This window comes from Waddliaceae bacterium (genome assembly GCA_018694295.1).
GTDB lineage: Bacteria > Chlamydiota > Chlamydiia > Chlamydiales > JABHNK01 > JABHNK01.
This window is the reverse complement of the sequence record JABHNK010000038.1, coordinates 1-57,671: the sequence shown is the minus strand read 5'-3', so window position 1 is coordinate 57,671 and position 57,671 is coordinate 1. Positions and strand designations below refer to the sequence as shown.

Sequence of the window (57,671 nt, the reverse complement as noted above, 5' to 3'; positions counted from 1 at the left end):
TTCCTATAGCATCCATAGTGTCAGGCAATCTGGCTCATTTTACTCCTCGCGAATAGTTACAACTATCCGCTTGTCGTGCACTAAGCCATCTTACCTAACTCTATGGCGCTAAAGAAAAGATAGGTCACAATCACGGGTTTAAAAAGCAACAAAACGGTTCCGTGTAGTTCGGGGCTCTTTTTTTTTTGTAGTTACAATACAATATAGAAGGAGTGCTTCATGACCGACGATTCTAGTCCTGGATTTTTCTCACGATTACGCAAGATTTTATGGCCTATAGAGCGCGGGGAGTATCGCAAGCTTCTTCCTATGCTTGGGATATACTTTTTTGCGGCTTTTGCCTATCACATTCTCCGTGACATCAAAGACACACTAATTATTACTGCTGAGTTTTCTGGTGCTGAGGTCATCCCCTTTTTGAAGGTATGGGCGGTATTACCTGCTGCTGTGATTTGCACCTTTTCTTTCAACAAGCTTTTCAATCGTTATCGTTATGAGTCTGTTGGTGCTATTATTATTTCTTGTTTTGTATCATTTCTTCTTCTTTTTATTTTCGTTTTATATCCCAATCGTGATGCTTTACATCTACATAGTTTTGCTTCTTTTTTAGAGGGCATTCTTCCTCGTGGTTTTGGTGGTTTTATTATGATGATACGGTATTGGTCGTTTTCGTTATTTTATATCGTCTCCGAGATGTGGGGTGTTATGGTGTTATCGTTATTTTTCTGGCGTTTCATCAACGACAGCACGGCTATTGGCGAGGCTCCGAGGTTTTACCCTCTTATTTTGTTGAGCGGAAATTGTTCTGGTATTTTCTCTGGCCCTATCTCGTATTACGTCTCTCACAACATCAAGAGCCTTATTATTGGCGGCGATCTTTGGGAGCAATCGTTGATAATCCTCATCTTTATGTCTATTGTTTGTGGCGTTATTATTGTGGCGTTATTTCGTCGTCTTTATACTGTCTCGCCTTATACCTGCAAGGGTTTAACGCCATCGCACAAGGTAAAGATGTCTTTGAAGAAAAACTTTGCGTGTATCATGAAGTCTAGGGCCCTGCTATATATCACTATGTTGGTGTTATGTTATAATGTTACAAACAACCTCCTCGAGGTTCTTTGGAAGAATCAGATCAGGGTTCTACATCCAGAGCCTCGCGACTACAATGCATATATCAACCAGGTGACGATGTGGATAGGCATTGTTTCTGTCGCGCTCTCGTTATCTATGAGCGGCATTTTCCGTCGTCTTGGCTGGACGTTTGTTGCGATGATAACGCCTAGGATTTTACTATGGACTAGCGTTATTTTCCTTCCGTTGCTTCTTTTACGCGATTCTTTTGCTATAGGTATTACTGCGCCTTTAGTGTTGGTTGTCTTTATGGGGTCGTTGCAGAATGTCTTGATGCGCGCGTCGAAATACACTCTTTTTGATGCTACTAAGGAGATAGCTTTTGTATCTCTTACTTCTGAAGAGCGTCGCCATGGTAAGTCTGCCATTGACGGCATAGGGTCACGTTTTGGGAAGTCTGGCGGTGCTCTGTTATCCCAGGGATTTCTTATGGTTTTCGGCACATTATCGGCTAGTGCGCCGTATATCGTAGGCATTCTTATGATAGCGATAATACCGTCATTTTTATCATCGACGAAGAGGCTAGGACGTGACATTGAAGGCAAAACAGCGTAATTAATAGCGAATAGTAAAATCACTGATAACTGGTCATTGATAATTGATCAATGTAGTGGCCACAGTTGTGGTATTAGTGTTACGGCTAGGATGTAGACGGCGATGCTTAGTGTTATCCCTGCTTTTGTGTAGTCGAAGAATTTATATCCTCCTGGGCCATATATTATTGTATTTGTCTGGTATCCTATTGGCGTGCAGAACGAATACGACGATGCCAGCGCTACGGTGACTCCTACGGCCTTCATTGCTTCTATGCTGTCGAACCCTGCCTGCCGTGCCAGTTGTATCGCTATGGGGAACAATAGCAATGCTGCGGCGTTGTTTGTGATAAGCTCTGTGATAAACATTGTGATGAAGAAGATTGCGGCGATGAGGGCATATTGATTTCCGTGTACTATTGGTAATATACCTTTTGCGATATGGTATGCTACTCCTGTCTTCGCTAGTGCTGTTCCGAAGGCGAATGCCGACCCTATAAGTATTAGTACGCTCCACTTTATGCTTTTACGTATCTCATGGATGGCGATACTTTTTGTCGCTGTAAGTGCTACCACGGCGCATATACTTGCGAAGAACATAGGAACGCCTGACGTCGCTGCCATTATCATGGCGACGAGGACTCCGAACACCCACCATGCCCGTCGTGATACTCTGAGCGGCAATTTCTCTGTATGTCTTATGTAGAAAAAGTCGTTGTTATAGTCGAAATCCTGTGGCCATGGTTTATTTGAGAGCATAATGAGGACATCTCCGGCGCGAAGTTTCGTCCCTCTAACGGTACCTACGACCCTTTTTCCTTCGCGATATATTGCTAAGACTGACCCACCATAATATGTTCTGAACCGTACCTTTCGTAGCGTTTTTCCTATCCACGACGAGGTGTTTGAGATAACGACTTCGGAGAAATGTGACGACGATATATCTAGGGTGAAGTGTGGATCTACAAGAGAGTTCAGGCCTTCTATGCTGTGGAGTTTTGCGATGTCGCAAATCTCTCCGGCGAAGACGAGCCTATCTCCATCATGGATTACTTCATCGGCGCCCGGAGATGCTATGATATCACCATCACGTTCTATCTCGATGAGGAGCTCTCCAGAGAAATATTGTGGGCTTGCCGCTGCTATCGTCATTGCTATCAATGGGCATGTTTTCGTAACGCTGAACTCTCCAGTGAAGTTTTTCACCTCTTGTGCGATATTTTTTGTAGGGTCGCGGCGTTTTGGTAGGAGCCTCCTGCCAAAGGTCATCATATATATAATTCCTACGATTACACAAGGTATACCGATCTTTGCGAGCTCGAAGAATCCGAATCCTGCCGCGGGGTTTTCGGCGCGGAGGAGTCCATCGACGACGAGGTTACTAGACGTTCCTATCAGAGTACACGATCCTCCCAATATCGCTGCATACGACAAAGGTATAAGGAACTGCGAGGGGTATTTTTTTTTGTCGAGGGCCCATTTCCTCACGACGGGCGTCAGCATAAGTACTATGGGGGTATTATTTAGGAATGCCGACCCTACACTTAGCGGTGCCATAAGAGAGAATAGTTGCTTTGCATAACTTTTTGATTTCGTAAACATCTTATTAGCGAGGTAGCTGATGACACCATGGGTATCTAGGGCTCTTGCTATGATAAACAGCATAGCGAGGGTGAAGATCACATCTTTGGAGAAACCTGTGAGGAACTCTGTCGGGGTCAATATCCCTCCGAAGAGCAGCACTCCCGACCCCATAAGCATGACGATATCAGGCGGTAGCTTCTCGCTGACGAGCACGGCGATGGTAGCGACGAGGACAAGAATGGTAAGCCATCCGTGCCATCCTAGCGTTTCGCTGTAGTCTTTCATCGTAGCGACGGCTTCGACGTACTTGTCATTGCTGAGATCTGTGGATTCTTCTGCGAAGGCGCTCCCTGTGAAACAGCACAACAGTGCTATTACGACAAAGAATAATGATATCTTGCTGAACATATGAAGTTACCGATATTAATAAAAAACAAGATATACAAGAAATTTTTCTATTTTACAAGCTGGGAGTTTTAAGCAATGATCAATGATCAATGTTCAATGCTCAATGATTACAGTCCTGACTGTACGATGTCGTGCATTTTGATGACTCCGACGAGTTTGTCTCCCTCGGTGACGGGCAGGACCATTATGGGGTGTTTTTGGTCGTCTTCCATAACGTGCATGGCTTCTGCGGCGAGTTTGCCGGCTTCTATGCTTCGGGGGTTTTCCATCATAAGATCTTTCATGGGGACGTTTAGGACGTCTCCACCTTTTTCTTGTAGTGAACGTCTAAGGTCTCCGTCGGTGAAGATACCGCAAATTTTTTCTTCTTTGGTAACGACAACGCATCCGCATTGTTTGTTAGAGAGTTCTACGAGGACGTCGAAGAGCTTATCTTCTGGCGAGCATATTGGTATTTTATCGCCGTGAAGCATAAGATCGCGTACTCTCATCGTAATACGCTTCCCTATCCTTCCTAGAGGGTGATTTCTTGCGTATTCGTCTAGGCTGAAGTTTTTGGCGTGCATTAGTGCTACGGCGAGGACATCGCCGAAGATTAGCTGTATTGCTGCTGACGTTGCGGGGACGAGATCGAAGGGGCATAGCTCTTTTTCTAGGGGGAGGTATATGCTTTTGTCGCATGCTTTTTCGAGGCGGCTGTTCTCCCGTGAAACGAAGGCAATAACATAGGCGCCTTTGTTGCGGATATATGGCACGAGGTTTAGAAGCTCTTCGGTCTCGCCGCTTTTGCTGATGAGGACAAAGACGTCTTCCTCTTTGACTATACCGATATCACCATGTAGAGCATCTGTTGGTGACAGGCATAATGCTTTTGTCCCTGTCGACGTCATTGTCGTAGCGATTTTATTTGCGATGAATCCGCTTTTCCCTACTCCTGCGAAGAATATCGTCCCTTTGCATGCGAGGAATGCATCGAAGATTTCGTGAGCTTTTTTGTGGTCGAGTTTGTCAAAAAAAGCGTTGATATATTGCTGTTGTTTTTTGAAAAGTTCTTTGAGCATCGTTGTTTCCTATATTATAAGTCGCTTTCTTCTAATGCGACGCGTTCTGTGTGGCGGTATTGATCTTCGTCGAGTTCTCCCTCATTTTTTGCTACGACGACGGCGACGACGGCGTCACCGAGGACGTTTACTACTGTCGACACCATCTCTCTCAGTCTATCGACGCCGGCGATTAGTGCCAGGCCTTCGAGAGGAAGCCCTGCTGCAGTAAGCACTACCGACAGCATGATGAATCCCGTCCCTGGTATCCCTGCGGCGCCTACTGCTGACAGTGTTGCTGTCACTATTATCGAGAGCTGTGATGCCATAGATAGTTCTATTCCGTAGGCCTGTGCTATGAACAGTGCCGACACTGCCTGTGCTATTGCTGCTCCGTTCATATTAACGGTAGCGCCTAGTGGCAGTATAAAGTTCGAGAGTTTCTTCGAGACGCCAAGGTTTTCCTGTACGCAATGCATTGTTATTGGCAGTGAGGCGGTGCTGCTACTCGTCGAGAATGCGAAGGCTATAGCATCTCCCATGCCTTTGAAAAAATGTAGCGGGTTAAGTTTTGCTATGAAGAGCATCCCGCAATATACTAATAATATATGGAACACACACGCTATGAAGTTGCAGGTGAGGAATTTCCCTAGAGGCAATAAAATTTCGAGTCCAAAGGCCCCTGCCACCCATGCCATCGTAGCGCACACTCCATATGGCGCGAATTTCATTACGATGTCTGTGAGTTTATACATAACTTCAGCGAGGGCTTCGAGGACTTTAAGCAACGGCCGTGCTCTACTTCCTGCGGCGTTTATTGCTATGCCGAGGAATATTGCGAAGACGATAACCTGCAGCACCTGTCCTTCAGCGAGGGCGCGTATTGGGTTGCTTGGCACCATATTCAGTATCATGGCGGTGATGCTTGGAAGTTCCCCTAGCGTCGTAGTGCTTATGCTTTTTAGTCCTATATCGGCACCTGGGCGCATTGTTTTTACGAAGATAAGCCCTATGATTATCGCTATCGTCGTCGTCAAGAAATACAGCCCTAGTGTTTTGAATCCTATCCTTCCCAGCTTTTTGGGGTCGTGGATTGACGTTATCCCTACAGTCATCGAGGCGAAAACTAGAAGCATCACGAGCATATTTATCAGGTTCAGAAACATCGTCCCTACGGGCTTGAATATTTCGCCATGTGGTCCCAGGAAAGCTCCAGCGACGACACCGACGAACATGCCGATAACGATTTTAACCCATAGTTTCATACTTTTTAGCTCTCTTTCGTTGTCTCACGACATTGCTGCCGTGCTACGATTTTTTTTGCAATATTTTCTATGCTATGCTGCCATTCTTCTTTTCCTGCGACGACGTCGAGCTCTATACGCATCAGCGCTATTTGCAGCGGCGAAGGTATGCTTTTCGGCATCTTAACGCTGTCTTTCTCGGTACATAGCACAAGGTCACAGCCTTTATTTTTACACTCTTCAGCAAAGCGTATTATCGCCTTTATGTCAATGGCTACGTGATCGGTAACGAAGAGTTCGTCTACGACATCAGCGCCCTGAAGCTCTACTTGTCGTCGGAAATACTCTGGTTTAGCGATACCGCAGAAAATCCCTACTTTCTTACCTTTTATATCTTCTATCCTTTCGCCATCGAGGGCATATACTCCAGCGTGTCGTGGCGTTACGCCTATAATAGGTGCTACGGTATAACGGTGCAGTGCTTTATAGGCGTCGTTGTAATGCCTCTCGTCGACGATGTTATTTACGACGATGACGTCGGCACGTTCTAGTCCCCACAGCGGCTCTCTTAGGAATCCTCGTGGTATGCAGTGTCCCTTCCCGAAGAGGTCATTACCATCCATAACGACGACCTCGACATCACGGGCGAGGCGGCGGTATTGCATGCCGTCATCGAGGATTACGACGTCGGCGCCGGCTTTCGCTGCCATTTTTGCGGCACGATGTCGGTCTTTCCCTACGACGACGATGGCATTGTCGGCGTTTTTTGCGAGGAGGTATGCCTCATCGCCACACTGCCTAGCAGAATATTGCGGTCCATCGCCGTAGCTCAGCACCTGTGGCGCTGAAGCCTTCTCTGCAGGAGATTTATATCCACGTGATACTATTGCGATGTTATGATCTTTAAGCGCCTTAGCGAGGAGTAGTGTCACCGGGGTTTTCCCTGTACCGCCGACGACGATATTTCCTACGCTGACGACGGTGATGTCTGCGCTTTTTACGGCGAAGACGCCTTTGTCATACATGATATTACGTAGTATTGCTACGGTGGCGTATAGTTTCCCTAGTGGAAACAAAAGCATGCGTGCTATAGCTCCTATGATGCCATAGCGCTTTTTCCCGACGATGTCGGCCCAAACTATTCCGCCGCTTTTCTTTTTCATAGTGGTTTTATCCGAAGAGTATCTTTTCGACCATCTCTATGATGATATGAATTGCGGTCATATGCGCCTCTTGCACGCGGTCGGAAGTCTTGAATCCTGAGATCATAAGCTCTGCATCGGCGAAGCCTTTAAGCTTTCCGCCGTCTTTTCCTAGGAACGATACCGTGATGAGTTCGCGTTCTTTCGCTGCATCGAAAGCTTTGATGATATTAGGAGAGTTTCCGCTCGTCGAAAGTCCTACGAAGATATCGCCTGGCTTACCATATGCTTCGACGCCGCGAGAGAAGATGCTGTCGAAGCCAAAGTCATTAGCTACACATGTTATATGTGACGAATCGGCAAGGGCTATAGCTGGAAGCGCCATGCGATCCCCTCGGAATCTTCCAGTAAGCTCTTCGGCGAAATGCATCGCATCGCATAAGCTTCCGCCATTGCCGGCGACGATAACTTTATTTCCTTTGTTGAATGCTTCGGCGATCATTTCCGCCGTCTTTGCGATAAAAGTAAGTGATTCTTCGGTATTGAGCTGTTCAACGGCGCGTGCGCTGTCGTTGACAGCAACTGATATAGCCTCTTTCATAATAATGCGTCTCCCCTGTTTGCGTTCATGCTTTCAAGCGATGATACCCCTTTCAGACAAAAATTTCAATTGTAAAAATATTTGTTGCTAAGAGAGCTGACTATCAATATGATAAAGACAATTATCAATTATCAATGATCAATGATCAATGATAACTGAAAAAATGACCAATACTCAATGATAACTGATAAATGAAATAGGAGTATTTGATGACATTAACATATTGGGACCATGTCCACGAAGACGAAGAGACGCTACATTTCAACAAGAAGGCGTATACCGACCAGGTGCGTACTCTTTGTGATACGGCGCAGCATCGCTTCGGCCATATTGTTAAGACTTACGCGTTGATTTCGATGGCGTTCATCGTCCTCATTGCCATGGAGGGCATCTTTTTCTTAGGATTTATGACGACGCTAAGCAGGTCTTCGATGCTTGCCGTAAGCCTCGCCGTACTTTTCCTTACCGTCTTCGCATATTTTATTATGAAGCTATATATCTCCACAAAGAAGCCCGAGCAGCTACTCGATCTCCGCGAAAAATACCTCGACGCCTGTAAGGATTTTATAAAATACCAGGAAGGCCTTCCCGAACATCATATTGCTCTGGCCCATGCTGCCGTGAAGCTCGCCGAGAGTCTAAACATGCGACAATACAACTATTATATCCCACCGAAATGGCTAGACGTCGCAGCAGATACTATGGAGATGTTCAGCTGCTGGTGGCATTGGCACGACGTCCTCTCTATGAGAGAGCTTATGCTGTCCTTCGCCATCGAAGAACATATCAGTGTGATAAAGACCGAGCCAACGAACCTCGAGCTTCATGCTGCCCTCGCCAATGCATACGTCATGCTTTCGGGACTATATATCAACCCGCGCACCGTCGAAGGCTACGACGAAGACAAATGGATCCCACCGCAACGCATGTCGGCGTCTATGAAGGAGAAATTCGAGTCTACGGCACAGAAAGCCATCGAAGAGTTTACTATACTTAATGACTATGCCCCCAATGATCCTTGGGTGCATTCGCAGCTGGCATACAGCTACCACGACCTTAGGATGCCCGAGAAAGAGATAGAACAGTATGAGATTATTTTGAAACTTATGCCCGAAGACCCCGAAATCCTCTATAAACTGGGGATTTTGTATTTTCAAGAGGGTATGACGGCAAAAGGCCTGCAAATCTATGAGATACTAAGGGGCAAGAGCCAGAAAAAGGCAACGCAGCTTATCACGTTCTATGGGGTGTGAATCCACCTCGACCATCACTCTTTAAAGAATAGCTTACGCTTCCTTAACTCTATCTTTATCTTATTTTACTGTCGTTACGCACCACTCTCGCTTTATTTATGTGTTATCAAGGTTGAGCACAATGTTCTGCACAAAAAGATTGGGATGCATTTTTAAGGTGGAATAGGCATTATATTTTATTGAAAAATGCTTTGAGTGTGATCTTTATAAAAAAACTACTTGCACTTTTTCAAGAAAAGCTTTATAATAAACTTACAATCAACCATTTATATAATATAATTATGACAGAAAATATTGTTCCTACTACACGAAATACTTTTAATATACATTCTCCGGCTTTTGGAGAACATTGTTGCGAGGGCACAAAGAATCACATAAAGCTCTCTAAAACGGTTCATAAAATTGCTCTTTCTCTTTTGCTAGGGTCGACGATTTCCACTGCTGCCTTAACATTAACCCCTGTTATAGTTCCTATATCTGGTATATGGATAATGTCGGCTTTAGCAACATCTTTGACGCTATTAGCTTCTACTGCTGTGACTTCTGTTATAAAACGTAGGGCGATATATAGCACTATTGGTATTTTATCAGCAGACCCTATAGGAATTAGACCAAAGGCATTTTCTAAAAGCTATAATTCTAAATGTCAGCTATTCCCTACATTTCATACAAAGCAGTCTTTCGAATGGAAGAAAAGGCTTATCGAAAATGCGCAGCATAATATCACTCTTTCAGGAAACTATTGTGGAGGAGAAAGTTTCGATGAAATTCTTGACATTATAAAACAACAATTAGAACTAAAGCCTGACTTAAAGGTGGTAATCTTATCTTCGGATCACTTTATCACAAAAAAAAACCACGAAAAAATTGACTTTTTACAAAATGCATACCCCGATAATTTTTCTTTAGTAGAGACCCCTGTAAGGTGGTTTTTTAATCCATGGGTAAAAAAAGTTACCAACCATACAAAAGCCCTTGTTATCGACTATGGCAAATATTTTATAATGGGTGGCAGCGGAATCGAAGATAAATATGCTTACGCCAAAGGAATCGGCGACAGAGGACACATACAAAAGCCTACGCCAAAGGAAGCCGCTTCCGCTCCTCAGCGTCAAAATACGTTAACTGCTTCATGTTTTAGCCGTATTGTGAATAGCTTTTTACCTCGTGGTTTCCGTGACATGGATTTTGTCGGCAAGAGTGAGCTTTCAGAAGAAGATAGCTCGCTACCCTTTGCCGGTAAAGCCATTTATGACCAGCTTATGAAACTCGCTTTTAGATGGGAAAGACTCCAACATTATTCAACAAGCTCCGATACACGTTCTCATAAAAAAACGTTAATACATAATCTTATCGAAAAAAAGTCTCCTGAAACATGGTCATCATATCAAACAGAAATCCCTGAATTCGAGGAGGCTAAATCTGAAGCTGTTACTTTTATGAAAGGCAAAGAACCATATGATACGACCCTCGACGTAAAGCCTTCTACTGCTTCAATAGAATGTTATGCCACAGGGCCAGAGCATAAAGAGAACCCATTCCTTCAGAGAATAATTAATCTGCTTGATAATGCCAAAGAAAAAATTCATATTGGTCATATGTATTTCCATCCTCCTAAGTCCTTGCTACAAGCTCTTGCCAGAGCAGCCGATCGTGGTGTGAAGATAGTGCTTGTCACCAATGGCAACGAAAAATATAGCCCTACTGCCCACAAGGTTTTCGGAGAACGTAACCGATACAACTATATGTCGCTTTATAAATTAGTCAAGCCCGGAAATCGCGAAAATATTACGGTATATGAATACGGCAATAAACACGATGACACGCCACGCAAAACAACATATCATAAAAAAGTTATCGTTGTCGATGACGCCGTCATTGTCAGCAGTGGCAATATAGGATACAAGAGTTTACAGAGCATGTCAGACCATGAGCTGAATATAATAGCTACATCGTCTGAATTCGCACGCGACACCATAAAGGTTATTGAAAGCGACTATAAGATACGCGTCACAGGGCTTGGTATAAGGAAAGTTACCAATAGCACCACAGGTCGCACGAAAAAAATAAAAGACAAGCCTCTACCCAACCAAGAAATTGCTAAAAAGATCTCTCTTGATAAGGTACATTTAACTATTAGACAATATATTTCGGCTTACCAGCATAAAATGCTTGCATTCAGAATAGGATAATAATGCCCATGACGTCTTTTCCTGCAGTGAAGAACTCGCCCGGCCCTTCTTGCTACTGTCATCAAGATCTTTCGACGTTCTTATCCGAATCTTCTTTGCGCAGCCAGATGAGGTTCTCCGGAGATACCATCGATTATTCTGTAAAATTCCCGAAAATAAAAGTCGAAGGCATAGATATTTCATGGGAAGTATTTCAAAAACGTTTCACCTGGAAATATTCTCACGAATACTACCGTAAATTTATCATAGAAAGGACATCTAAAGATGTCTATTCTTACCTCGCCACAGGAGCCGGCCTAGTCAAACATCATCCTTTTAAAGACATCTTCGTTCCTATAGCACAGTTATCGACATCGGAGTGTGAAACATTAGAGACAAAAGCTAGCAAGTATAGCACCGCCACCTCACAAAATACTCCTGTTGACTTCATTCTCCAGGTCGTTTCGTCATGTACAAAAGAAAAAACTATCTGGGAAAGTGTTTTAGGTAAGATTTTCAGAGTGAAGCACCCTTATTTAAAAATAATATGTAATAAAGACAGCAAAGAATTAGGCCTTACAAAAGGAGCTGTTTTAGGGATCGGATTCCAAAGAAGAGGTCCTGAGCCATTCCTTCCTTTGCGGAGTGTTCAAGGATATCTTAATGCTCCTGATTCTCATGCATATCGTCTCTACGAGAAGAAAACCGTGACAAATATCCCTTTAAGCGAATGTCAGGCCAAAAAGACCCTTGATTTTATTAAAGCATATAACAAAGGAGCACGATTTCAAGTGCTGCATAAAAACTGCACTTCTTTCGTAGCTAGTGTCCTAAAAAATATCGGTATACAGGTGCCTTGCAGGGCATTGTCTTTCACTATAGTAAAGATCGTGCTAATCAACTTTTTCTCGAGGCTAGCGTCAAGAACGAGGCTATCCGATAGCATTGAAAATATATCACTCTCAGTAAGGCGTATTTTCATTGGTTTATCCGGAAAGGACAGTACGCCACCCATTATTATTCACAAAGCCTCAGAAAAAAAACACACCCTGCGCCTTCCGAAACCGAGTAAGAAATGCGGAATGTTTTTGGGTATTGATTTACCATATTTATTGCATGAATGGCAGTTAGAACAACCGTCAACGACTAGACAGTCGAAAACTTCTACCCCAGAATCTCATACCAGTTAACCCATGATTGTGATCTAATCTCGTCTACCGCGGCATTTTAGTAATTTAGATGTTGATTTACATGCCGAAGCGCAACTCTTTAGAGCTGGGCAAGGCATGTAGATCAACAGATGAGTTGCTAAAATATTGTGGTTGGCGAGATCAGGTCGCAATCATGGGTTTAATAACGCCGATGACGATACCGACGATAGCCAGTCCTATAGCTATCCAGTGAATTTTCTCCTTATAGAGGAGTTTACCCCATATGTTACATACGGCGATGATTGTAACGCTATAGGCGGGGAATATCATAGCATGTTCTAGGGTTCCTGCGTTTTGTACGCTTTCGATAAGGCAATACGTCCCTATGCCAAGCAATCCTCCTGCCAAGAAGGCATACACCCATTCTGCTGGTTTCGGCCATTTCGACGTCTTTTTCCAATATATAATGGCGTGGATTATCGATGCTGCGACGAAGATCATCGGCATAAACCATTCGGCTTCGTTGGGGTTTAGGTGAAAAGGGATAAGCGCGCTATATGGAATGCCACCTTTTAACATAAGAGCTTGCCAGCTGAGGAACGACATAAAAAGAACGTTTAGGCAGAAAAGCGTGGCGACGAACGCCATCCACGAGATCTGGACGCCATGTTTCCGCGAATGTTTCACCGCACAGAAAAGCCCTACGATGACAAGCGCCGAGCCTATGGCGTTCCACCAGTGGTATCCGTGTCCGAATGCGGCTCCGAAGACGACAAACATCACGATAGCAGGGACTACCGATGCAGAATTAAAGACAGCGAACGTCAGCCCTGAAGGTCCACGCTGTAGAGATTTCCCCAGTGCCCACAGCACAGCTCCTATTATAACGCCCCCTATCAGCCCAAGGACTGCAACTGTACCATTCCATGTATAGTTGTCCATGCGTACGGGGTTCAACAAGACGGCAACTACGGCGCTAAGCGGCAGCTGCAGCATGAGGAACCCTCGGCTAGAGCCTCCGGCGTCGATGCTACGACGCATACAAAGGTTCGCCATGGCGGTACATACTCCGCCGAACATCACGATAAATATCGACATGTGAATTCTCCTTCTCCGAATTCCGATTTTTTTTACCATAGAGCCACGGAGGACACAGAGAGGGAAAACAGGAAAAAGAAAATTGCTGGGGAAATCTCCCCCAGACCCCTGTTTTTGAACAGTGAACTTTTTAAAGTCCTCGGGGTTCTAGGGGCGAAACCCCTGGCCCGCCCTATTTCCTCTCTGTGTTCTCCGTGGCTCCGTGGTAGTCTATTCCTACTCCGAGCTTTATTTATTTATATCAAATTTTTTACTGTATCAATAAGCTTTTGGCAGCGCATATCGCAAGCGGCTACGCCCTCTTCGAGATCGTCGAAATCTTTCATGACGACGCTGCAATATAGCTTTACTTTAGGCTCCGTCCCCGAAGGACGTACGACGATTCTACTTCCGTCGGCGAGCCAGAAACGCAAGACGTCAGACTGTGGAAGATCTATCTTCTCAGTTTTTCCTGTGGCGAGTTCTGTCTTCGTCAGCGTTTTATAGTCTTCTAAGGCGGTGACAGCGACATCGCCGAAATGCGTAGGCGTTGCTTTGCGCATCGTGGCCATGACCTTCTTCATCTGCGCCATACCTTCTTTCGTCGGTGGGAATTTCAAAGATTCTAGCTTTTCGCGGTGTATGCCGAACATCTTATAAAGGTCGTGAAGGACGTCTATGAGCGTCTTACCCTGAAGTTTTGCGTGTAGAACGGCTTCACAAACCATCGCGGAGGCAATTATAGCGTCTTTGTCGCGGACGTGTGTTCCGAGGAGGTATCCGTAAGAGTCTTCGCCGCCGAAGATATACCGATATCCGTCATTTTGTTGCTCCCATTCGTGGATCTTCCCTGCATAATATTTGAAGCCACACAACACATCGAAACAAGGTCTCCCATACGCCTCGGCGATGGTACGGAAAAGCTCCGTCGTCACTATCGACTTGATAAAAGCAGCGTCTTCAGGAAGGGCGTCGTGGGACGTCAGACCCTCACAGACGTGATACATAAACAGACACCCCAGCTGGTTGCCGTCGATAAAACGTGGCTCACCACCGTGCATAACGACAACACCTACTCTGTCAGCATCAGGGTCGGTGGCAATTAAGACGTCGGCATCATTATCGATCATCTTTTTTATCCCAAGCTTCAGCGCCGACTGTTCTTCAGGGTTTGGAGATTCTACCGTAGGGAAGTTGCCGTCTGGGACATTCTGCTCTTCGACAGGGATCATGCCAGTAAAGCCCCATTCCTCAAGAAGTCGAGGGACAAGCGTCACGCCGGTACCGTGAAGCGAAGAATATACGACTTTAAGGTCTTTTCCATGGCTTTTATTGTCTTCGGGGTATATCACAAGGTCTTCGACAGCAGAAACATAGGCGTCATCGATGTCGGTGTCGACGTCTTCGACAAGGGCGCCATCATCGGCATACTTTACCATCGACAGGTCCGTGACCTTGTTGACCTCTTCGATGATACCCTTATCATGAGGGGCGATTATCTGTCCGCCATCGCTCCAATATACCTTGTAGCCGTTATATTCTTTGGGGTTGTGCGACGCCGTGATGACAATAGCGGCATTACAGCCTTTGTGTCTGCATCCGAACGACACCAAAGGCGTAGGGCGTAATGCACTAAAACGATATACCTTGATACCATTGCCAGCGAGAACACGCGCAGCCTCCATAGAAAAGATATCGGAATTATTACGAGAATCATAGCCGATAATAACAGAAAGTCCGTCTTCCCCAGGAAACTGCTCCTTAATATAGTTCGCCAGCCCCTGCGTAGCAGCACGTACAGTGTATACGTTCATCCTATTACTACCGACACCCATAATGCCCCTTAAACCCCCAGTGCCGAACGTCAGCGACGTGTAAAATGCGTCCGTTACCGCCTGCGGGTCGTCGTCAAGAAGGCTCCTGATCTCCTCCTTAGTCTCTTCATCATAATCGCCGTCAAGCCAAGACATCACATTCTTCCGCGTCTGCTCATCAAAAGCCCCAAGATCTACCGTCATAACAACACTCCAAATAAATACTAAAAAATCGACAACGTTGTAACGTAAAACATCCTCCATTGTCAACCTCATTTAAGGGGAGGGACCCTGCCCTCACCTTAAAATCCCCTCCCGCAAGAGGAGAAGTTCTCCTCTTGACTCCCCAATAACTATCGCACAGCCTATTTCTTCTCTCTCATCGCTACGTTATCTGAAATGCGCCAGCTAAAAAAGCGCTTAGCCCTCTAAGGAGGGCTCATTTTCGGCTTACGCCAAAAATACCTGCGCTTTCTTGCAAGAACTTAAAAAGTCATGATGACTTTTTTAGTGCTTCTGACTGACGCTCTGCGCAAGCGATTCCCGCCATCGGCGATTTTTGCTAATCCGCAAAAATCCTCTCCTCTGCGGGATAATAAACCGTTAGTTTTTCTCGACAGAGCACAATAAAGATGTCATAATAACAGTATGTATTTTAGGAGATAAAACTATGTGGGAGATTATTGATACGGGGAGTGGATCTGCCGAGGAGAATATGCGGTATGACAAAGAGCTTCTTGATGCTCTTGGCGAGCGCGACAAGTCTGTGCTGCACCTATATGAATGGGCGACGCCATCATATACCTACGGGTATTTCTGTAAGCCTAAGGATTTACTAGACCTCGATGCTGCAAAGCGTCATGGTCTTTCAGGCGCGCAAAGGTCTACCGGCGGTGGGATAATACTGCACACCCACGACATGGCTTTCTCGGTACTGGTGCCAAGGTCTTCGGAGTTCTTCTCAGAAAATACGCTAGAAAACTATCGTTTCGTCAATAACATCGTTATAGAGGTACTGAAACCTTTAGTCGACGACAAAATTTCTTTAGCATGCGATGCGCCATCACCGCCACCGACATTCTGCATGGCGGCGCCGACACAATATGATGTCATCGACAGCAACGGGAAAAAGGTCGCGGGGGCAGCACAGCGCACGACGAAACATGGCTTTCTCCATCAAGGGACGATATCGATCGCTATGCCTGACAACGATATACTTATAGACCTCATAGGAGATGACGCCGCAGAAAATATGCAAAAAGCAACATACGTTATGGCGGCGCCACTAGAAAAAGCTCGGAAGCATATACGACAAAGGTTGACAGAGGTTGTTGAACGACAACTATAATTCCTCTATATCGTCGTCAGCATCTCTAGTATCGCCAACAGATCTATCTATGATTCTATCGTAAATATCTCCCAGCATGCTTGCTTGTTCTTTTTGCGACGTTATACGGTGTGATTTAAAAACTTCCTCGCATTGTTCATCTTGCAAACATGTCGCTATAAAATCATCTTTCTCTCTAATATCACTATATGTAGCAAAATTGTTACCAGCTTTAAATGCTATCGCATTTTTACAAATAACATACTGCAAACGTCGACATGCGTGAACTGGGCTGGCAAAAAGCGCCATAAGCGTCACAAGAGCAGCTTCGACAAACGCTTTTCCATAGTTCACCTGGCCCTCAGGATGTTTTATATTCTCTCGAGAAACCTGATTAACAACATCTTCTTGATTGGCATTACCTTCAATCGTATTGTCAGGGTTATTTTTTACATTTTTAGAAAACAACCCCGCAATATTTTCAAGACTAGACTGAAAATATTTTGCATTAGAAACCGCACCGTTAGTTATAACTTGATATTGGTTTTTTACTCCTTCTAACATAGTATTCTCCTTAATAATAAATAATACAACACCTCGATGTGCTATACAGCACCTCGAGATTTGCATCCGGCTTATCTTTTACTCTTTTTCTTGCTCTTCTTCTTAAAAAGCTTCGTAAAAGTTTTCTTTACTTTCATTTTTTTCCAAAAACTCTTTGCTTTTCTGCATAGTGTCTTCATGGTCTTTTTACCAACAGATTTAGATTTTGGTTTTGATTTTGGTTTTGAAATACTCTTCGTCATAGAAATGTTCCTCTTTCCTTTATTTGTTAGTTAACGTTCGAGCTCTTTTCGTGCCCTATATTAAGTATAGCTATGTAACGACTCATTTGTCAAGTCAATTTTTGATTTTGAGTTAATATTGGTGAACAAAAGGCGCAGCAAAGGTTTGGGGCTGTGATATTTTTGGGCATATATAAAAAGTCTTGTAGAATTTCCTTTGAAGGGTTAAAGTTTATGTTCTTTATAACCATGTCACGAGAGAGTTTATATGTTAGGATTTTTTAGAAAACATCAGCGAATCTTCTTTTTTTTCATCACTATAGTCATAGTCATATCGTTTTCATTTTTTGGGACATACAGTTCTATGAGTCGCGATTCGGCATCTTCGCCAACGGCATTCACTGCTGTTGATGGCAGTAATATCACGAAGTCTAAGCTCAATGCTTTGACACATTTTCTTTCTACTGACATCAACGATCAGTTCTTTTTCCAGAAGGTGTGGGGCATCAATGCTCTTAATGATGGTGTCATTACCAAGGACTTCATGTCTACGGGTCTTGCTTCCATGATAATGAGTCGTTATTCTTCTGATCTTCACGACGACCTATCTTCGCGGCTAAGTCACGAGCGGAAATTTGTTCCTTACACGCATCCTTCAGCATCGTTCCTCAATGCCGGCAACATATGGTCGTATTTCGCTACAGACATTGCCGAGAACTACAACGGCCTTATGCGCTGTGGTGATGCACTCAGTGCTTCTGCCATAGACCATAGGATTGCTCTTTTTCTTGCGGAGCGTCGTTTTTCTCCTGCGAACCTTATGCAAATGATCCGCTACCAGGAGCAGAGCTATGAGGGCGTCGTCGGTGATACTTCTCTTCAGCACCAAGATCTTTCTCTTTTCGGATACCATACTACCAAAGACTGGTTTGGCCAGACGTTTTTGGACCTTGTCGGGCAGGTTATCATCAACGCCTCTATCGTCGCTGAAGAGCGCGGTTATGTCGTCTCTGATGCAGAAGTCCTCGCCGACCTCATCAAGAACAGTAACGCTAGTCTTTCTGCTTTAAAAGAGCGTAAGTGGGTATCGTCGTCTACCTCTAACGAAGAATATTTCAAAGAGCAGCTGGAGTCTATGGGTTTCAACGTCGACATCGCTCGCAATGTATGGCGTAGTGTCATGCTTTTCAGAAGGCTTATTAATGAGAGTGGTGATTCTGTCCTTGTCGATGCCCTTCCTTATAAGGCTTTCTATGAATATGCCAGCGAAGCAACCGACATCGAGATATATTCTCTTCCTGTGGCTTTACAGCTACGCGACTTCACCGATCTACAGAAGCTTGAGGTATATTTGCATGCTGTGGCATCTCCAACGACGAAGTATACGCCATCACTTTCTATGCCGACGAAGTTCTTATCTCCTGATGTCGTCGAGAGAAAATACCCTGAGCTTGTCCAGCGAAGGTATCGCGTCTGTATAGCAAGCGTCGACAAGCGCGCTCTCCAGGTTCGTGTCGGCGTCAAGGAGACTCTCGACTGGCAGCTTTCTGATGAAAACTGGGATGTTATTAAGGTGGAGTTCCCTGTCCTTGGCACCAAGTCTGCAGAAACACGCAGCGACCGTTTTCAAGCGCTTAGCGTTCTCGATGATGATACAAGGGCGGCGATCGACACTTTCACTAGGGGTATCATCGTCGACGCCCATCCAGAGTGGCTCGAAGAAGCTCTCGGCGCCAAAGAGCCTGAAGTTAAGATTATGACGATACGTTCTGGCGGCGAAGAATTCTCTCCAGAGAGCCGTAAGAAGTTCGTCGATCTTCTCAATGCCGCTCCTATTGGCGACGAAGAGATCACTGCCGAGAAGCAAGAGGTTCTCGATGCTCTAAAGAATTTCTCTGCCGACGGCAATGTTGTTTCTAATATAACTGTTTTCGACCGTCTTTCTGATAAAGAGGTCGTCTTCTTCTCTGAGGCTTCGCGTGACGGCACCCTCGACGCTATCGTCACCAAGAAGTTGAAAAGCTACTATAATGACATACGCAATAGCGTCTCGAAATACAAAGACAGCGAAGGTTCTTGGAAGTCTTTCGACGAAGTACGCCATGATGTTGCCGAGAGGTATTTCAAAGGCATCATCGCCATGGTCCATAAGGACTATATCGCCGACGGCTCTAAAGTTTCTGACAAAGCCACTGCCGACTTTGCCGTACAGCACAGGCTATATCGTCATGTAAATATGGTCAAAGGCAAACTCGTCACTGGCGCCGACGATGCCGAAAGTCATGTCACCGCCGAATCTGTCCGTGATACCATCGCCGGGAAGCTTGTCGCCAGCGCGCCGTTACACTTCCAGTGGTGCCTCGAGAAAAACGAGCTCGCTGTAACGAGAAGCGAAGCGATGACAAAGAGTTTCATCATCGGAGACATTTTCGCCATGCCTCAAGGATCATGGTCGAAAGTCGCTACTCCCGCGAGTGGGATGGTATCGTTTTTCACTGTCCTAGACAAAAGCGCCGCCACGGTATCTCTTGCCGATAAGGTCGAAATGGGACGTAAGCCTTTAGCATACGACGCCCAGCGGTATATGATGGACACCTTATTAGATGATATTTCTGACAAAGGAGCTATTTCGTTGAAGGCGGAGAAAACAGACGACGATAATTCAATGATCAATGATCAATGAAAAGGCTCTGTGGTGAAAAATCCTTGTTTTGTGTTGAAGGACATGGAGATAATAAGGCTTGAAGAAATATTACGACAACCACGAATGGGTTGACGTCAAAGACGGCGTCGGGACCGTAGGCATCACTGCTGCTGCCGCCAAAGAGCTCGGAAATATCGTATATGTCGAGCTTCCGGAAGTCGGCAGACGCCTTGATGTCGGTGATTATGCCGTCATCGTAGAGTCAACGAAAGCCGCCAGCGAGATATACTCCCCCATCGCCGGAACTGTCATTGCCGTCAATGAAGAGCTTTCTACATCGCCGTCGCTTATCAACAGCTCTCCAGAAGACAAAGGATGGATTTTTTCAGTGACCAGTGACCAGTGACCAGTGACCAGTTATCAGTCTTCTTTTTCCCAAGGAAAGACGATCCAGTCGGTGGTTTCTATTCCCCAATATCGTGGATATTCTTTGCAATGGTCGTAGTTGACGTATAATGTTGCGACGTCGATAGTAGCGACATCATATTCTTCTATTAGTAGTTTTTTAACGCTGTTTATTGTTATCGCTGTGTCGACGACATCGTCGATTAGGAGGATGCGTTTGCCTTCGAGGGATTCTTTCTCTGGGGCGTTCCTTATTATTAAGGAGCCCTGTTTTTTGCCGTCGTACGATTTCGCTGATATCGCCGTAACATTTTTATTGTGAAGCTCTTCGGAGAAAAACACAGTAGGAGCGAGACCTCCGACGCTTATCCCCATGATGACATCATATTCGTCACCATCGATATCGCGGCACATATCCGCAACGACATCCTGAAGTTCATTCCATGTAGGATATAGCATTGCCGGGCTTTCTTCTATAGCGATGGCGTTGGTTGTTCCTCTGCCGAAAACCCATAGCATTGCAGATACTACGCATATAATGATGATGATCGTTGCTGTCGTCTTTATTTTTTTACGGCATTCCATCGTCTTTTCCTCGTTTTTTTTGATTATCGTAAACTATATCATATCATAAAACATGAACCTTTTACAAAACATACTATTAACATATGGAAAAATCAGGTGGAGAAAAACACTCTGAAATTGCAAGCATAAGGCTACGATAATCAGGATGTCCTTTCGGATAGAAGGCGCTTTCTTCATTGCGGTCTATAATAGCATCCATCGTTTGCTTCCAGAGGCTCCCAATAACACGATCATTAGGAAAAAGCGTAAAAGCATAACGCAAACAATCCAACCCTTCAGCATGCTGTCCTTGTTCCATGCGCTCATAAAACTCTTCTTGCAGCTGATCAATAGTCCAGTTTTTATCTTTATCCAGAAGCCAGAGATAACTTGCTTCTTCCGTCCTAATGAATTGCTGATACCCCACCTGAGTTCGCGAGGCATCGTTATAAAATATCAATGCATTATTTATCATAAAAGGAGCGTGCCCTATTCTATTGCATTGTTCTGCTAACATTGCTAGTGACAGCTCATATGTTGGGGCGAGCTTCAATGGAATCTTCTCTAAGATATCAGCACTCACCAAAGTCCCAATGCTTGGGAAATAGTTCTCTTCGGGGAAATCTTCCTTGCACTCTATATTGATATTTCTAACTGCTTTTAAGAGCGGGTCTTTATATAAACTTCCATCGGGAAGAAGCACTCGAGAGCAAATTATTTTCTGGTCTATAGAGTTAACCTCTTGATACCAGCTTTCATGCAATATACATATATCATTCAGCAATAGGACATAGCTATATCGTGCAAACATATGTGCCATCTGAAGATCGGCTTTTTTATCGCTACTTGATGGAATAAAAGAAACAGAGACATCTTCAAAAACATGCTCCCTAATATACTCTTGTTGTGACAAGCTTCCCCCACATATTATATATTCGTGCTGCGGAATTTTCTGGAGGCACACACTTCTTATGATATTTCTTATGTCTTCGACACTGTCGCCTTCACAAAATATCACAAAAGAAATAGATTTCTGTTGCGACACTTCTTCTTCAACACCATCAGGACTAAAATTATCAATAGAAATCCCCGCGCCCAATTCTACAACACTAAAATCATTATTTCTTAACCATCCTGCCACATGGTCAAAAATACGTTTCATAAGCACATCAGCAGGAGCTTGTCGATCATGAATATAATTAGAAATTATATAACTTAATGAAGATTCAAGGCTTTGCACCGCCAAACTTTTCTCAATATATTGCTGGCATTTCCTGACACTGTGAATCCTAGAATAAAGATATGCCATAATCAACAAAGAAGACCCTGTCGCCAACTCTTCATTTGTCCAATCAAAAAAAGGAAATAACTCTTTATACTGCACAGAAAGAATATGTTTGTCGATCAGCTTATTCCAATAGTAACATTGATGTTGACGTTGTTGTTTTTCCATTGGTCTCGGACAATTTAAACTTTCATGCCCACGGCGATACCTCATAAAAAATCTATCAACATATTTTATTCTTAATGCTTTCGACACTCGTAAAAACCACTCTCTGTCCTCAGCTGTCTTCATCTCTTCGTCATAATATCCTTCTTTCTCATAAATACTTTTTCTTATTAAGGCGCCACACAGCAACAGAACATTGCCAATAATATTCTCCAAGAAAAAAAGGTCTCCGCTGCATTGAGTATAGTCTGGTAAAACATTTTCCTTAATAGGTTTTAAGTTTATATCTACAATATATGAATTACCATAGTACATATCATAATCAGGTTCCCTATAATGCCCTTTCAGCAATGAAAATAATGCATCTGCTAAAAGAATATCGTCGCTATCAAGGAACACAATAAATTCACCCTTGGCTTTTTTTATGCCATGATTACGTGCAGCGGAGACGCCTCTATTATGTTTCCTTGTGTATAGCAAGCTTGAATTGTCTTTCTGAAGATCTGCTACTAAAGAAGCTGTATTATCTGAGGAGCCATCGTCGACGATAATTATTTCATGGAATGGCGCCGACTGTGTTATTAAGCTTTGAATAGACTGTGTAATGTAGCGTGCTCTGTTATACGTACACATTATAGCGCTTACCAAAGGGCTTTCTTTGCAATTATCATTAAAATTACATATACCGGAAAATCTTCGCAGTCTTTGATGTTCGTCGTGATGGACCTTGGCGAGATGCAAAGCCTCTTCTATTTCATTTCGAAAGAGGTGCTCTACAATCTTTGCCGAAAGCTGATCAGGAGTATCTTCAACGTCGAGATATGAAAAAATAAGCTCTTTAGCCTGCTCCGGTTCAGTTTTTATCATTTTTTCAGCACCTTCGATTAACGCCAACGCTTTCATCATCGATCCTCCCAGAAATTTTCTATTACACCACGCCTTTCCAGGCTTCCTAAGCTAGAAATGTTTTATTATTTTTAACATCCTAATTTTCTTTCAGGAAGATGAGAATATCAACCACATCTATGGCACCAAAGAGATGACATTCTCTTGTTCTGGCTTTAACATTTCAAAAAGTTTTAGGAAATCACTACCTATCTTTTCGTATGAACATTTTTTTTGTATGTAGTCAGCATTGTCTTTGCTCATTTCAGCGACCTCTTTCTGATGCTCATAAACATAACGTATTATTTCTGTAGCTTTTTCGATGTCTGGTATTGCCCACAAGCACTTTTTATGTTGTTCTTTCAAAAAGCAGTCCCATACCTCTGGCGTATAACGTTTATCTGCTGTAATTGGAGCTATAGCACAAGGGACATAATATGCATGATGTAGATATTCTTTATGAGCGCTATAATCGGTGACGATAACCGGCTTTCCTCGTCTTGCCATCTCACAGACTCCCAGCCCAATACCTTCCCCCTTAGTAAGCTGCACATAGCAATGACTATTATCATAGAGATAATCCATCTCTCGGTCGTTTAAAAGATCTGTATTTATTATTATATTAGGGACATCCTTATATTCGTTTATTAATTTATTCGCCTCTCGTAAGATCGTAATATCATCTTCTGACGCTTCAAAAGGCGCTGTCTTCACATATAACGTGCATCGCGATGAGCTATTATGCGCTTTCAAAAAAGCTTCTATCGTTTCATGCATCCCTTTTCTTGGGTTCCACATTCCTACCATTAAGAAAACGTAGTGATCTGATGGGATATCATCAAAATACAGTTTTTTTTCATCGATATTTTTATCAGGGCAATCATATTTTTTTATTTTGGCGCTGTTATCGATAACCTGATATATTTCTGTTGCTCCGACATTAAGCTTGTTTTTCTTAAAAATTTCGACATTCCATTTAGAGGGAAATATCACATGATCAAAAGTATTAAGTATTTCGATTTGATACTTGGGGACATGTTCATATTCCCACATTGTAAGTGCACACATTTCTATGCTTTTATTTTTTGTTCTTTCTCGCTCATTGAAATAGTACATCATTGTTGTCATCAAAATATGCTCAACAACGCAATCATATTCAATGTTCTGTGAAGCAAGGTAAAATAGTACTTTATCTTCAAAAGAAACTTTAGAGTCCTTTTGTTCAAAAAATGCCTTTTCGAATTCCACCATAACAGGAACGCCCGCTTTGACAAGAGCAAGGATATACTGTTTTGCGCTTTGAGCATATCCTGACGATCCTGGATAACATATATAACGTATTCCTTTTTGATTTTTTTGTATGTATTGTGCAACAAATTGTTGGATTTCTTTATCGTCTTTATATTTATTTATATAGTATGCAATTTCATTAACCCTTCCTTTTGGTGTCAATACCGATAAATATTCACAACGCTGTATATAGTGATAACATATATCAACAATATCCAGATCTCCTGACTGTATGTGGTGAAAATATTCATTAACATCATTAATGTTAACATTCCTACAGTGAAGATATAATATAAAGAAGTTGTAATACCTAAAATCATCGGCAATGGTTTTTTGCACCTCTTCTTTTGTGAAAGCCTCTTCGTATAATTTGTGTGCTAGCCGACATAGCATCTCCATATGTATCGGTCTATTGTTTTCAATAAAGCTTTCAACAAGCCACCGATATAATGCTATATCTTTAATGCTCTCATATTTTTTTGTGTCATAGCGTTCTTTTAACCGGTTGTTAAGATATCGTACGTATATAGGTCCTAAAATTTCCTCGAGTTTCGGAGATATTATTAAGGAATGATATCGCTCATTATGGCCACGCCTGTCGAGCTGTGAAACTTCGTCGGAATATCGCATGAAATTTAGTGCTGATGCTTTGCCGCCGTTTTCATGTAACCTTTTAAGTCCTAAAGCAATCTCATCATCGCGGGGCAATCGCAATAAATATTCTGCGACATACAGATATATTCTTATTAAAAACTCTTTATCAATGTCTTCTTCCATAATCGCAATATCACCTCGCAATTGTCCTTCTATTCTAAGAATTTGTTATAAATTCGTGCTATGCTGGACTAGAATAGCGTATTATGTATAACATGCAGCTATGAAAAAGGCATATATCTTTCTTATCATCTTCTTTGTGGGTATTGTTGGCGGAGGGTTTTTCTTTCGTGGCGAGATTTTCACATCGCTTATCGAGTGGCGTCTTCAGAGTCATTGCGTCAAGGTTTTCGGCGCTCCCATGCGTTATGAGTCGCTGCAATATTGTGACGATGGCGCCTTATATTTCTCTGGCGTAACGTTTTATGATGCTGCCCCTTATGATGAAGGCGGGTATTCTTGCGCTGCCGATGCCCTAGAGATCCACTGTTCTTTGGAGGTCATGAAGTTCCGTTTATCAACCATGGTAGCGATACATCGCCCTACGATATCCGTCATAAAAGGCGAAGGACCTATACCTCCTTTCCCCTTCGACAATGATTCACTCTCTTCTTTTTCTGGCGTTTCTTTTCTTTCTTCGGTGGTAGTGTCTTCGTTTTCTGCTACTGGTGGCAGTGTTATTTTCCAGGACGTTGATGGTTCTGTAGCGCCGGCGCCTGTATCATTCAGCTGCTCCGAGGCTTCGTTTCCCGACCCTTATGCACGCTTGTCGTTATCTTTCGACGGCGTTGATGATGATGGTGATGATGGTATCGTCGTCGTCGCCGAGCGTTGTGACAGCGACATTAAAGCTACAGCAACGGTATCGCGGGCATCGTGTTCTCATCTTTCTGATATCGCAGCTTTTCTCTATGATGACGACATTGCTTTTTCTGCCGATGATGGTGTCATCGACGGAAGTATATCTATTGTCATCCCTCGCCGTCTATGTCCATATCTCGAAGGCGAGCTTATCGTCTCTGATCTTTCCGGTACAGAGACTTCTTACGACCTTGTCGGCACTGCTACCAAGGTGTCGGCGACATTCTCTGGAGACAGAAGACCCCGCAAAAATAATTTTTATGAAGAAAATAGTTTTATTGGCTCTTTGCTGTCGACGACATCGTGTACGCTGTCGTGTCCTGAAGGCATAAACTTTTCACCTTCGTCATACCGCAACATTCCATGGTCTATCGCCGACCTTAAAGGTTCGGTGACGTTTGCTTCGGGAGGTGCTTTTCATTTTTATAGCGAAGGCTCTCTTGTCGAGATGGAGACTTCGGCACCTTTCGTCCTACATGGCCATCTTTCTTCGTCGCGGAATTTCTCTCCTTTCCTTGCTGCCGACATAATAGTATCCCCTGCTGGGGATCCTCCCTGTGCTGTTCGTTGCCGCGGTATTGCAGATGCTGATAAAGAGCATACTCTCTCTCTTTCTTTGGAGAACGTCGGTCCTTATGAGTTCGCTATCGTCCAGCATTTTCTTAATACTCCGCTTTTCGACGACGACATCATCGCCTTGGAGCATGGCACCTTCGATGCCTCGCTTTCTCTTTCTTTCGTCGACAACGTCCCTACTGACATTTCTATCGACTCTTTTTCCTTAAACAGCGCCGTCATATCTTCTTCATACCGACATTCCAAGGCATATATCGGCACAATGTCGGGGAGCCTCACTGCCGACGTTTCCTCTACAGATCCTATTTCCACGGTAAATGCTGCTGTCGATCTTTCCGAGACGTCGTTAGCCATGACATATCGCGAGGAGCGTTTTTCCTTCGAAGACATAACATCTTCATTTTCTATCGCCGATGGCATCGTTGACGATTCTTCGTTGTCGGGAACTTTCGCCGGCATCACTGGAGACATCACCTTCGATTTTTCCTCTTCGGAAGCGATAGCATCGTGTGTGGCGTCTTGTTCTGGTTCCGACGTCGCCGATCTTTTTCCTTCGCCGATGAGAGAGACTTTCGGCAAATGTTTTGCTGACGACGCCATAACTTTAGAGGCTACTTTGTCGCATAGCGATGTTGGTATTTTTGGTGACGGTATTGTTACTGTTACTAATGATGACACTACTGATATGATATCTATTGGCTTCGACAGCAGTAGCGGCTCTCTACAACGAGGGTGGTTCCATAGCGACGGCATCCTCCTCGAGAAATATGTCGCCCCTTTTATCTTCGGAGGAAAAGGGATGTCTCTTAGTGGCACTGCTGACGTCGAAGGAACCCTCGTCCGCGATGTTATCACTTTACAATATAGTGCCAACGACGTTGTCATCGAAAACAGACACTTTAGTGTCGCTGTCGATGCTATAGGAGCGGCGGCGGCGCCAAAAGCCACCCACCATTTTTCTCTTAAAGACGGTACTCATTTCGGATACCTTCCTGTCGACAAGGGCCTTTATCGCGAAAGGCATTCGGGCCTTGTCTTCGACGACATCGACACCGTCGTACACTTCGACAGCAATACCATCGCCATGGAGCGTCTCGACGCCGTCAGTAATGGCGTTGCGCTATCGGGGAGGATCTTCATAGATTTTGCTAGCAAAGGCTCCTTCACCACCGATATATTCATCTCCGACGTCTTATGTCAGCTCAACGATTTCAAGCGTTTCTGTTCACACTTCACCGATGTTGCTACTATAGACATCCCACTGTCCGGCACTATATCCTCTACAGACCTTGAGAGTTCTCTTATAATAAAGTCTTCTCCTGACGACGTATCCCTCGACGCCAATGTCTACGGCGCGCTGAGTTCTGGAGTCCTTGATGGCGAGAAACGCAACATCGCCCTAGAAGGCCTATCGTCGACGTTTGCATATCATCATGCTACTAAGACTTTGTCTTTCCATGAAACAGAAGGAACGATCTTCGCTGGCAACGACACCGTCGGCATCGACAAGTACCGCCTTTACAGCCCTGAAGTCACCGTCTCGGCAGGGCATGGCAATTTTTTCACCTTCGATGCCGCCCTATATAGCGGCGACGACGAGTTCTCGCGTTTCGCGGGGAAGGCATCACGCGATGATGATGAGGACATCACATGGTCTTTAGACGACGACCTTTGTCACATCGGCGGCATCATCCCTCACATCGCCATCATGAAGACATCGCCGAGCTATGGCATCAAGGCTTTCAATTCTACGCCTTCGTGTACATTGACATCGCTTGTCGTCGACCTCCAGCGTCTTTCCAGGGCAGGAATTGTTCCCCTCCACAACGACATCTTGGAGCTATACAAAGACGGATATTCTGCAGGTATTCTGGATGGAAGCTTTTACCACGATGAAAACGACGGAAGCTATTTCTTCGGCGTCGAAGGCGGCCCTGTCATCCTCAATGACGACCAGATCAAAACAATCTCGCTTTCCGGCAGAAAAAAACATGGATCTTGGCTCATCAAAGAGCTTTCTTTCGACGACTTCTCGATGTCGGCCTCGATACACCCTTCTATCGACACGTGGAATATCGACTTCTTCACCATCACCAACGGCGACGCGTTGTCTATAAACCTCACTGGAGAATATAACGTCGCCGCCAACATCTTCAAAGCACACATCAACAATTTCGACGCCGACATCGACGGCCCTATTCTCGACGCCCTTGCCGAGCCTTTACATCATCTCGATCCCCATGGCACCCTCCATGCTTCTGGTGGAGTACAGCTTCACGTAATCCCTAACGAGAAGCTATGGCATATAACGTCGAACCTTGACATCTCCTTCGACGATATCACCTTCGCCGCCATGCCTTCGGCGCCGTCGCCTTTCGACGGCATCGCCCTCGCCTTAAAAGAGCTGAGCTATAGTATCGACAGCCACATGGTATCTCTCGAAGACCTCAGTTTTACCATCCCCGCTGAGCAGCTCTCTCCGTTATCGAGTTTCATCGCCCATGCATGCTCTCTCGGCGACGATGACCCACTTCCTGCCATCCTTACTACTATAAAAGACAAAGGCTCCGTCGAAGGAAGCATCGGCTTTATCGCTACGCCATCGCGATCTTCGTGGAATGTATGCCTTAAGCACGACACATACCACCTTTTCGGCAAAAACCATGCCCTCAGGAATTTCTTCCTAGAATACTACGACGAAAAATTTTCTATGACGACACAATATCGTCACCGCGACCATACGTTCTGGGTTTCTGGCAATGTCGCCTCCGACGCTCCAGACAATGGCGTCATAATCTTCAGCGACGGCGACCCAAGGACGCTACAAAACAAAGGCATATTACCTCTTACGGTCTCATGGAAACGTGACGACAATGGAGAATATACTCTCGACAAAGCTGAAGGAACATTTTCTGGGGTCAGGATATATGCTGTCCCTGCTGAAAGCTCCTCTACCGACATTTTAGCGATAAAGAGTAAGGTACACTTAAACACCAATGAAGCGCAATGGCTTCTACCTCGCAACTTTCAGCGCCATATCGAGGCCTTCGGCATCCGCGACGGATATGAACTCGTCGGCACCTGGAACATCGACAAAAAAAGCAACGTTCCGCTCTCTTTCAGTGGCTCGCTCTGTGGGAAGAACTTCGCCGCTATGGGATATATCTTCGACCGCTTCTCATCACAGTGTGAATATTCTCCAGGAAATCTCACCATCAAAGACCTGCGCGGTGAAGACCTCGCCGGCACTATCACTATACCTTCGATATCGTTCGACAACGATGTGAAAACAGGAAAATATTCTTTTTCGATGCCCTCGCTCCTTGTCACCGACTTCAAACCTTCGCTGCTATATTCTTCAGAACTCGGAAGACCTAGCGGCAATAAGAATTTCATAATATCATCGTTGACTTTCGACGACGTCAACGGAATCGTCGGCGATACCAAGTCATTCTCTGGCGACGGACGCGCCACCTTCTCCAACAGCAAAAAATCTTCTTCTTCGAAGTCTCTCCTTTCCATCCCCAGCGACATTATATCGCGTATAGGCCTCGACACCTCGCTGATGACACCGTCGTCAGGGTCGATATACTATACCATCGAAGATAGTAAAGTTGTCTTCACTAAACTCGATGACGTATATAGTGAAGGTAAAGCGTCACGATTCTTACTGTCTACTGGCGACGATGACACTTCGTACGTCGACTTCAGCGGGAACTTATATGCCAAGATTAAGATGAAACAATATAACATCCTCTTCAAACTCGCCGAGCTGTTTACCATCACCATAAAAGGCTCTCTGATACATCCTTCATACACCTTCCAAAAACAAACGATCTCAGAATCCGAAGAAGACTAAAGAGTAGAATATGCGTTTCATCACACCACTTCTCGATTCTATCGTCGACTTCATATCACCACCAACATGTCTACACTGTGAAAGCCCCCTATTACAACGCGATGCTCTCTTCTGCACGACATGCGGAGAGCTTATGACACTAACACCACACCACGAACGCTGCCCGCGATGCTTCTCGGCACACTACAACACCAGAAGACGGAAATGTTCGCAGTGCACAAAAGAAAAGCCCATCTTCAAAGGATGCGCCTCGGCTTTCGAATACGAAGGCCCACCGGCAACGCTCATAAAAAAAATGAAATACCACAGACAGCCCTTCCTAGCCAAAGGCGCAGGAGCATATATGACAGCACAGCTTATAACACTAGATTGGCCGCTGCCCGATATCATCGTGCCAGTACCAATGCCGCGGATGCGCCTTATCCAACGAGGATACAACCAGGCAAAACTCCTCGCCGAAACAATAGGACATACCATCGAACGCCCCGTCCTCGACATCCTGAATAAACCCTCAGGAGAATACCCGCAAACAGGACAATCACTACGACAAAGAAAAACAATGCCACCAGGAATTATCACCCTGAAAAAAAAGAACGTTCTCAATAACCTCACCGTACTCCTCGTCGATGACGTCATAACAACAGGCACTACACTAAAACAATGTGGCAAAACTATCCTCGATGACGGACCTTGTACTCTTTATGCTATGACATTCTGTAAAACATAAAAAATAGCGGATAGAAATCACCTACACACCGCATTAACATAGCAATCTCGGTCGTCGACTGCTAAAAACTGTTGACGTTTTTGTTATGGTGGTGTAATATTGTGGTTAAAATTGAAATTATTGGGGGTTTTCTATGATGAAGCCGTTACAAAATGAGAAGAAGAGTGCGAAGGGCGAGCGTGAGCGTCGTGTATTGTTAGGTCTTGTTGATTTATACATCAAATCTGGACAGCCCATTGGCTCCAACACTTTGATGGAGAAGGGCTTTAAAGACTTAAGCTCTGCTACCATCCGCAATTATTTCGCACACCTTGAGGATTCCGGGTATCTTCTTCAGCAACATTCTTCTGGTGGTCGCATTCCCACTGACGCTGCTTTTCGTTTATATGCTGATACTAATGCTCATCGTAGCAGCGATTCTGTTAAGAACAAGGAAGCTCGTCGTCGTCTTAAGTCTTTACGTTTTGACGAGACGTCTGAGGTATTATCATATCTCCACAAGGCTGCCGATGTTTTAGGCGACCTTACTGGTTGTGCTGTTTTCATGTCATCGCCACGCTTCGACCATGATTGCATCCATGATTTGAAGCTTGTCGCCATCGACGACAGTCGCTGTTTATGTGTTATCGTCACGGATTTCGGCCTTATACAGACTCATACTCTTCATACTGAGAAGAAACTGAGTTCTTTTTCGCTGAAGAGGATAGAGACATTTTTCCGTCATCGTCTTTCTCAGCATGTCGATATCCCTGAAGAGATAACCCCTGAAGAGCTTGCTCTTGCCCGAAGTTTTTACAATGAGGTGATGGTACGTTATATGATAGGGTACTCGAATTTCACCCATGAAGACATTCATCATGCTGGTCTTTCGAATCTTCTATCATTTCCGGAGTTCCATGATGCTTCTGCTCTTGTTGACGGTCTTGCTTTGTTCGAAAACCCTACAGCGCTACGTTTCCTTGTCAAGGAGTGCCTACACAGCAATGATCTTAGGTATTGGGTTGGCAACGACCTTGCTACGGTGTTACACCCCGACGTTGCCTGCACTGTTATGAGCATACCGTATTATATCAACAACTCCCCTGTTGGCGTCGTCGGGCTTCTCGGCCCTATGCGCGTGCCATACAAAGATCTTTTTCCTATGTTGCGGACATTTTCCGACACAATAAGTACGGCGCTGACGAAGAGTCTTTATACTTTCAAGATATCCTTCAGGCAGCCGCAGAAGGGTTCTTTATATCTTAAGAGCGAGGAGCGCAACCTCCTAGACAACAAATCGAACATACTTTTAGAAGATCATTCACATTAATAAAAAGGGACCACAATAACTATGACAAAACCGAAAAAGAAGACAAAAGAAAAGTGTGCCAAATGCAAAGGAGAAAAGTCTGCTCCTGAAACCGTAGAAAAGCAGGCGGGACCAGAAGTCCCTGTTATGGCGGCGATAGCTGCCGAGGAGCTTTCTGCTCTTAGAGAAGAGCTTAAAGAGGCGAATAAAAAATATCTCCTTACTCTTGCCGAGTCCGAGAATGTTCGTAAGCGTCTTATCAAAGAGAAATACGACCATACGAAGTTCACCATACAAGATATCATCATAGAGTTTTTACCTCCTCTAGACCAGTTTGAGAAAGCCTTACAGTTTGCCGATGGCATGTCTGACGATGTCAAAAACTGGGCGGTTGGTTTTTCTATGATTTTGGAGAAGTTTAAAGAGGTCCTTCATGGCCATGGAATCATGATATACCATACTACTGCTGGTGAGACTTTCGACCCTCATCTTCATGAGGCTCTCGAGACCGTCGAAACCCACGACAGCCCCGACAGCACAATATTAGAAGAGCTTTCTCCGGGGTATAAGATGGGTGACAGGGTGATACGCCCTGCGCACGTCAAGGTAGCAAAGACTCCTATCGTCGAAGATGACGAAGGCGATGCTGCTGACGATGCTGCTGACAAAAATACTGACGAAGAAAAAGAATAATTTACATACAACAAACATTAATTTTTATTTAAGGAGAATATAATTATGACTAAGAAAAAGAGCAATAAAATCATAGGCATCGACCTAGGGACGACGAACTCTTGCATCGCTATCATGGAAGGCGGACAAGCAAAGGTAATAGTATCTGCAGAAGGCTCTAGGACGACGCCATCAGTAGTAGCATTCAAAGGCGACGAGCGCATTGCTGGCATCCCTGCCAAGCGTCAGGCTGTAACGAACCCTGAGAAGACATTATCTTCTGTGAAGCGTTTCATTGGAAGGAAATACGACGAAGTGGAGTCTGAGATAAAGACTGTACCTTTTAAAGTTGTCAAGCGTGACAACGGCGATGCTGGCATGGAAGTTGACGGCAAAACTTTTACCCCTGAAGAAATAAGCGCATACACCCTGAAGAAGATGAAAGAGACCGCCGAAGCATACCTTGGCGAGGAGATCACCGATGCCATCATCACCGTCCCAGCATATTTCAACGACTCTCAACGACAGTCGACGAAAGACGCAGGACGTATCGCAGGACTTAATGTCAAGCGCATCATCCCAGAGCCTACTGCTGCAGCTTTAGCATATGGCCTCGACAAGAAAGTCGAGAAGAAGATTGCCGTCTTCGACCTTGGCGGTGGAACTTTTGATATCTCGATAATGGAGATCGGCGATGGCGTCTTCGAAGTTCTTTCTACCAACGGTGACATGCACCTTGGCGGCGACGACTTTGACAATGTCATCATACAGTGGATGGTTGAAGAGTTCAATAAAGAGCATAACATCGACCTTCACAACGACAAGATGGCGTTACAACGCCTTCGTGACGCTGCCGAGAAGGCAAAAGTTGAGCTTTCGGGAACACAGTCAACGGAGATCAACCAGCCGTTCATCACCATGGACGCAACGGGTCCTAAGCACCTATCTCTCACATTGACACGCGCCAAGCTAGAAAACCTCACGTCCGGTCTCGTCGACAGAACTCGTGAGCCTTGCCTTAAAGCGCTACGCGATGCAGGTCTCGACAAAAGCCAGGTCGACGAAGTTATCCTCGTCGGCGGTATGTCGCGCATGCCTGTTGTCCAGGAGCTTGTTACGACGATCTTCGGAAAAGAGCCTCATAAGGGTGTAAATCCTGACGAAGTCGTCGCTATCGGCGCCGCTATACAAGGCGGAGTTCTTGTTGGCGACGTCAAAGACGTGCTATTGCTTGATGTCATACCTCTAACTCTTGGCATCGAGACGATGGGCGGAGTTCTTACTCCTCTCGTCGAGAGAAATACTACGATACCTACGCAGAAGAAACAGGTATTCTCTACAGCTGCCGACAACCAGCCTGCTGTCACCATCGTCGTCCTTCAGGGCGAGCGCAAGATGGCCAACAACAACAAAGAGATTGGTCGTTTTGATCTCACCGACATCCCTCCAGCGCCACGTGGCATGCCACAGATAGAGGTAGCTTTCGACATCGACGCCGACGGCATCCTCCATGTTTCTGCAAAAGACAAGCAGTCTGGCAAAGAGCAGAGCATAAAGATCGAGGCAACGTCTGGTCTTTCTGAAGACGAGATACAGAACATGGTAAAAGATGCAGAGATGCATTCTGAGGAAGACAAAAAACGTGCTGAAGAAGTGCAGACGCGCAACGAAGCCGATTCGCTATGTTTCCGTGCAGAGAAAGCTCTAAACGAATACAAAGAGAAGCTCCCTGCGGAGATTGTCAGCGAGATACAGGGTAAGATCGACGACGTCAAGAAAGCCATCGAAAGCAACGATACTGCTAAGATGAAGCAAGCGACGGAAGAGCTCAACACCACGATGCAGAAGATCGGAGAGACGATGGCACAAGCTCAAGGCGCAGCACCAGAAGGCGCTCCAGGAGCGGGTCCTCAGCCTTCGGAAGCCCCTAAGCAAGGTGATGATGACATCGAAGACGCCGAAGTCGAGATCCTCGATGACGACGACAAAAAAGAAGATAAATAGAAAACATAAGGCGTACGGACGTTAAGCTTCTAATGCCACAGCGGGTTTTTCCTGCTGTGGCATTTTGTTTTATAAGACATGTAAACGTTTAATTTTAAAAGTCTTGCAATAAATTACGTGATCTATTATAATTTTGGGTATAATTAATTTTCAATCAAGGAGTTCTTAATATGTTACCCGTTTCTGCAAAGCCAAGATTTGATTTCCAAAATACCAATCCCATATCCTTGGGATCTCAAAAACATATAATAAAGCCGTGTAAAGAGATTAAAAATCCGTGGTTAAGAACTGTTGTTGCGATACCGCTATCTATCATTGATATTGCAACCGATATTATTACACTCCCCCTAAGCATATGCCTTACTCTTATTAATAGTATTGAAATAATCGCACGTCTGGCCTTTAACACTCTAGGCTTACTTCTTAATAATGCTGATAAAAAAACGTTTGAAAATAAAATACGAGAAGGCTCCTCAATTTTAGCTATTAATTTGATTTTTGTTGCTCTTACTGCCCTGATATTTAGATGGTCTATTCCTGCCCTAATAATTATTAGTGCTAGTGGTCGTGCTTATTATGACGCTATTAAATATAGTGATGACGCTACTGAAATTTATGATCCTGCTAAACTTTCTAGTTACGGTCCGCAGAGTGGCCCCTTAGTATGCATAGCCCCGAACGCCCGCCGCGGTTATTATTGGACCAATTGCGTAGACTATCGCGCTCGATCTTACTAACACACAAATGTTTGCTGCGATCTCCGCACAATGTTCTGCACAAAAATCTTGGAGTCAATTTGCAGATTTATTTCATGTCATTGGTATTATTCGTATATTTCTGGCGATAGTTTTTACCAAAGAAATCGCTGACGCTCCTATAACCCATGATTGCGACCTATCTTTTCTTTAGCGCCATAGAGTTAGGTAAGATGGCTCAGTGCACGACAAGCTAATAGTTTTAACTATTCGCGAGGAGTAAAATGAGCCAGACTGCCTGACACTATGGATGCTATAGGAAACTGATCCTTTTTTTAAAAAGCTCAGACAAGAAATTCTTAAGCCCTTGCTATTTCTTGTTATTTTTATTTACCAATTTGCTACTATTTGGCTTCACCATATTTCTTTTTGCAGCAGCACATCTACTTTGCTTCTATCCTCGCGAATGTTTTAACATTCGCTCGTCTTTCATCTTCGTATCTGTACCACCGCAAAAACCCTATGGCAAAGGATAGGTCACAATCATGGGTATAACAATTGGCGTAAACATCGCTGTTTTAACAATTGCTCCTGCGCCATAAAGAATTTCATCTACGAAATCTTCTTCAGTGGTTCGGTCATCGCTACGCGGAGTCAGCACCAGCCCTACTACATTAGATCCTAGCCGAGCTACTGTTTCCGCTGTTCTAACAAGAAGAGAAGCATATGGCATGGCGTGTCCCATCACAGCACGCGGTATAACATGAACAGCGCGCAAATAATGATTTCTCATCATCTCCGACGGACTTTCCATTAGCCTTTCAGCGTATCTACTGACATCACCATTCCACGAATTTGATGCCATAGGAGAGTGTTCTACTGGTGATGATCTCATATCAGAAAAACCTTTTTATGAATCTGTAGATATCTTGGTATGTTAAGTATACTAGCAGTGCCATGAGAAGCATCATAAAAGGAAATATCAGGCGTTCCATTGTTTTTGCTTTCAGCGGCTTCTTTGTTATCATTTCTACTAGCGACATGACGACATGTCCACCGTCTAGTGCTGGCAGCGGTATAAGGTTTACCATGGCGAGGTTACAGCTTATAAATGCTAGCCAGAACAGCGCTTCTTTTATCCCTAGCGTCCATCCGTAGTGTATTACCCGTACGATGCCGAGAGGCCCAGCGAACCATTTTGGGCTGATATATCCTGCGACTAGCGCGTGGACAGTACGGTATATCTCTTGTCCTATATTGGCTAAAAGAACGAATGGTGTAGGGTTATAGTTTACGGATTTATCGCGTAGCACTGCGATGCCGAGGATTTTTTGCTGAGCCTGATTTTCTAGCTCTTTAAAGGCGCGTTCACGCATTTCGGTGTCTGCGATTTTTTCTATCTCATGCTTTTGTTTTGCTATCATTTCTTCTATTAATACGCGCTCTTCTTGCGTATACATCTCATTGTGATGCTTTGGCACAACGGGAGTAAGGAGGTGAAGGTTTCCTGAAGAGGTGATATTTTTTTCCGTTCCGATACTGTTTATTATGGCTAGAAGATCTTTGGTATCGATATCTTTGTCGAAGATGTTGTCGGCATCTTTCCACGAAACTTTTTTCTGCGCTTCGGCGTTACGTTCTACGATGATATACACTTGTTTCTTCTGCAGTGCTTCGAAGATCTCGTATGCTCGCTGTACTGGTTTGCCGTCTACGGCGACGATGACATCTCCGCGTTCTAGTGTATTATCGCCTTCTTTGCCGTCAATAACGTTTAGGGATTCTTTGACGATACCTTTTGATGTTATTTCGTATGGAATGAAGATGCTGTCGGCAGCTTTTCCTTCGTTATCTCCGGCGTTATGCCAGTCGCTGATATCGTTTTCCTGGCTTTTTGACAGTTTATATTTTGCGATGTTTTTCTTGGGGACCCTTACCAATACTATTGTATTTTCGCGTTCTACAGTGAGGAGGGCTTTTTCGTCGTTGATAACGTGTGACATGTGCTGCTGGGAATATACCGTCTCACCATCGACCCATAATATCCTGTCACCGTGTTGTATCCCGCTATCTTTCATGGGAGACCCTTTTGGGAAGGGATCTTCTCCTCCGAAGATTTTTCCGTCGAAGATCATATGCTGTGCAGCCCCGAGGACTCCTGCAGTAAGGATTCCTTTATCGAGGGCGCCTGGATGTTGATATGTCTCTACGGTATATGAGAACGGTTTTTTTGCCTTTGTCATGTCGTCGACGATATTACCTTCTACGGTGACGCCGTTTTTAGCTACCATAGCGGCGTATATATGATCTTTGCTGCTTTTGTAGTTATATCCATTGTATGACACTATCTCATCGCCGGGGCGTATGCCGTGGGCATACAGTTCCGACTGTGTGTCTATCCATCCTATCTTCGAGGTGTATTCCGAGAAAGTCTTGTCACGCCCTCCTAATGCCCATATCATCATAAAGACGAGCAGTGCCGCGACGATATTCATCATAGGCCCAGCGAGAGCAACTTTTATTCTATCTATAGGTTTTTTTCCGAAAAATCCGTCTGGGATCTCCGAAGGCTCTATATCGCCCTCTTTTTCTGTACCCTTTATTTTTACATACCCACCGAACGGTATCCAGCCCAGCTTCCATTTGACGCCTTTGTGCTTCCAAGAGATTATCGCCTTTCCGAAGCCTATACTGAAGACTTCTACCGTCATCCCCACTCTTCGTGCCATTATGTAGTGCCCAAGTTCGTGGACAAAAACCACTGCCCCTAATCCAAGCATCGCCAATATAATATATAGTACACTCATCATAATGATCTTCTTTCCTTTTTAGTTACTGACGTTACGCGCCACTAAAGCAAGATTGGTGCGTAATATCAATTAATTATGCCGATGCTGCCTCTTTACGAGCATTTTCATCGACGGCGATAATAGTTTCTAACGTTGCATTTGATATGGCGTCGTGTTGTTCCATAAGTTTTTCGAGTTTCCGTGGGATGTCGCACCATCGTATTTCTTTGTTGAGGAAACGATTTACGAGGATCTCATTGGCAGCATTCATATAGCATGACATTGTGCCCCCTGTTTTTAGGGCTTCGTATGCGAGTGCCAGACATGGGAATTTCTTGGTATCTGGTGGGAACATTTCTATGGTATGGTTTTTTGTGAAGTCGAAAGGCGCCAAAAACCCTTTCGTTCTATTGGGGTATGTCAATGCGTATTGTATTGGCAATACCATCGTCGGCATCCCCATCTGTGCCATCACCGACATATCGTCGAATTCTACCATACTATGTATTATGCTTTGCGGATGTACGACGACGTCGATATTTTCGGCATCGACACCGAAGAGCCAATGTGCTTCAATGACTTCTAAGCCTTTATTCATCAGCGTCGAAGAGTCTACTGTTATCTTTGCTCCCATGCTCCATGTTGGATGGTTGAGGGCGTCTTCTATTGTGACATTTTCCAGGTCTTCTGTGGAATATTTACGGAAGGGACCTCCTGAAGCTGTTATTATTAAACGCCTAACGCTTTTAGTGTCTTCGCCTTGAAGGCATTGGAATATCGCGCAGTGTTCGCTGTCGACAGGAAGAAGTTTTACTCCTTTTTCTTTGGCAAGCGTCGTAACGAATTCTCCGGCAGCGACGAGCACTTCTTTATTTGCTAGGGCGATATCTTTTCCGGCGTTTATTGCTGCTACTGTTGGCTGCAGTCCTGCTGCGCCGACGATGGCGGAAACTACGATGTCGACTTCTTCATGCGACGCAACCTCTTCTAATCCTTCTGGTCCTGCTACTACTGTTATATCGGGGCGTCGTTTTTTAAGCTCTGCAGCGCGGGTTTTATCGGCGACGGCGACGAGTTTTGGAGAGAACTCATCTATTTGTTTTTCAAGGAGATCGATATTAGAATGTGCTGCCAATGCCGTTATTGAGAAGCTGTCACTAAAATGTCGTACTACATCGAGCGTACTTGTCCCTATCGATCCTGTGCTTCCTAATAATGTTATTTTTTTTGTCATAATACCGCTCTTTTTTTTATGACGAGGATATCGTTATAGCCAAAAAATGTCAACAATGAGAATTTGTTGAAGATTATAAAATTAACCTTGAAAAAATTTCTCTATTATTTCATAATCTCGCATTATTAATTATGGCATTGTTAGTAACATGCCTTGAAAGGCTTTTGAGAAAGGCTTTTTCATTTCAACATTTTTATTCAAAGAGGAAAAAAATCATGATAGCAGTAGAGAAAAAAGAAAAGACAAAAGCATTATCTACTAACACTAAAGAGCTTGAGAATGTCATCTCAGCTGCTATATCAAAAGTTCGCGGCAACAAAGAAAATGATTTATGCAAATATCTTCCTTCTAACAGCGGCGGATACATCCATCATTTTACTATGCGTAAAATGAAGGGAGAGTCTCCTGAGCAGTTGCTTAGCATGCTAACAAAGTTCATCATCGACGTTGACAAGCCTAAAGCTGTCGCTCCGAAGCGTCGTGCTCCTCGTGGCTCACGGAAGCATTTCAATGAAGTTTCGTTCTCCAAAGGAGATTTCGACCGTCTTCTTGCTATTGCGAGTTCTACTGGCGACCGCGACCTGGTTAAAAAGTTTATGCCTAAGAAGACTCTTAAGACTTTGAAGCGCGAGCTTATTGCTTCGATACGCAAAGAGAAAGTAAGCCAAGACTTATGGGGTTATTATGTTGATGCTGTCAGCGATAAAGGCGGCGCTAACGCTCCTGGCGAGTATCCATATCTTGAAAATTCCGACATTGCAAAACTTTTCACCACTAAAAAATGATCTCACGAGAGCCATCATCACATTCTGAAGGTCGTCAAGGCAGAATTGTCTGCCTTGTGACCTTTATTATTAATGTCTTACTCTCTGTAGCGAAGCTTTTCTTTGGTTTTTTGACGATGAGCAGCGCTCTTATCGCCGATGGCTTTCATTCTCTTTCCGATACTTTAAGCGACGTCCTTGTTTTTGTTGCTTTTATAATATCGCGCAAACCTCATGATGCTGACCATCCATATGGTCATGGAAAGATAGAGACGTTTTTGTCAAGCATCCTTGGCATGTCACTTATTGTTGTAGGTTTCTATATCGCCCGCGATGGTATATCACGCATTGCCACAAATTCGTCGCATGCCATCAGCGGCATCGCCATCCCCGTCGCCGCCATATCTTTGATCGTCAAAGAGTTGTTGTATCATTATAACATCGTGATGAGCCGAAAAGTACGGTCACAGGCGTTATATGCCAATGCTTGGCATCATAGAAGCGATGCTATTTCTTCTCTTGCCGTACTTTTTGGTGTCACTGGCGCTCGTTATGGTTTCCCGATTTTTGACCCTATTGCTGCCTGTGTTGTTGCGGTGATAATAGCTATCGTTGGTGTTATTATACTGATAAAGACTGGTAAAGAGCTCATTGAGACGTCCGTTGATGATAAGACTATTGCGAAGTTAAAAGGCATTGCTGATGGACATGATCTTGTAATTTCTTCGCATAGAGTCTTCGCTAGGAATGTTGGTAATAATATGGTTGTAGAGATGCATATTGTCGTCGCTTCCGAAACCACCGTCGAGCAGGCTCATGACATAGCGAACGGTGTAGAGCATAGAATTCGCGAGCTTTTTCCTCACGCCCACAACGTTCTTGTCCATGTCGACCCTTATAATGATGAAGACGAAGACGCCATAAAAGAATCGCTATAAGTTTTTCCAAGAGAGAAGACTTGAATTTTCTTCTTGGCATATAATGAAGTATGGTATATTCTATTTTATCTCTATATGACAGATTATAATTAATTATAAAAATTTATTAACCTTAAAAAATCAGGAGTTTATATATTATGTTACCAGGCTTTTTGCGAGCACTTTGGGGAGACTTAACAAAAAAAGAATTAAAAAAATTCGCTCTCTTATCATGCGCCATTACTATTATCCTAGGAAACTATTGGATGCTGCGTGTGATGAAAAACCCTATATTCGATGACCTTGTTGGCATGAAATTTCAGCCATACGCCAAGATGGCCTCGATCGCTGTTGTGGCGGTTGTCATTTTGATATACAGTAAATTAGTTGACATCTTCCACAAGCATACATTGTTTTACATCATATGTTCTACATATTCTGCTTTATTCTTTTTCTTAGGCTTTGCTACATCGCATCCGGAGATGTTTGCTTTAAGCACATCTTCTCCTCTTTACCCTCTTGTCCAATGGATCCCTGGAAACTTTATTGGCTGGCTTACATATTTTGTCTTTGAAAGTTCTTCCCTGCTGATGATCCTTTTCTGGGCATTTGTTGCTAGCGTTACCAAGGCGGAGTCTGCTAAGAAAGGATATGCTATGATTGTCACTTGCATACAGTTTGGTACTATTGCAGGACCTGCTATCGTCACCAAATTCGCTCCTAAGGTCGGTTCTCCGATACTTGTTGCTTTCGGTGGTGTTCTTGTCCTTATTGTTCCTTTTTTCATAAAACTTTATATGAAGCATTTCCCTGCTGAAGAAGTTGCTGAAGACAAATCTAAAGGCCCCAAAGAGAAAACGGGCTTTTTTGAAGGCATCCGTCTTATTGTGACGAAGCCTTATGTAATAGGAATATTCGTTGTATCGACAATTTATGAGATAATCGCCACGATTTTAGAGTTCCAGATGAATATGATTGCAAAAGACGTTTTCCCTACTCGCGACCTTTTCGCTGCATTTACTGGAAAATACGGTATGAGCATAAACACTTTAACGTTGACTTTTGCCCTTCTCGGCACAAGCTTCTTTATGAGGAAGTTAGGTCTTAGGGTCTGTTTAATCTCTTACCCTATAGCTATTGGAGTAGTACTTCTTGGATTATTGGGAATTAATTATGTTGGCGCCACACACATCCAATTGATGTGGGCTCTTTTTGGTTCTATGATAGCGGTAAAAGGCTTAAGTTATGCGTTAAACAACCCTACCAAAGAAGTCATGTACATTCCTACAACTAAGGACATAAAATTCAAGGCTAAAGGCTGGATAGAGTCTTTTGGCGGAAGGATGTCCAAAGGAACGGGTTCTGGTGTAACGGCATCTTTTGCCAACAACCTTTCTGGTTTGTTATTATTCGGCACGCTGATTTCTCTCGGCGTCGTTGGTTTTTGGATTTTCGTAGCTAATATACTAGGGAAGAAATTCAACAAACTACAAGAGACTAACACTACTATAAAGTAAAGTCATCGCACAAAAATATTTTTGTGTGCTAAAGCCGGGTTTTTTACCCGGCTTTTTTTTATCTCTAGCATAATCGCAAACCACTAAAACCCATGATTGCGACCTAATCTTTGGCTTAGCGCTATAGATGGAGGGCTCTTTTATGTATTTTGACGAGGGCATGTCTTAAGACATGGCCAAGGAAAAAGACGTGAAAGAGCGTCTTCATGTATAGATGATTGGCCAAATGGGATATAACAATTCCTTCAAAAAACCAGGAGTAATACATATGTTAGATCAAGCCATTGTTATATTTTGCATTTGCGATGAGGCTTCTAAGTCTTTAAATATCAAAGATGATAGTCAGTGTAAAATGTCTACAGCCGAAGTTATGACGTTGAAAGGCAGGTCTTCTAGAAAGATACAACAGGAATTTCCTGGCCTATGCAAAAGATATTGGGGTAAGCATTTTTGGGGTATAGGATATGCAGCTTTTAGTGCTGGAGAGGTGACAGACAAAACGATTAAAGAATATATAGAGAATCACTCCTCGGATGATGAAATGTTTACTGTTGAATAAAAGGCGACTTTCAGTCGCCTCTAATTCTCTGCACTTTCAGTGCAGAGTGGTTTAATTTAGCTTATATGGTAAATTTGTTCTTCCCTATAGCATAGTCGCCAACCACAATATTTTAGCAATCCATCTGTTGATTTACATGTCTCGCCCAGCTCTAAAGAGCTGCGCTTCGACATGTAAATCAACATCCAAATCACTAAAATGCCGTGGTAGGCGAGATTAGGTGGCAATCATGGGTAAAATGCCGTGGCAGACGAAATTAGGTATCAATCATGAGTTTTATCACTAGACATAATGGTTTGGTGTTTGGTATTCTGTCGTTTCATATTTTTTAACTTATAACAATATACAACGAAGGATTTTCTGAGATGGAGAAACACAAACGCTGGCAGTTTTACCTTATCATAGTGGTCATCGCCCTAACAATTTACAATATTTTCCCAACAGTCTTCTATTATTCCAAGCCTTTGAAGAAGCCGTTGAACGAAGGCAAGGCTCTTGTTGTCGCCCGCGACATTGCCAAGCGAGTCAACAGTCTTGAGAAAGATTCGATTTCGTGGCTCAAGGCATATTGTAAACATATTAGCGTCAAGCCCAAGGCTTTGGACCTCGACGTCAAAAACCCCGACACCATCACGGTATCTTTTGTCGACGGTAACGATGCCGAGAGGTTCCGTACTTACCTTGCTCGTGCTGGAGAGCTTATTCCTTTCATCCCTGCACAGCTGCAGCCCCTTCCTAGCAATCTCCATGACGATGGCAAACTGTCTTATGTCGTTGTAAAGCGTCGCATTGGCGTCCATTTTTCTAGCGGAGACGTCAAGGATTATTTCACATTTTCTGAGAAGTCTACTGCCGATGGTTTCGTTTCTCCTTTATACCGTGAAATTGTTTACGACCGTGCTTCGCACCTAGGCATCAATCTTGGTGGTGACAGTGCTGTCGCCGAGGCCGTTGCTGGTGTTGTAGATGCTTCTGACGTAAACGAAAGCCTCGACACTATTGTCGCCCTTTCCACTTATATCGTAGATTTCGCTGATACCTTCGGCGTCAGCAGTTCTATAACGAAGAGGTATTATTCTTCTTTCTCTCAAGGTGGTAGTAAGAATCCTTCTGAGACGATACGTCGCTTCACCTCTCGTGTCACAGAAGCAAAGGACCTCCTCGTCGACAAGATCAAGGAGCAGGAGAAAGGCAACGATGTCGTCGAAGGTGGTTATGCCTTATATGACGAGCAGGGCATTAAAATTTTAAAAGGGCAGCACAGCAATATTGTTGCCGCAGAAGAGATTCTCAAGAAGTATTCTTCTGTCTTCAAAGACGGAAAAGATCCTTTAACCAAAGAGCAGATATTATCGTCATTACTTCTCGGCGACGAGGGAAGCGCTCTAAAGAGCAAGAGATATCCTTTCGCCCTTGGCGACAACAACCCTTTCATCGAGAAAATCGTCGTCGACTGGGATAACGACAGTATTCTTTTATATCCTCATGACGATCTTTTTTCTATTCTCGACAAGGAAGCTGTCACAGAAGAAGACGAATACCGTAAGGACAAGGTCAATAAACTTCTCATCAACGAAGTTGCCGCTGTCTCTCGCGTCACTGACGAGGCGATATCGCCATTATACGACTATTTTTCTATGTCTCTCAACGCTATTACCGGCAGCACCGGGTTCCTTGCTCTAGACCTCGAGGCTCTTGCTGTCAACAAAGCCTTACGCACCAAAGACCTTATTATGTCGTCGTGGTCTCCGCAGCACCAAGACCTTAAGAGTGATGTTTTTCCTGTATGGGACTATGAGACGTACCGCACTCTCTCTCCTGAAGATCAGCAGCTTGGTCTTGTTGTCATCGCTCCTGTCGCCTATGACGAAGATGCTTTCCCTTTATTCAAAGACAGCTCATTGTATGTCGTTGCTAAAGGTCTAGAAACCATCATCGAGCAACATCAATCTTACTCTGAAAGCAAAGAGTCTGGCGTCCTTATGGAAGACCTTGCTTCTCTGCAGAGCCTTCTCCGTGGTGCTGGTTTCATCACCGACTATCCTGGAAAAGTTTTGTCCTCGTCGCGAGAGTATCTCCACGATCATATTTTTGAGAGCAGCAACTACTATGACAACTTTTTGAGTGCTACGCGCGAAGATTTCCGTGTATATGGCAGCAGAAAGCATGCTGTTTTGGAGTTCTCAGACTACGAGCAGCGCCTTATCACATTGAATGCCATCGACAACAGTGCCCACGAAGACCTTCTTAAGTGGCGCGACGACTTTCATGCGGCGCGTATAAGCACCACTCCTATGGCGAAATACGAGGTACCACCTCTTACCAAGAGTATTTTAGCAGACAATTTCAGGCTGAGCGCAAAGAAATATTTCCGTGGCGACGACCGTAAGATCCTTAAGTGGGGTTTAGACCTTTCTGGTGGCAAGACCGTTGTTATTGAGCTTCGCGACCAGAACAACAAAACCGTCGATGGTGAAGAAGATCTATCTCTTGCTGTCAACGAGCTAACGTCTCGCGTCAACAAGATGGGCGTCGCTGAGGTGAACATCCATACCGAAGATTCTAAGATCGTCATGGACTTCCCTGGCTCGCAAGGGCTTTCGGCGTCGGAGCTTGTAAAGTCTTCGGCGATGTACTTCCATATCGTCAACGAGAAATTCTCCCAAAGAAGCCCTGCTCTGGGGAAAGCTACCGAGCATTTCCTCCAAGACGTCTGGAACGAAGCCGTTGTTACCGACAAAACCGACATCGAGAACATCAACGAGATAGCATGGCGGCAGCTTGGCGGCGACAATGCCGACGAGGGAAGCCTTCAGCAGCTTACTGAGAATGCCCGCATCCTTTATGACAATGGCTTACGCCTACCTTCTCCGAAGGACACCTCCCGCGCCAATGCCTTCGACGATACGTTGTCGATGGTGGCGATATACCGCGGCGACACCTACAAAGAATGGCGTGGGCAGTCACACCCTCTTCTTGTTGTCTTCAACAACTATGCTTTAGAAGGAAGCCTCCTCGAAGACGTCCGTACTAGCTACGACCCTTCTGATGGTAATGTCTTATCGTTCGGCGTCAAGAGTTCTTACACATCGGGCGATGGTGTTAAGAGCAGCCCTCGCGAAGATTTTTACTCTTGGACATCGCAGTTCTCTAAAGACAAGATATCTGGCACTCCGAAAGAATCCTTTTCTCAAGGCTCTGGCTGGCGTATGTCCGTCATCTTGAACGGTCAGGTCGTCAGTGATCCTACGTTGAAAGCGGCATTGAGAAACGGCGGTATGATATCGGGAAGCTTCACGCAGCGCGACATAAACCGGCTGGCGTCAGATCTTCGTGCTGGTTCGCTATCGTTCACCCCTAAGATTCTTCGTGAGGAGAACATCAGCGCAGACCTCGGAAAGCAGGAACGCTCGAAGGGTATCTATGCTGCCGCTATAGGCCTTGCTCTTGTCATCGCAGCGATGGTAGGAGTATATAGCTTCTTCGGCATCGTAGCGTCTTGTGCTGTCTTGTTCAACCTCCTTATCATGTGGGGAGTTTTGCAGAACCTCGACGCCGCCCTTACCCTTCCTGGCATCGCCGGCATCATCCTTACTATCGGTATGGCTGTCGACGCCAATGTTCTTGTCTTCGAACGCATCCGCGAGGAGTTCTCGGTATCGGGGAAGCTTGCTTCTGCTGTACAGAAAGGCTATGAGAAAGCTTTCAGCGCCATCGTTGACTCCAACATCACCACGATAATCGCGGCATTGATCTTGATACAATTCGATTCTGGTCCTATCAAGGGTTTTGCTATAACGCTGATAATCGGTATTGCATCTTCTATGTTCACAGCGTTGTTTGTTACGCGATATTTCTTTACGGGATGGCTTGAGAAGAGCAAAGAAAAGATTCTCAATATGCGTCATCTTATCACGGCGACGAAGATCGACTTCATAAAACTTTCTCGCACGGTTGTCATCGCCCTCCTTGCTGTCATCGTAATAGGCGGAAGTCTTTTGGTGTCGCAACGACATTCTATCATGGGAATGGACTTCACTGGGGGCTATGCCCTCAACGTAAGTGCTGAAGAGAGCATCGAAGGCGGATATCGTGCTACTGCTACGAAAGCCCTAATCGACAGCGGTCTTTCTGTTGGAGAGTTCCAGGTTCGTGAGCTCAACAAGCCCACGCATCTGCGTATACAGCTCGGGATGAATATGGAGCTGCAAGGCAATCCTTTCCATGGCATGTCGGAAGAAAACACCGATGGGACTTTCTCTTACAACTACGAGAGAAACCCAAGGATAGCATGGGTAGTCAATGCTCTCGAAGAAGGAGGCCTTGTCCTCGATGTCGATACTATGTCTGACCTCGATCAGCACTGGAATTCCATGAGCGGACAGCTTTCCGATACCATGATGAACAACGCCTTTATGGGCCTTGGCTTCGCATTAATATGCATCTTGATATATATAACCCTTAGATTCGAGTTCAAATATGCTGTTAGTGCTATAGTATGTCTTATCCATGACGTCTTTATCACTCTTGGTATCGTCGCGATACTATATAAAATGGGTGTTGCGATACAGATCGACCTCATCATCATCGGCGCAATAATGACGATAATAGGGTATTCCCTAAACGACACCATCATCATCTTCGACAGGATCCGTGAAGACATCAGGATCTTCAAGAAGCTGACGTTCCCGGAACTTATCAACCATGCGTTGAACGTGACGTTGAGCCGTACCTTGATGACTTCACTGACGACGTTGCTTGTCCTCGTTGCTCTCGTAGTCTTCGGTGGCAGCGGGATCTTCGACTTCGCGCTCGTCATGGCTATCGGTGTTGTCTTCGGAACGCTGTCGTCGTTGTTCGTTGCTTCGCCGATAATGTTATATTTCCACAACCGCGAGAAATAATGATCAATGACCAGTTATCAGTGACCAGTTATCAGTTATCAGTTATCGATGATAATTGGTTATTGATAATTGATCATTGATTCGTTATGATGGGGGAAACATAAGGAAAAACATGTCACCCCGCGAATTTGAAAATTTATGGATATATCCTACTATAAATTCTGAGTGGACAGAAGCTATCACCAAGGAGTTTCGCTTACACCCTGTGATAGCGCAGGTTCTCACCTCTCGGAAGTTCTCCTCTCTTGAGGACATTCACGGCTACCTATATTCCAAGCTCCCCGACCTCCACGATCCTACAATTTTCGCTGACATGGGTAAAGCCGTCAAGCGTGTATGTAAGGCTATCGTCGAAAAAGAAAATATTTTAATCTATGGCGACAACGACGTCGATGGGATGACGGGAACGGCTTTATTGACGGAGTTTTTATCATACCTCGGCGCCAATGTATTTTTCTTTGTCCCTGACAGCGACGCCATCCGTCAAGAGATGATCGTCAATGCTCTAGGCTATGCTCTTAGAACAGAATGTTCTCTTATGATAACCGTCGACTGTGGCATCACTGCCGCTGCCAGCATCGACACTATCGCCGAGCACAACATCGACGTCATCATCACCGACCACCACGAGCCCACCAACAAGATCCCCAACTGTGTTGCGACGTTGAACCCCAAGCTTCTCAACAGTAAATACCCTAACAAAGAGCTTACTGGCGTCGGCGTTGCCTTCAAGCTCGCCCATGGCGTAACAAACAGCCTTGTCGCTGCTGGCGCTATCGGCAAGCGTCGTGTCGACCTCAAGCAATACCTCGACCTCGTTGCTCTTGGTACGATATCAGATATGGGAGCGCTCATCGGCGAGAATAGGATCCTTGTAAGATATGGTATCAAGCAGATAAACAAAGGCATACGCGTAGGCCTTACTAAACTTTTCGAGGTGTGTGGCCTTAACATCACAGAAACCTCTTCTAACGACATCGCTTCTAAAGTAACACCGCGTCTTAACAGTCTCGGCAGGATCGCCGACCCTCGCAAGGGCGTGGAGCTTCTCCTTATGCGCGAGAACACTCCAGACGCCGAAGCACACAATATGGCGTTAGACTTCGACGTTCTCAACACCGAGCGTCAGAAGATCGAGCGTCTCGTCCAGGAAGAGGCAGAGGCCATGCTCCTCGGGGACCCTAAGATTTTCGATGACAAAGCTATAGTCCTTTATTCTAAAAACTGGCATCCCGGTGTTATCGCCATCTCTACGACTAGGATAACGAAACAATACAATCGTCCTACTGTGATGATAACGGTGAAGAACGGCATCGGCAAGGGATCAATACGTTCTATACAAGAGTTCCCTCTTCTTGACGCTCTGAAGGAGTCGTCAGACCTACTTCTTAGCTTCGGTGGCCACAACTATGCTGCTGGCATCACCATCAAAGAGGAGAACATTGCGAAGTTCAAAAAGAATTTCCTCGTCGCTGCTAATAAGGTTTTAAAAGACCACGATGTCACTTCGAAGCTCCACATCGATGCTCCTATAACCTTCAAAGATCTAACTTTCGACTTTATGGACTCTCTATCACTTCTTTCTCCTTATGGCAACGGAAATCCTCAGCCTATCCTATATTGCGACGCCAAACAGGTATGGTTTCCTAAGGTCATCTCCAAGAAGCATCTTAAGTTTTATTTGTCGCAAGACGACCGCACTCTCGAGGGTATTGCTTTCGGCATGGCGGACCGTGCGGAGAGTCTCAGAAAGAAAGGCCTTCTCCTGCGCATTGCCTTCACCCCTCAGATCAACACGTTCCATAATAAGTCGAGCATACAGCTACTCATCCGCGACTTCAAAATTTTGAATGAATAATACCAATCCCGTATTGAAAATGCATAAATTCATCTCCATCTTTTTGCGCAGAGCATTGCGCTCGATCTTGCTAACACACAAATGTTTGCCGCGATCTCCGCGCAGAGTTCTACACAAAAATCTTGAAGCTAATTCATGCCTTTTCAACACGGGATTGGTATAATCCATGAAATATATCTTTATAGCTTTAGTAAAACTATACCAGCTGACGTTGCGTCCTTTTCTTGGGGAAAACTGCAGGTTCTACCCATCGTGCTCAGAATACTCTCAGGAGGCGATAAAGAAACACGGAGTATTCCGTGGGTCGTGGCTAACAATAAAGCGTATCGTGAAATGTGGCCCGTGGCATCCTGGAGGCCATGATCCTGTACCGTGAATCAGTGACCAGTTATCAGTGACCAGTGACCAATGTCAGAGAAAAAATAACTTTCTATTGTTCAATGCTAAATGCTCAATATTATCTCGAAGATTTTATGTTGTTATTTTTTTCGCCATCTTTAAACAAGATCTTTTTGCGAAAGGAATTCCACACATCTTCCACAATATCTTCGAGGTCATCATCAGAAAGTTTCAGGTCGTAGTTTTCGGAATGCTTCTTCACATATTTTTTTAGCCCTTCTTTGTCATCGCCTTCAGAAGGTTTTTTATCTTTATTTTCGTCTTCCATCATTATTTCCCTGTGATAAGTTTCATTCCTGGCATTATGACATCATCGTCGAGGCCGTTAAGTTTTTTTATTGTAGTGACGTCAGTTTCGAACTTCCGTGCTATCTTCCACAAGCTATCGCCGGACTCTACAGTATAGAACGTCTCTTCATATTCTTGCCCTTGCTGTTCTTCTTCTATTACGACATCATATTTTTCTTCTACCAAAATTTCCTCTGCTATAGCGACTTCTTTCACGATTTCTTTTGCGGCGTCTTCTTCTGCTGTAGCTTCTTCTATGGCATCTTCTGTTTTTTCTTCTATAGCTTCTTCTATAGCATTTTCTTCTGTGACATCATCGACGTCGGCGATATCTTCGCCGTTCCATATTCTAAGGCGTCGTTGTGCTTTATTTTTAACTCCGTCGCTTCTTGGGCTATCGTTCAGCGCATTGACTAAGGCCCATGCCAATCCATCTTTATTTTTAAGGATATCGAGCATCATCATAGCGTGCTCATCGTCGATCTTTTCTACGACGAATTCAGCGTCGGTAGCAAGGAGAACTTCTGCAGCATCGACAGATTCGCATTCTATATAATCGAGGAGGAAGAGTCTTCTTCTATTGTCGGAAAGGTCGGGGTTATTGCGTTGTTCTTCGCCGAAATCTTTTATCATCTCCCACGTTCCTGTAGCGATAATATTGAGGACTCTTTCTTTTGAAACGCGGACTTCTGCTTTTGAGAACATCTTTTCTATTGCCATGAATTCTTCTCTACGAGAGAAGGCTTCCATGTTCTCGCTTTTCATCCCTGTAGATGCTTTTTTCATGGCGAAGAAAAGACCTTTAGTCGTCTGTGGCCAGCGTTCTGCTCGCAAGAAACCAAGGGTCTTTCTAAAGTGCATATCCCTAAGTCCTGGGAACAGCACTACTGCCTCTTTAATACCTTCTTCGTTTAATAGCGTCACTGTTCTGTGCTGTTTAGGGTTGCCGCCGAGGGCTCTCTCTATATCGATATCATGGTATTTCACTAAACATCCAAGGGCGAGGTCCCTTTTTGTATATCCGTAGTCGACGAGGGTGTCATCGCGAAGTTTTTTTATAAGCTGCTCGTACGGAAGGACTTTGAAGGCTTCGAGGACTTCAACATTATTCTTCTCATCGGCGAAAAGAGCATGTCGGATATTAGAAAGAGATACGGTTTCGTACAGCGTACCATTGTCTATACTCGACGATATTACCATAGCGCCAAAGATGATGTTGAAGGCGGCGCTGAGAATGATACAGCACAATAATTTTTTTGTAAGAGCATTCTGCCGTGAAAATGCTGCGCGCCACTTCTTTAATAAAGCCATTACCTATCCCCTTTGTTTTTACACAACCGTACACAATATCCTCTTTTTCGTACAGCAGATGATTTCAGTGACCAGTGAAATGCGGCTACGCCGCATAGTTCAGGGTTCGGAGTAGGATTTTTCTACCAAGGAGCCACGGAGTGCACGGGTCCAGTTCACCAACATAGGTAACACTTTAGTTCACCAATTACCGTTTACAGTTCACCGTTTAGAAATTGGGGGTTCGGGGGTATCCCCCGACAATATTTTTTCTTTTAAACTTTTGTTCTCCGTGACCTCCGTGGCTCCGTGGTAGTATGTTCCTATACGCTAAACGCCAACCCTATCCGCTATAAAAAGCATTGTTTATAATGTTCAGTATCCAATTAGATTTATGTCTTTATACAATATGTGATGTATGGTATATACTATGTGATAAATTCAGATAATTTGAGGAAGTGCTATGAAAGTACCATTATCGTGGCTTAAAAAATATGTAGAGATCGACAAAACTCCTGAAGACATCGCAGATATCCTTACTATGGCAGGCCTTGAAGTCGACGCCATCGAAGAGTATCTTCCCGGTTTTTCTGGTGTCGTCGTTGCTGAGGTCCTTGACACCACGTCGCATCCCGATGCCGACAATCTTTGTATCGCGCGCGTCTTCGACGGCAGTGAAGAATATAGTGTCGTCTGTGGGGCGTCAAATTGCCGAAAAGGCCTACGTGTTGCTTTTGCTGCTATTGGCGCTGTCCTTGCCGGCCCTGACAACAAGGCGTTCAAGATCAAGAAATCTAAGATCCGCGGCGTAGAGTCTATGGGGATGTTATGTTCCGAAGAAGAGCTTTCTCTTGCCGACAGCGCCGAAGGCATCATGGAGCTTCCTAAAGAGTTTTCTGTAGGAGAGAATCTCGGCGAAGAGCTCGGAGATACTATCTTCGATATATCGCTGACGCCGAACCTCGGTCACTGTCTTAGCATCATAGGCGTCGCCCGTGAGGTTGCGGCATTGACAGGGAAATCCATCAAACACCCTGAATATTCCTTCGTAGAGGCTTCCGAAGGCGCTATCGTCGATGATGCTTCCGTCATCGTCGAAGACGCAGGCCTGTGTCCACGTTATTGCTGCCGTGTAATCAAAGGCGTCAAGGTCGGACCTTCACCGTTGTGGCTGCAGAACAAACTCGTCCACTGCGGCTTCAAGAGCATCAACAACATCGTCGATGCTACGAACTATGTTCTCATGGAATATGGCCATCCTCTTCACGCCTTCGACTACCACAACCTCTCCGGTGGTGCTATCATCGTAAAGACTGCTAACGAAGGAGATAAATTCGTCACCCTAGATGGTGAAGAATGCATCCTCCATGAAGGCGCTCTTATGATATGTGACGGCAAAGACCCTGTTGCCATCGCCGGCGTTATGGGCGGCGAGAATTCCGCTGTTTCTGCCGACACCGTCGACCTCCTTATTGAGTCGGCATATTTCTGTCCCAAGACGGTACGGAAGACGAGTCGCCTTCTAGGTATCGCTACGGAATCTTCGAAACGCTTCGAACGTGGCATCGACCCCAACAATGTCCCTGTCGCTCTCGAGAGGGTTACTGCCCTCATCGTCGAGGTCGCCGGTGGCGACGTTGTCCCTGGCATCATCGACGCCAAGGAGTCCCCTTTCGTCGAGGCCGTGATACCTTGTAGGGTTTCGAGGATAAACAAACTTCTTGGCACAAAGCTTGCTGTCAGCGAGATACAGACGATCTTCGACAGCCTACAGTTTTCCACTACGTGGGATGGTGTCGACACCTTCGACGTCGCCGTTCCGACGTATCGCAATGACATCACCGCGGAGATCGACCTTGTCGAAGAGGTTGCTAGGATATACGGCTACAACAACATCACGACGTCTTCGCTGTCATATATGTCTTCGAAGCTCCCCGATGCTCCTATCTTCTCCTTCGAAAATATCGTCAGGGAACGTCTTCTCGGCGAAGGCCTTCAGGAATTTATTTCCTGCGACCTGATAAGCCCTGAGCTTGCCTCCCTTTCCGAAGGCAATGGCGTCGCTGCAGAATCCCTTGTCAAAATCCTCAATCCTACCTCAGTGGAGCAGTCGGTATTGCGTGCTTCTATGATGCCTGGGATGTTACAGCTTATAAGCCATAACGTCGACCACGGCACTAAAGACGTTACAGGCTTTGAAATCGGAAGGATACACCTCAAAGAAGAAAAGGGCTACCGCGAGCATTCTATCGCTGCCATTGTAATGACGGGGAAAACCTCTCCTGAACACTGGGGCGCTTCGTCCAATGACGATGCTGATTTCTACGACATAAAAGGTGTCGTCGAGAATGTCATCGCCAATGCTGGTATTGAAGAAGTATCTTTTGTCGCTTCGAATTTCGCGAACTTCCACCCTGGACGCCAGGCTATCATCACCATCGGAGATGTTGAGCTCGGTATCGTTGGTGAAGTGCATCCTACGATACAGAAAGCATTCGGCATCCCACAGCGTATTATGTTTTCGGAGATAAACCTTCACAATCTCTTCTCTAAACGTGTTGCTCTGAAAAAGTTCCGTGAAATTCCACAGTTTCCTGGGTCGGAACGCGACTGGACGGTGACCCTCAAAGAAGAAGCTTCTGTTGCAGACGTCATCGCAGCGATACGCTCTACGCCTTCGAAGCTCCTCGAAAACGTTGGTGTTATAGCGGTATATCGTAGTGAAACCATAGGAAAAGGGCTAAAGAACGTGACTTTCAGCTTCTTATACCGCGACAAAAAGAAAACCATCGCCGCGAAGAATGTCGATAGAGACCATACAAGGATTATCGACAACGCTGTTGACGTCCTTAAAAAAAATAGTATTATATAATTAATGTTGATTATTGTTGACGTTCAAAGCTCGTTTTATTAGAGTTGTCAGTATGTAATAACAATAAAACTATGAGAATTTTGATATGAAAAAATTTCTTTCTATACTTTCAATTATTGCTGTATCTCTTACCGTTGTAAGTTGCAGTGGAACGAAATCTACAAAAGAAATCGTCAAAGAGACATATGTCCATCAATATGGTTTATCCGTCTCTAAAAACGATTGGGCCTCCCGCGGAAGCAATGGGCAGGTCATCTCCACGATGAAAAGTGGCGTTGTCGTCACCAAGGACTACCGTAAGGGCATCCTTCATGGGGCTGTGACATACTCGTTCCCTTATAGCAAAACAATTTCAAAGACTCTTACATACGTCCGTGGAGACCTTATCGAGAAGGTAGAACATCTTTCTTCTGGCATGCCTTCGAAGAAATACGAGTTCTTTAGCGATGACACTGTCAAGATAACGACGTGGTACATGGCAGGGACGCCACAACATATCGAGATATACCAAGAAAGCGCCCTTCTTTCTGGAGAATATTTCTCTAACGACAACGAGCGCGTCTCTAATGTTGATAATGGCAATGGCATACGCACCAACTATGATGTACACCATCTTCTCGTTTCTCGCGACATCATCGAGAACGGCGTTATGATGGTAAAAACGGAATACTACCCCAACAGCGAGCCGCAGGCAATAACACCTTTCGTCGACGGACGTCCTAATGGCGAAAAGAAAACTTTCAACATCGGCGGGTCACCAAACACTCTAGAACAGTGGGTCAATGGCAAACAAGAAGGGATAACGACGCTATTCAACAACGGTGGCATCTTTTCTAAGACGCCATACATCAGCAATACAAAACACGGTGTAGAGCATCGCTATCAAGATGGCAACGTCGTAGAGGCAATAACATGGGACAAGGGTCTGCGACATGGTCCTACATACCACTATATCGCCGACACCGTCTCAACAGATTGGTACTACCAAAACAAACTCGTCAGCAAGCTATATTATGAAGAGCAGCTGATAAACTTCTAAGCTTTTTTGATCTTTGTATCGATAAAAAAGCAGATCATTATGATCTGCTTTTTTTATTGTTGTGACCGTATATCACACTTTTGCTTAAGGTGAAGGTATTCCTTTGTTCCCTTCAGGAAGGCGTACTACAAAACGGTTACCTTTATCAACTTCCCTAAGAACCTCTTCAAGAGCGCTTGGGCTACAACCACAGTAACTAACTTCTACGTGAATCGATCCATCCTTAAGAAAACCATATAAGTTATCGCTCATTCCAAACATAGCACGAAAAATCATATTAGCTGTAACGTCTTCACGTTTAAACATCTCAGTCGCAAATTCCCCCATAGAAGAATACGTCTCCTTTAGAGGTGTTATCCCAAAGTCTTCAAGAGTCTTTTCTTTATATTCAGTGCTTACATCGCATAACATACGTTATCTCCTAGCGTATTAGAAATTTAAACCATCGATAATGCAATATTATTGTTAAAAACACAAGTTTTAGTCCCGAAACTTTTTTTTGGCATGGCACTTGCATATATTACTTCCAAGAAACAAAAACAATGTCATCAGGAGGTAATTATGTTACTCAACAAAGATCTTTTAACAAGAATAGCGCATTTAGAATCAGTAAACGACCAGCTTCTTACGGAGTTGAGTTACATCGACACGCAACTTAAGCTTGTCGGCTTCCCTGAGGGTCTTGAGACGGTGAAGGTTGCTGCTGCTGAGATCATCGAAGAGCAGCGTTCTTACAGCGAAGAAGACGACATTGCTATGTAACTGACTTCGTCAGAGCTCAGAATTCGGAAACAGGGCCCAGTAGATATATTTACTGGGCTTCTTTTAACCCATGGTTGCGACCTATTTTTTCAGTGTTGCTACGAATCCGCCGTCGGCTCCGTCAGCGGAAGACAGTATCGTTTTATTCTTGCGAAATAGTATGGAGGTCTTCAAAATAAGATTTAGTCGCTTATGCTTAGATACAACCTGCTCTAGATAACCTCTCAAGGTTGAGTAAAGCATAACTATCTCTAAAATCACCTCTCTTGATTGCTTTTCTATACCAGCTGGCAGCTTCTGCATAGTTTGAAACAGACTTTTGCTCTTTTATTTTAATACGACCAATATGACCTTGTTCATATAAAATCCCAAGGTTATTCATTGCTTCTGGGAGACCTTTTGCGGCAGCTTTTTCATACCATTCGGCAGCTTCTGCATAATTTGGAACAGGATCTTGCCCTTCTCTTTCAATACAACCAATATGACCTTGTTCATATAAAATCCCAAGGTTATCCATTGCTTCTGGGAGACCTTTTGCGGCTGCGGCTCTAAACAACGTGGCAGCTTCTGCATAGTTTGAAACAGACTTTTGCTCTTTTATTTTAATACGACCAATATGACCTTGTTCATATAAAATCCCAAGG

At 44.5% G+C, this 57,671-nt stretch carries 41 protein-coding genes and 1 pseudogene; 23 read left to right on the top strand and 19 right to left on the bottom strand.

Features of this window, described 5'->3' with window-relative positions:
• Positions 1-219: 219 nt before the first annotated feature.
• Positions 220-1,686, top strand: a complete 1,467-nt coding sequence (locus HN980_04420) for an NTP/NDP exchange transporter (protein MBT6928721.1) — start codon at positions 220-222, stop codon at positions 1,684-1,686.
• A gap of 47 nt (positions 1,687-1,733) precedes the next feature.
• On the opposite strand, the gene HN980_04415 is transcribed toward HN980_04420, so the two are convergent.
• The 5 genes from HN980_04415 to gmhA all read right to left on the bottom strand — a co-directional run bounded on the left by HN980_04415 (position 1,734) and on the right by gmhA (position 7,683).
• Entirely contained in the window at positions 1,734-3,656 is a 1,923-nt protein-coding gene (locus HN980_04415; protein MBT6928720.1) for an SLC13 family permease, read from the bottom strand.
• A 107-nt stretch (positions 3,657-3,763) separates the two neighbouring features.
• Positions 3,764-4,717: a KpsF/GutQ family sugar-phosphate isomerase gene (locus tag HN980_04410; GenBank protein ID MBT6928719.1), complete on the bottom strand. Its 954-nt coding sequence runs from the start codon at positions 4,715-4,717 to the stop codon at positions 3,764-3,766.
• Positions 4,718-4,731: 14 nt separating this feature from the next.
• On the bottom strand, positions 4,732-5,961 hold the full coding sequence (locus tag HN980_04405) for a dicarboxylate/amino acid:cation symporter (protein MBT6928718.1): 1,230 nt from the start codon (positions 5,959-5,961) through the stop codon (positions 4,732-4,734).
• Between the two features lie 5 nt (positions 5,962-5,966).
• Complete coding sequence (lpxK, locus tag HN980_04400; protein ID MBT6928717.1) at positions 5,967-7,103, bottom strand: tetraacyldisaccharide 4'-kinase; 1,137 nt, start codon at positions 7,101-7,103, stop codon at positions 5,967-5,969.
• 7 nt (positions 7,104-7,110) lie between these two features.
• Positions 7,111-7,683, bottom strand: a complete 573-nt coding sequence (gmhA, locus tag HN980_04395; protein ID MBT6928716.1) for a D-sedoheptulose 7-phosphate isomerase — start codon at positions 7,681-7,683, stop codon at positions 7,111-7,113.
• Between the two features lie 356 nt (positions 7,684-8,039).
• Between gmhA and HN980_04390 the strand changes: the two genes are divergently transcribed.
• The 3 genes from HN980_04390 (at position 8,040) to HN980_04380 (ending at position 12,297) form a co-directional block, all read left to right on the top strand.
• Positions 8,040-8,936, top strand: a complete 897-nt coding sequence (locus tag HN980_04390) for a hypothetical protein (GenBank protein ID MBT6928715.1) — start codon at positions 8,040-8,042, stop codon at positions 8,934-8,936.
• A gap of 281 nt (positions 8,937-9,217) precedes the next feature.
• On the top strand, positions 9,218-11,128 hold the full coding sequence (locus HN980_04385) for a hypothetical protein (GenBank protein ID MBT6928714.1): 1,911 nt from the start codon (positions 9,218-9,220) through the stop codon (positions 11,126-11,128).
• A gap of 8 nt (positions 11,129-11,136) precedes the next feature.
• Positions 11,137-12,297, top strand: a complete 1,161-nt coding sequence (locus HN980_04380) for a hypothetical protein (GenBank protein ID MBT6928713.1) — start codon at positions 11,137-11,139, stop codon at positions 12,295-12,297.
• 141 nt (positions 12,298-12,438) lie between these two features.
• Here the strand turns inward: HN980_04380 and HN980_04375 are convergent, their stop codons facing one another.
• Both HN980_04375 and HN980_04370 read right to left on the bottom strand, forming a co-directional pair.
• Complete coding sequence (locus tag HN980_04375) at positions 12,439-13,356, bottom strand: hypothetical protein (protein MBT6928712.1); 918 nt, start codon at positions 13,354-13,356, stop codon at positions 12,439-12,441.
• Positions 13,357-13,592: 236 nt separating this feature from the next.
• Positions 13,593-15,353: a phospho-sugar mutase gene (locus HN980_04370; protein MBT6928711.1), complete on the bottom strand. Its 1,761-nt coding sequence runs from the start codon at positions 15,351-15,353 to the stop codon at positions 13,593-13,595.
• A gap of 466 nt (positions 15,354-15,819) precedes the next feature.
• On the opposite strand from HN980_04370, the gene HN980_04365 reads away from it, so the two are divergent.
• A complete protein-coding gene (locus HN980_04365; protein ID MBT6928710.1) occupies positions 15,820-16,497 on the top strand; it encodes a hypothetical protein in 678 nt (225 codons plus the stop codon).
• Here HN980_04365 and HN980_04360 read toward each other — a convergent pair.
• Together HN980_04360 and HN980_04355 are read right to left on the bottom strand one after the other, a co-directional pair.
• A complete protein-coding gene (locus HN980_04360) occupies positions 16,492-17,040 on the bottom strand; it encodes a hypothetical protein (GenBank protein ID MBT6928709.1) in 549 nt (182 codons plus the stop codon). The genes HN980_04365 and HN980_04360 overlap by 6 nt on opposite strands.
• A 71-nt stretch (positions 17,041-17,111) precedes the next feature.
• Positions 17,112-17,282, bottom strand: coding sequence for a hypothetical protein (locus HN980_04355; GenBank protein ID MBT6928708.1), 171 nt, complete (start codon positions 17,280-17,282; stop codon positions 17,112-17,114).
• A 343-nt stretch (positions 17,283-17,625) separates the two neighbouring features.
• Between HN980_04355 and HN980_04350 the strand changes: the two genes are divergently transcribed.
• A complete protein-coding gene (locus tag HN980_04350) occupies positions 17,626-19,944 on the top strand; it encodes a hypothetical protein (protein ID MBT6928707.1) in 2,319 nt (772 codons plus the stop codon).
• Positions 19,945-20,002: 58 nt separating this feature from the next.
• Complete coding sequence (gcvH, locus tag HN980_04345) at positions 20,003-20,311, top strand: glycine cleavage system protein GcvH (GenBank protein MBT6928706.1); 309 nt, start codon at positions 20,003-20,005, stop codon at positions 20,309-20,311.
• Positions 20,312-20,325: 14 nt separating this feature from the next.
• Here the strand turns inward: gcvH and HN980_04340 are convergent, their stop codons facing one another.
• From HN980_04340 to HN980_04330, 3 genes are all read right to left on the bottom strand, one after another.
• On the bottom strand, positions 20,326-20,895 hold the full coding sequence (locus HN980_04340) for a hypothetical protein (protein MBT6928705.1): 570 nt from the start codon (positions 20,893-20,895) through the stop codon (positions 20,326-20,328).
• A 76-nt stretch (positions 20,896-20,971) separates the two neighbouring features.
• Complete coding sequence (locus tag HN980_04335; protein ID MBT6928704.1) at positions 20,972-23,230, bottom strand: glycosyltransferase; 2,259 nt, start codon at positions 23,228-23,230, stop codon at positions 20,972-20,974.
• A 117-nt stretch (positions 23,231-23,347) separates the two neighbouring features.
• Positions 23,348-25,276: a glycosyltransferase family 4 protein gene (locus HN980_04330; GenBank protein MBT6928703.1), complete on the bottom strand. Its 1,929-nt coding sequence runs from the start codon at positions 25,274-25,276 to the stop codon at positions 23,348-23,350.
• A gap of 100 nt (positions 25,277-25,376) precedes the next feature.
• On the opposite strand from HN980_04330, the gene HN980_04325 reads away from it, so the two are divergent.
• The 6 genes from HN980_04325 to HN980_04300 all read left to right on the top strand — a co-directional run bounded on the left by HN980_04325 (position 25,377) and on the right by HN980_04300 (position 35,877).
• The gene (locus HN980_04325) at positions 25,377-30,449 is read left to right on the top strand and encodes a hypothetical protein (protein MBT6928702.1); all 5,073 of its coding nucleotides are present in this window, start codon (positions 25,377-25,379) and stop codon (positions 30,447-30,449) included.
• 10 nt (positions 30,450-30,459) lie between these two features.
• Entirely contained in the window at positions 30,460-31,176 is a 717-nt protein-coding gene (locus HN980_04320; GenBank protein MBT6928701.1) for a ComF family protein, read from the top strand.
• A gap of 133 nt (positions 31,177-31,309) precedes the next feature.
• A complete protein-coding gene (hrcA, locus tag HN980_04315; GenBank protein MBT6928700.1) occupies positions 31,310-32,485 on the top strand; it encodes a heat-inducible transcriptional repressor HrcA in 1,176 nt (391 codons plus the stop codon).
• Positions 32,486-32,506: 21 nt separating this feature from the next.
• Positions 32,507-33,157, top strand: a complete 651-nt coding sequence (locus tag HN980_04310) for a nucleotide exchange factor GrpE (protein MBT6928699.1) — start codon at positions 32,507-32,509, stop codon at positions 33,155-33,157.
• 45 nt (positions 33,158-33,202) lie between these two features.
• On the top strand, positions 33,203-35,140 hold the full coding sequence (gene dnaK, locus HN980_04305; protein ID MBT6928698.1) for a molecular chaperone DnaK: 1,938 nt from the start codon (positions 33,203-33,205) through the stop codon (positions 35,138-35,140).
• A 170-nt stretch (positions 35,141-35,310) separates the two neighbouring features.
• A complete protein-coding gene (locus tag HN980_04300) occupies positions 35,311-35,877 on the top strand; it encodes a hypothetical protein (protein MBT6928697.1) in 567 nt (188 codons plus the stop codon).
• 478 nt (positions 35,878-36,355) lie between these two features.
• Here the strand turns inward: HN980_04300 and HN980_04295 are convergent, their stop codons facing one another.
• From HN980_04295 to HN980_04285, 3 genes are all read right to left on the bottom strand, one after another.
• Positions 36,356-36,730: a hypothetical protein gene (locus HN980_04295; protein ID MBT6928696.1), complete on the bottom strand. Its 375-nt coding sequence runs from the start codon at positions 36,728-36,730 to the stop codon at positions 36,356-36,358.
• A gap of 1 nt (position 36,731) precedes the next feature.
• Complete coding sequence (locus tag HN980_04290) at positions 36,732-38,645, bottom strand: peptidase (protein MBT6928695.1); 1,914 nt, start codon at positions 38,643-38,645, stop codon at positions 36,732-36,734.
• A 73-nt stretch (positions 38,646-38,718) separates the two neighbouring features.
• Positions 38,719-39,858: a 1-deoxy-D-xylulose-5-phosphate reductoisomerase gene (locus tag HN980_04285; GenBank protein MBT6928694.1), complete on the bottom strand. Its 1,140-nt coding sequence runs from the start codon at positions 39,856-39,858 to the stop codon at positions 38,719-38,721.
• 215 nt (positions 39,859-40,073) lie between these two features.
• Between HN980_04285 and HN980_04280 the strand changes: the two are divergent.
• The 7 genes and pseudogenes from HN980_04280 (at position 40,074) to yidD (ending at position 50,753) form a co-directional block, all read left to right on the top strand.
• A pseudogene (locus HN980_04280) lies at positions 40,074-40,556 on the top strand (hypothetical protein).
• 143 nt (positions 40,557-40,699) lie between these two features.
• The gene (locus HN980_04275) at positions 40,700-41,560 is read left to right on the top strand and encodes a cation transporter (GenBank protein MBT6928693.1); all 861 of its coding nucleotides are present in this window, start codon (positions 40,700-40,702) and stop codon (positions 41,558-41,560) included.
• 137 nt (positions 41,561-41,697) lie between these two features.
• The gene (locus HN980_04270; protein ID MBT6928692.1) at positions 41,698-43,056 is read left to right on the top strand and encodes a hypothetical protein; all 1,359 of its coding nucleotides are present in this window, start codon (positions 41,698-41,700) and stop codon (positions 43,054-43,056) included.
• 268 nt (positions 43,057-43,324) lie between these two features.
• Positions 43,325-43,615, top strand: coding sequence for a transposase (locus tag HN980_04265; protein MBT6928691.1), 291 nt, complete (start codon positions 43,325-43,327; stop codon positions 43,613-43,615).
• A 365-nt stretch (positions 43,616-43,980) separates the two neighbouring features.
• Positions 43,981-48,519 carry a protein translocase subunit SecD gene (secD, locus tag HN980_04260; protein ID MBT6928690.1) on the top strand — a complete coding sequence of 1,513 codons (4,539 nt, stop codon included), beginning with the start codon at positions 43,981-43,983 and terminating at the stop codon, positions 48,517-48,519.
• 112 nt (positions 48,520-48,631) lie between these two features.
• Positions 48,632-50,377 carry a single-stranded-DNA-specific exonuclease RecJ gene (gene recJ / locus HN980_04255; protein ID MBT6928689.1) on the top strand — a complete coding sequence of 582 codons (1,746 nt, stop codon included), beginning with the start codon at positions 48,632-48,634 and terminating at the stop codon, positions 50,375-50,377.
• 166 nt (positions 50,378-50,543) lie between these two features.
• Complete coding sequence (gene yidD / locus HN980_04250; GenBank protein ID MBT6928688.1) at positions 50,544-50,753, top strand: membrane protein insertion efficiency factor YidD; 210 nt, start codon at positions 50,544-50,546, stop codon at positions 50,751-50,753.
• Positions 50,754-50,834: 81 nt separating this feature from the next.
• On the opposite strand, the gene HN980_04245 is transcribed toward yidD, so the two are convergent.
• Positions 50,835-51,047, bottom strand: a complete 213-nt coding sequence (locus HN980_04245) for a hypothetical protein (GenBank protein ID MBT6928687.1) — start codon at positions 51,045-51,047, stop codon at positions 50,835-50,837.
• Positions 51,047-52,375: a LysM peptidoglycan-binding domain-containing protein gene (locus HN980_04240; protein ID MBT6928686.1), complete on the bottom strand. Its 1,329-nt coding sequence runs from the start codon at positions 52,373-52,375 to the stop codon at positions 51,047-51,049. The genes HN980_04245 and HN980_04240 overlap by 1 nt, the downstream gene beginning before the upstream one ends.
• Positions 52,376-52,817: 442 nt before the next feature.
• Between HN980_04240 and HN980_04235 the strand changes: the two genes are divergently transcribed.
• Positions 52,818-55,226 (top strand): phenylalanine--tRNA ligase subunit beta, encoded by a 2,409-nt coding sequence (locus HN980_04235; GenBank protein ID MBT6928685.1) that lies wholly within the window; start codon positions 52,818-52,820, stop codon positions 55,224-55,226.
• Between the two features lie 85 nt (positions 55,227-55,311).
• Entirely contained in the window at positions 55,312-56,265 is a 954-nt protein-coding gene (locus tag HN980_04230; protein MBT6928684.1) for a hypothetical protein, read from the top strand.
• A gap of 84 nt (positions 56,266-56,349) precedes the next feature.
• Here HN980_04230 and HN980_04225 read toward each other — a convergent pair whose 3' ends face one another.
• Complete coding sequence (locus HN980_04225; protein ID MBT6928683.1) at positions 56,350-56,676, bottom strand: hypothetical protein; 327 nt, start codon at positions 56,674-56,676, stop codon at positions 56,350-56,352.
• 150 nt (positions 56,677-56,826) lie between these two features.
• On the opposite strand from HN980_04225, the gene HN980_04220 reads away from it, so the two are divergent.
• On the top strand, positions 56,827-57,027 hold the full coding sequence (locus tag HN980_04220; GenBank protein MBT6928682.1) for a hypothetical protein: 201 nt from the start codon (positions 56,827-56,829) through the stop codon (positions 57,025-57,027).
• Positions 57,028-57,223: 196 nt separating this feature from the next.
• Here the strand turns inward: HN980_04220 and HN980_04215 are convergent.
• On the bottom strand, positions 57,224-57,671 hold a 448-nt coding region (locus HN980_04215), incomplete at its 5' end, for a sel1 repeat family protein (protein MBT6928681.1).

What these genes read in the sequence shown, in the direction of transcription:
- hrcA (MBT6928700.1), top strand. Translation starts at nt 31,310, where the DNA reads ATGATGAAGCCGTTACAAAATGAGAAGAAGAGTGCGAAGGGCGAGCGT.
- HN980_04230 (MBT6928684.1), top strand. Translation starts at nt 55,312, where the DNA reads ATGAAAAAATTTCTTTCTATACTTTCAATTATTGCTGTATCTCTTACC.
- HN980_04320 (MBT6928701.1), top strand. Translation starts at nt 30,460, where the DNA reads ATGCGTTTCATCACACCACTTCTCGATTCTATCGTCGACTTCATATCA.
- HN980_04335 (MBT6928704.1), bottom strand. Translation starts at nt 23,230, where the DNA reads ATGATGAAAGCGTTGGCGTTAATCGAAGGTGCTGAAAAAATGATAAAA.
- HN980_04410 (MBT6928719.1), bottom strand. Translation starts at nt 4,717, where the DNA reads ATGCTCAAAGAACTTTTCAAAAAACAACAGCAATATATCAACGCTTTT.
- HN980_04300 (MBT6928697.1), top strand. Translation starts at nt 35,311, where the DNA reads ATGTTACCCGTTTCTGCAAAGCCAAGATTTGATTTCCAAAATACCAAT.
- HN980_04245 (MBT6928687.1), bottom strand. Translation starts at nt 51,047, where the DNA reads ATGATGGAAGACGAAAATAAAGATAAAAAACCTTCTGAAGGCGATGAC.
- HN980_04330 (MBT6928703.1), bottom strand. Translation starts at nt 25,276, where the DNA reads ATGGAAGAAGACATTGATAAAGAGTTTTTAATAAGAATATATCTGTAT.
- HN980_04375 (MBT6928712.1), bottom strand. Translation starts at nt 13,356, where the DNA reads ATGTCGATATTTATCGTGATGTTCGGCGGAGTATGTACCGCCATGGCG.
- HN980_04310 (MBT6928699.1), top strand. Translation starts at nt 32,507, where the DNA reads ATGACAAAACCGAAAAAGAAGACAAAAGAAAAGTGTGCCAAATGCAAA.
- HN980_04365 (MBT6928710.1), top strand. Translation starts at nt 15,820, where the DNA reads ATGTGGGAGATTATTGATACGGGGAGTGGATCTGCCGAGGAGAATATG.
- dnaK (MBT6928698.1), top strand. Translation starts at nt 33,203, where the DNA reads ATGACTAAGAAAAAGAGCAATAAAATCATAGGCATCGACCTAGGGACG.
- HN980_04290 (MBT6928695.1), bottom strand. Translation starts at nt 38,645, where the DNA reads ATGATGAGTGTACTATATATTATATTGGCGATGCTTGGATTAGGGGCA.
- HN980_04325 (MBT6928702.1), top strand. Translation starts at nt 25,377, where the DNA reads ATGAAAAAGGCATATATCTTTCTTATCATCTTCTTTGTGGGTATTGTT.
- HN980_04420 (MBT6928721.1), top strand. Translation starts at nt 220, where the DNA reads ATGACCGACGATTCTAGTCCTGGATTTTTCTCACGATTACGCAAGATT.
- HN980_04385 (MBT6928714.1), top strand. Translation starts at nt 9,218, where the DNA reads ATGACAGAAAATATTGTTCCTACTACACGAAATACTTTTAATATACAT.
- HN980_04240 (MBT6928686.1), bottom strand. Translation starts at nt 52,375, where the DNA reads ATGGCTTTATTAAAGAAGTGGCGCGCAGCATTTTCACGGCAGAATGCT.
- recJ (MBT6928689.1), top strand. Translation starts at nt 48,632, where the DNA reads ATGTCACCCCGCGAATTTGAAAATTTATGGATATATCCTACTATAAAT.
- HN980_04360 (MBT6928709.1), bottom strand. Translation starts at nt 17,040, where the DNA reads ATGTTAGAAGGAGTAAAAAACCAATATCAAGTTATAACTAACGGTGCG.
- HN980_04380 (MBT6928713.1), top strand. Translation starts at nt 11,137, where the DNA reads ATGACGTCTTTTCCTGCAGTGAAGAACTCGCCCGGCCCTTCTTGCTAC.
- HN980_04220 (MBT6928682.1), top strand. Translation starts at nt 56,827, where the DNA reads ATGTTACTCAACAAAGATCTTTTAACAAGAATAGCGCATTTAGAATCA.
- HN980_04405 (MBT6928718.1), bottom strand. Translation starts at nt 5,961, where the DNA reads ATGAAACTATGGGTTAAAATCGTTATCGGCATGTTCGTCGGTGTCGTC.
- HN980_04265 (MBT6928691.1), top strand. Translation starts at nt 43,325, where the DNA reads ATGTTAGATCAAGCCATTGTTATATTTTGCATTTGCGATGAGGCTTCT.
- gmhA (MBT6928716.1), bottom strand. Translation starts at nt 7,683, where the DNA reads ATGAAAGAGGCTATATCAGTTGCTGTCAACGACAGCGCACGCGCCGTT.
- HN980_04370 (MBT6928711.1), bottom strand. Translation starts at nt 15,353, where the DNA reads ATGACGGTAGATCTTGGGGCTTTTGATGAGCAGACGCGGAAGAATGTG.
- HN980_04340 (MBT6928705.1), bottom strand. Translation starts at nt 20,895, where the DNA reads ATGGAATGCCGTAAAAAAATAAAGACGACAGCAACGATCATCATCATT.
- HN980_04235 (MBT6928685.1), top strand. Translation starts at nt 52,818, where the DNA reads ATGAAAGTACCATTATCGTGGCTTAAAAAATATGTAGAGATCGACAAA.
- HN980_04415 (MBT6928720.1), bottom strand. Translation starts at nt 3,656, where the DNA reads ATGTTCAGCAAGATATCATTATTCTTTGTCGTAATAGCACTGTTGTGC.
- yidD (MBT6928688.1), top strand. Translation starts at nt 50,544, where the DNA reads ATGAAATATATCTTTATAGCTTTAGTAAAACTATACCAGCTGACGTTG.
- HN980_04355 (MBT6928708.1), bottom strand. Translation starts at nt 17,282, where the DNA reads ATGACGAAGAGTATTTCAAAACCAAAATCAAAACCAAAATCTAAATCT.
- HN980_04295 (MBT6928696.1), bottom strand. Translation starts at nt 36,730, where the DNA reads ATGAGATCATCACCAGTAGAACACTCTCCTATGGCATCAAATTCGTGG.
- lpxK (MBT6928717.1), bottom strand. Translation starts at nt 7,103, where the DNA reads ATGAAAAAGAAAAGCGGCGGAATAGTTTGGGCCGACATCGTCGGGAAA.
- HN980_04350 (MBT6928707.1), top strand. Translation starts at nt 17,626, where the DNA reads ATGAGTCGCGATTCGGCATCTTCGCCAACGGCATTCACTGCTGTTGAT.
- HN980_04390 (MBT6928715.1), top strand. Translation starts at nt 8,040, where the DNA reads ATGGCGTTCATCGTCCTCATTGCCATGGAGGGCATCTTTTTCTTAGGA.
- HN980_04225 (MBT6928683.1), bottom strand. Translation starts at nt 56,676, where the DNA reads ATGTTATGCGATGTAAGCACTGAATATAAAGAAAAGACTCTTGAAGAC.
- HN980_04270 (MBT6928692.1), top strand. Translation starts at nt 41,698, where the DNA reads ATGTTACCAGGCTTTTTGCGAGCACTTTGGGGAGACTTAACAAAAAAA.
- HN980_04285 (MBT6928694.1), bottom strand. Translation starts at nt 39,858, where the DNA reads ATGACAAAAAAAATAACATTATTAGGAAGCACAGGATCGATAGGGACA.
- secD (MBT6928690.1), top strand. Translation starts at nt 43,981, where the DNA reads ATGGAGAAACACAAACGCTGGCAGTTTTACCTTATCATAGTGGTCATC.